Source organism: Cellulomonas wangleii (genome assembly GCF_018388445.1).
In the GTDB taxonomy this organism is placed as follows: domain Bacteria; phylum Actinomycetota; class Actinomycetes; order Actinomycetales; family Cellulomonadaceae; genus Cellulomonas; species Cellulomonas wangleii.
The window spans coordinates 3,148,602-3,204,174 of the sequence record NZ_CP074405.1 but is presented as its reverse complement, the minus strand read 5'-3'; the positions used below and the strand labels follow the sequence as shown (position 1 = coordinate 3,204,174).

Sequence of the window (55,573 nt, the reverse complement as noted above, 5' to 3'; positions counted from 1 at the left end):
CCGTTCGTCGTGTGGCTGCTGGCGCTCGGGTCGCCGCTGGCCGGCGTCGTGCTGCTGCTGGTGCTGTTCGACGTGGTCGCCTACTCGGCGCCGCGCCTGCGGTTCAAGGAGCGACCCGTCCTGGACTCGTTCTCGTCGGCCGTGCACTTCGTCGGGCCGCTGCTGTACGCGCTGGTCCTGGCGGGCGCCGACCTGGGCGCGCGGACCACCTGGCCCGTGCTCGTGGCGTTCCTGCTCTGGGGGATGGCGTCGCACGCGTTCGGTGCCGTGCAGGACGTCCGCGCGGACCGCGCCGGTGGGCTCGCGTCGATCGCCACGGTGCTGGGGGCCCGGCCCACGGTGCTGGCGGCCACCGCCGCGTACGTCGCCGCCGCGGCCGTGCTGCTGGTGCTGCCGTGGCCCGGCGTCCTGGCGGCGCTGCTGCCGCTGCCGTACGCCGTGAGCACCTGGCGGTTCCGCGGCGTCACCGACGAGGACTGCGAGCGTGCCAACGCGGGGTGGCGCACGTTCCTGTGGCTCAACCTGCTCACCGGGTTCCTGGTGACGATGCTGCTCATCGCGATCGCCCTGACCTGACCCGCGCCGGGCCGGGCCGGGCCGGGCCGGGCCGCAGGGTCAGCCCAGCAGGACGTCCCGCACCGTCGGCGCCTCCGGGACGGTGTGCTCCACGACCACGGGGTCCCCGGCGCGCACCGAGCCGCGGTGCACCACCCGCAGGTAGGCGCCCACCCGGGCGGCGTCGCGGAACCGCCGGACCCAGCCGCGCTCGTCGTCGCCGCCCACCCAGCGGGCGAACGTCGCGCACGGGGTCCGCGGCCCGGTGACCTCGAGCACCACGTCGTCACCGAGGCGCCAGCGGTCCCCGATCCGCGCCGCGTTCGGGTCGAGGCCCTCGATCCGCAGGTTCTCCCCGAACCACCCGGGCGGCAGCTCGCGGCCCAGCTCGGCCTCCCAGTACGCGGCGTCGTCCTGCCCGTAGACGTACACCGCCTGGTCCGGGCCGCCGTGGTACTTGCGGTCGGCCTGCACGTCGGCACGCAGCCCGTACGGTCCCACGCGCACGGGCCGGGACACGGCGCGCTTGTCGATCGCGGTGACCCCCACGGGACCCGGGTCCGGGCGCAGGGCGTGGACGACGCACACGGCGAGGATCGAAGCCATCGGACCAGGGTAGGTGTGCCGGGCGTCGCGGCCGACGCCCACGCACCGAGCCATGGGCGGCGGGTGCCCGGACGGCTCACGGGTGACCGTCAGCGGCTGCGGTCGACCACCAGGTCCTGCCGCCGGGTGCCCGTGGCGGGCGCGGCGCCGGTGCTGCCGCGGACCGTCAACGACGTGGCGAGCTCGACGTGCCGGGACGCGGGCCACGTCCCGGCGGCCATGGTGAGCAGGGCCTGCACCGCCATCTGCCCCATGCCCTCGAGGTGCTGGTGGACGGTGGTCAGCGGCGGCGTCGTCCAGGCCGCCTGGGACGTGTCGTCGAAGCCGGTGACGCTCAGGTCGTCAGGCACCCGGATGCCGAGCGCGTGCGCGGCCGCGAGCACCCCGACGGCGAGCTCGTCGTCGGCGGCCATGAGGGCCGTGGGCGGGTCGGCCGACGTCAGCAGGTCGTGCGCGTGCCGGGCGCCCGTGGCGACGTCGAACTGGTCGGCGCGCACGAGCGCCGGGTCGACCGTGAGCCCGGCGGCGTCCATGGCGGCGTTGAAGCCGTAGAAGCGGTCCTGCGCGGCACCCGACGCCTCGGGCCCGCCGATCCACCCGATGCGCCGGTGGCCGAGGGCGATGAGGTGCTCGGCGGCCGCGCGGGCGCCGGCCCAGTTGGACGACGCGACGCTGACCATGCGCTCGTTGGTGGTGTCCACGGGGTCGACCATGACGAAGGGGATGCCGGCGTCGGCCGCGGCGTCGATGAGCGCGTCCGGTGCGGACAGCGTCAGCCCTGCGATCCCGACGACCCCGCTCGCGCGCTGCTCGGCGATCCACTCGCGGGCGACGGTGCGCCGGCGCCGGGCGCCCAGGTCCGGCGCCAGGCGGGTCACCAGGTCCAGCCGGGCGTCCGTCGCCGCGGCCAGGATCCCCTCGAGGACCTTGAGGATGTACGGGGAGGCGGGCAGGTCGAACACGACCGCGACGGCGCGCCGCTGCGTGAGGAGCGCACCCGCCGTGGTCGGCCGGTAGTCGAGCTCGGCGACCGCCGCGAGGACCCGCTCCCGGGTGGCACCGGCGACGTCGTCGCGCCCGTTCAGGGCCTTGGAGACCGTCGCCTTCGAGACGCCTGCGACGGCCGCGACGTCCTGGAGGGTCGCCCGGCGGCCTGTCGGTCCTGCGTCCACGGTTCTCCTCGGTCTCGACGCACACGTGCGGGGTGCCGCACCTGGCCGCAGGCTAGACCCGTGGACGCTGGCGCGAAAAGATTTCGACGGCGCGTCGGCCAGGGATGCGGGTGCACGCCGCGAGGCGCCCCCGGCGGCGGAGCCGGGGCGACAGCGCCCCCGGCGAGTCCACTGCTCTGGCGCGACGTCTGTCGCCCCGGGGCCGGTAGCGACCAGCCCTCGTGATGCGGAACCACGTGCGAAACAGTTTCGCGCGCGGGTGCGTATCCCGGCGCGGTCGGTCGCACCGACGGGCCGACAGGTCGCCTCCTGCCGGCGGGTCGGCGCCGTGAGAGGCGGCGGCGCGCAGGATCGCCGTGCGGGGACGGTGACACCGTCGTACGGTCGCGGGAGCCGGACGGCCGGCACGCAGGACGGGAGCAGCGTGGCGGACATGACGGTCGGGCAGGCCGCGCGGGCGCTGTTCCGCGGGCCCGGAGGGATCGTGCGGGCCGTCGGCGTCGCGTGCGTGCTCGTGGCGGTCGTCGTGCGGGGGCCGGTCGACACCGCCCTGTTCGCGCTGGTGCTGGCGGGGCTGGTGGCGCCACCGGCCGCAGGGGCGCCGCGCGCCCTGGACGCGGCGTACGGCATCGGCCTGATCGTCGCCGCCTGGTCCGGTGCGCTCGACCTCTACCAGTCGGTCGGCTGGCTCGACGTCGTCATGCACCTCGTCGTGACGGGGCTCGTCGCCGCCGTGGCGCACCTGCTGCTCGCGCGGCGGACCGGTGCCGCGCTCGACCCGGCGGCCGCGGCGGGCGGCGGGCAACGGGCGGGGGTCGTGGCCGTCACGGCGTCGCTGGGCCTGGCGCTGAGCGTGCTGTGGGAGATCGGCGAGTACCTGGGCAACACCTACGTCGACGACACCATCTACGTGGGGTACGCCGACACGATCGGGGACCTCGTCGCCGGCGGGATCGGCTCGGCGGTCGCCGGGCTGTGGCTGACCGCAGCGCGGGCGACTGGCCGCGCGGGGTCGGGACCCTCGACGTAGCCTGCGGCGATGAGCGACCCATTGCCGCCACGCGCGCGCGCCGCGCGTGAGCCGGCACCCCGGCACGCGCGGAGGCGGACGGTACGGAGCCGGGGTGTCCTGCTCGTGCTGTGCGCGCTGCTGTCGGTGGGAAGCGGGACGCTCGCGGCCGACCACGAGCGGGGCGCACCGGTCGACGCCGCGCCGTCACCGGCCGCACCGTCACCGGCCGCACCGTCGTCGGCCGCACCCTCGTCCGCACCGTCCCCCACGCCGTCCTGCACACCGGCGTCGCTGGAGCAGCGTGCTGCGGCGACGCTCGTCGTCGGGCTGCCGGGGGTCGTCGACGCCGACGAGCCGCTCGCGCGGGACGTGGTCGGCCTGGGGGTGGGTGGGGTGTTCCTCTCGGAGTCGAACGTGCGCAGCCGCGCGCAGGTCGCCGAGCTGTCCGCCGGCCTGCGGGCCGCTGCCGGGCGACCGCTGCTCGTGTCCACCGACGAGGAGTCGGGGCGGGTCGCGCTCATGCGCGACGTCGTCGGGGCCGGCCCGTCCCCGCGGCGCCTCGCCCAGCGCGAGACGCCCGAGCAGGTGCGCGCCCGGGCGGCGACGACCGGGCAGGCGCTCGTGGCCGTGGGCGTGAACCTGGACCTGGCGCCCGTGCTGGACCTCGACGACGGGCCGTCGGGAGGGGTGATCGGCGACCGGTCGTTCAGCGCCGACCCCGCGGTCGCGTCCCGCTACGGGCTGGCCTACGCGGCAGGGCTGGCCGACGCCGGCGTGACGCCCACGGTCAAGCACTTCCCCGGGCACGGTCGCTCCCGCGTCGACTCGCACCGGGCGTCGGACGTCGTGGACGCGGGCCTGGACGAGCTGACCGCGACCGACCTGGTGCCGTTCCGGGACGCCGTCGCCGCCGGTGTGCCGGTCGTCATGCTCAACCACCTGCAGTACGCGGCCCTCGACCCGGACCTGCCGGCGTCGCTCAGCCCGCGTGCGTACGCCCTGCTGCGCGAGATGGGCTTCACGGGGGTGGCGATCACCGACTCGGTCGGCATGGGTGCGGTCAACCTGCGGTGGGACTTCCCCGCGGCGGCCGTCCAGGCCGTGGCCGCCGGCGCCGACGCGGTCCTGGCCACGGACGGGGCGCACGCGGTCCGCATGCGCGACGCCCTGGTGGAGGCGGTGCGCAGCGGGCGGCTGCCCGAGGAGCGGCTGTCCGAGGCAGCCGCCCGCGTGACCGCGCTCGCGGGCGGCGACCCCGTGGCCATGGGGTGCGTCGACGTCGACCTGCCGCAGCCTGCGACGGCGCCGGTACCGACGCCCTGACGGCAGCCGGGCGCGGGCCGGGCCGGACCCGCGCACCCGCCGCCGCGGTCAGTCCTGCTTGGCGGCACCCCACCCGTGCCAGCGGTCGATCTCCACGCGGACGCTGACCCGCGCACGGTCCCGCACGGGGTACGGCTTGCCGCCGTAGTGCGTGGACAGGCGGTCGATGTCCACCAGGTCCACGTCGTCGACGATCTCGACGACCCGGCCCTGCACGCTCACGTGCGTGTACCAGTCGTGCTCGGCCAGCGCGGTCAGCGAGACGTGCGGGTTCTCCCGCAGGTGCCGCAGGCGCGCCCGGGACGCGTCGAGGTTGAGCAGCACCCGGCCGTCGTCCTCCAGCAGGTACCAGGTGGCGACGGTGACGGGGTACCCGTCGGGGTGCACGGTGGCCATGACGGCCGGGTTGGGCCGGGTGAGCAGCTCGATGACGTCGGCGGGCAGCGGGGGCTGGGGCACGGTGGGTCCTTCCGGTGGGTCGGGTGTCACCCCATCCTCGTGCCGGATCGTGTCGCCGCGACCCGGGGCGACGTGCGTCGTCCGGTGCCGTCCGCGCGCCGCCCCCTGGCCGTCCCGTCCCGGGTCGGCCGCCCGACGATCAGAGCAGCGCGCGTGCCCGGTCGTACTGCGGCGGGAGCGGCAGGTCGGCACCGAGCGCGACGGCCGCGCGGTGCGGCCAGAACGGGTCGACCAGCAGCGGCCGCGCCAGCGCCACGGCGTCGGCGGACCCGTCGGCGACGACGCGCTCGGCGTGGGCGGGGTCGGTGATGGCGCCCACCGCGATCGTCGGCAGCCCTGCCTCGGCCCGCACGCGCGCGGCGAACGGCACCTGGTAGCCCGGCTCGACCGGCACGTGCACGCCGGGCAGGTTGCCGCCGGTGGACACGTGCACCATGTCGACGCCGAGCGGCGCGAGGTCGCGGGCGAGGCGCACGGTGTCGTCGGCTGTCCACCCGGCGGGCTCGACCCAGTCGGTCGCCGAGACGCGGACCAGCAGGGGCATGCCGTCGGGGATCGCGGCCCGCACCGCCGACGTCACCTCGCGCACCAGGCGGGTGCGGCCGTCGAAGCCGCCGCCGTACCCGTCGTCGCGCACGTTGGAGTCCGGGGAGCAGAACTGGTGCAGCAGGTACCCGTGCGCGGCGTGCACCTCGACCACGTCGTACCCCGCCGCGACCGCGCGGCGTGCCGCGTCGGCGAAGGCCGCGACGACCCCGGCGATGCCGTCGACCGTCAGCGGCGTGGGCACGGGGTGACCCTCGGCGAACGGCACCGCGCTCGGCCCCACCACGGGCCAGCCGCCGGCGCCGGGGGGCACGGGGGCGCCGCCGTTCCAGGGCGCGTCGGTGCTCGCCTTGCGGCCGGCGTGCGCCAGCTGGACGCCGGCCCGTGCGCCCTGCGCGTGCACCAGCTCCACGACCCGCCGGTGGGCCGCGACCTGGGCGTCGTCCCACAGGCCCAGGTCGAACGGGGTGATCCGTCCCTCCGGGACCACCGCCGTGGCCTCGACGATCACGTGCGCGGCGCCCCCGGCGGCCCGCGCGCCGTAGTGCTGCAGGTGCCACTCGGCCGGGGCACCCGCGTCGGGGCCGTCCGCGACCGCGGAGTACTGGCACATCGGCGCCATCCACACGCGGTGCGCGAACGTGGTCCCGCGCAGGGTCAGGGGCGTGAACAGCGTGGGCATGGGGTCCTTCCGGTGCTGGGTGCCGGCGTGTGCCGGCACCCAGCATCCCCGACGTCACGCGACCGCAGCGCCGTGCGGTGCAGCCCGCGCAGCGCTGGTCGTCGGGCGCTGCCGCACGCTGCCGACGGGCGCTGCGGTCGTCGTGACGGAGGGTCGCCCGGTCGAGCGGCCCGGCAGGTGCCTACCGCGCCGGCTCGTGGCCGGCGCCTGCCCCAGTCTCCCCGGACCAGCCGGACGCCTCGAGCGGCGACAGACCCGGAACGGACTGCCGCCTCAGCGGTGGCAGGCGCAGGGCGGGGACGCTGCGCCGTGCGACACCGAGGGCGACGGCCAGGGTGCGGCCGTCGGTGCGCGGGGTGCGGGGGAGAGCGGTACCGGTCGTCGTGCTCCTCACGGAGCCTCCTCTCCACGACGGACCTGGGTCATCCGTCACCCTCCAGCATCGGCAACCGGATCGCCCGGGTTGACGCCGAGAGGCGGAGTTGGTCCGTCGCCTGGTGCACCACCTGGTGCGGGCATGGTCCGGCGGGCCGGATCCCGGGGGCGGCACGTCGGGGTCGGCCCGTGACCGGGTTCCACCCGGGGCGTGGGCTCAGCGCGCGGCGGCGGCCCGTCGCACGGCGGCCTGGGCGTCGGCCAGGTCCCCGCGCCACGGGGCGCCGTGGCCGGGGATCAGCCAGCTCGCCGCCAGGCCGGTCAGCCGCTCCAGCGACGCGAGCGCGAGCGCCGGGTCGTCCGTGAACGGCGCCGGCTGCGGACCGGTCCGGCCGGTGAGCACGTCGCGCGTCGTCAGGGCGTCCCCGACGAAGACGGCGTCGGCGACCGGGACGTGCACGGCGATGCTGCCGGGGGAGTGCCCGGGCATCGAGACGACACGGGGTGCGCCCGGCAGGTCCAGGACGTCACCGTCCTGCACCTCGACCACCTCGGTGAGGTACGTGGTGCGCCAGCCGCCCTTGCGCAGGGCGTGGGCGACGAACCCGAGGACGGCGCCGAGGCGCCAGGAGCCCAAGGCGGGCCGGAGCTTGTCGCCGCCGCGCGCGCGGTCCGCGTCGGCGGCGTGGACGTGGACCGGCACGCCGTGGTCCCGACGCAGTCGCTCGGCGAACCCGAGGTGGTCGGTGTCGCCGTGCGTGAGGACGACCCCGCGGACGTCGTCGAGCGTCCGGCCCATGACGCGGAGCTCGGCGAGCAGCTCGCGCCAGTGGCCGGCGAGCCCGGCGTCGATGATCGTCACGCCCTCGGGGGTGTCGACGAGGTGGACGGCGATGACGTCGTTGCCGATGCGGTGCAGGTGCGGGCCGAGCCTCATGGGTCCTCCTGGGAGCGTCCGTGGTTAGATGGCTAACATACGTAGCCATCATGGCTAACGTCAATAGCCATAGGAGGATGCATGCCGACGCCGGAACGCACGTCGCTCGCGGACATCGTCGCCGCCGGGCGCGACCTGCTGGAGGACGGCGGGCCGTCGCGCCTGACCATGCAGGCCGTCGCGGAGCGGGTGGGGGTGCGCGCGCCGTCGCTCTACAAGCGCGTGCGGGACCGGGACGCGCTGCTCCGGCTGGTCGCCGCCGCCACCGTCGAGGAGCTGGGGGAGCGGCTCGCGGCCGCCGAGCCGTCGGTCGCCGGGCTGGCGCATGCGTTCCGGGCGTTCGCGCACGAGCGGCCGGAGGGCTTCCGGCTGATGCAGTCCCTGGGCGCGGAGCCCGCAGCGCTCCAGTGCGCCAGCGCGCCCGTGCTGCGCACCGCCGCGGACCTGGTGGGGCCGGAGCAGGCGCTGGACGCGGCGCGGCTGGTGACCGCCTGGGCGACGGGGTTCCTCACCATGGAGCTGGCCGGGGCGTTCCGTCTGGGAGGTGACGTCGCGGAGGCGTTCGAGTTCGGCGTGGCGCGGCTCTCCGCGGCGCTGGCGCCGACGGGCCCGGGCCCGGGGGGTGGCGCCGGCGGCGGCGTGTGACCGGGCGGGGCGGGCTACCGGCGCCGGGCGGCGGGCGTGCCGGCGCCCGCCCACCCGGAGGCCTCCAGCGGTGAGCCGCCCGCGACCATCCGCTGCTCCAGCGCGGGCAGGTGCAGCGGCGGGATCGTGCGGCGCACCAGACCGAGCGCGATCGCGAGCGCCCGCTCGCCGTCGCGCCGGACGTCACCCACCGTGAGTGCGACGACGGTGCTCACGGTGGCCCCCTGCCGTGACGTGGTCCTGCGACGTGGTCCTGCAGAGAGGAGAGTGCACGGGCTCGCGTGATGCCGTGGGGGCTGCGTTTCGCCCGCCGTCGGCTGCGTCGGTGCGTCCGACGGCGTGCTCTCGGTGGCCGGCCTGGCCGTACGGATCGCAGGGGGCGCAACGCGCGCTCCGGGTCGGGTACCGCCCGCAGCAGGTCGGCGGGCTCGTCGCCTCCGTGGCGCTGCTGCTGGTGCTCGCCGCCGGCGTCGCGCCGCTGAGCGTCGCGGCCGGGGTCCGCACCCGGTCGGCATCCGGCACGGACCACGCGCGGGCGGCTGACGACGCGCCGCGGATCGTCGCGCTGTTCCTGGAGGGCGCGGGCCGAGCGGGAGTGGGCGCGGCGAGGCCGAGCGGGGGTGCGGGCGGCTACCGCGGACGCCTGCTCCAGGAGGAGGCGAGGCGGTAGCGGCCGTCGCTGAACCAGTCGGGCATGTCCTTGTCCTGCGCGTGGTCGGCGCCGTCGGCCTCTCCGGCGCCGGGGACGACGAACTGCGCGGCGGTCTTCTCCCCGCTCCCGAGCTCCTCGAGCTCGACGGCGACGCTGGTGGTGAAGGCCAGCGGTGCGACGAGCATGGTGTGCGGCCGGCGGGGGTCGGTGTCGACACCGGGGACCACCCCGCCCACGGGCGCCACGCCCGGCAGGTCGGACCGCACCACCCAGTCGATCGTGTCCGAGAACGGGCGGTCCGTACCCGACTCGTCGAGGCAGTAGAAGTGCATGTACCGCAGCACGTGGAGCTCGACCTGGACCTCGAGGGACACCTCCTCCTGCGTCCCGGTCCTGCTGCGGACCCGCGCGAGGAACGTCCGCTCGCGCGGGTCGACGGCCGGCCACGTCACCACGGGCGTGGTCCCGGTCTCCTCGTCGGTCGCGACGGACGAGAGCGGCGCGTCGAGCTCCGAGGGGTCCGTGCCCCGCTCGGTACCGGGGAACAGCTCGATCTCGACGGGTACGGGGTCCCCGGCGCGGTTCACCGCGCGGAACCGCAGCGGCTGGGTCGGCACCGTCATGTCGTCCAGCTGCACCTCGTACCAGCGAGGCTCGACCGGCGAGGCCGTCACGGACTCCTGCGGCCAGAACAGCGGGTGCGAGGGCACCCAGGGCTGCAGCCCCACCGCGTCGGCGGACGTCCGGCCGAACACGGCGTGGACCTCGAGCCGGACGGTCCGCGACTCGGTGTCCGTGTCCAGGCGGTGCAGGCGGACGAGGACCTCCTGCTCGGTGGAGGTGATGACGCGGCCCTCACGCAGCTGCACCGGGTCGGTCGACCGTCGCCGGTCGGGCAGCTGCGCTGACAGGTCGGCAGGGCGGAAGAGTCGGACGTCGACCAGCGGTGGCGCCTGCCCGTCGTCGTCCTCGATGTCCAGGCGGTACGAGCCGCCCGGCAGCGACAGCCAGCGGACCTCCCCGTGCTGGACGCGGTGCCACTCGACGGGTAGCGGCTGCGGCGGCTTCCCGACCGGGGCCGGTGGCAGCGTGCCGTCGCGCGCGGTGGACGGGGAGCTCCCGTCCTGGCGGTGACCGATGATCGCGCTGACGCCGACGTGGTCGGAGACGTCCTGCGTGCCGGGCGGTGCGGCCAGGTCCACCGGGGCGAGGCCGATGGGCGCGGACCCGCCGGTGCTGCCCAGGCGCAGCTCCCGGGCGAGGCTCAGGTGCTGCACCCCCAGGGAGCCGAAGGCCTCCGGTGCGGTGGCGGGCGTGGACCCGGACAGGTCGTAGCAGACGACGTAGTCCAGGCGCTCGCCGGAACCGGGGTGCGACAGGCACAGGTCGGGTGCGCGGCCCGGCATCAGCATCTGGGTCCACCCGTCCCAGGCGACGGCCGCCCGGTCGCCCGTCGCGGGTGACAGGTGCCGGTCCCACTCGGACGGCATCACGCCCGACGCGTCGGGCCTGCCCGGGATGTTGAGGTCGCCGAGCAGGACGCCGTGCGGTGTCCCCAGCGACCGCACGGTCTCCGTCATCAGCCAGTCCACCTGGCGCAGCTGGGAGACGCGGATCCCCACGTTCGGGTCCCCGCCCTCGTCGGACTGCATGTGCGTGAACCCGAGCACGACCGGTCCCATGTTGTTGGGGTCGGTGAGCGCCACCGCCCCGATGCCCTTGGGCGCCAGCGCGTCCCAGCCCGTCGCGCCGAGGTACCGGTCGTAGACCCAGGGCGACGTCCCGCCGCCGTCGACCGGGATGGGCAGCAGCGGCACGCGGGACAGGAGGAGGAGCCCCGAGTCGTCCATCCACGAGCGCAGCGGTCCTTCCACGAGGTCGTCCCAGGCCTCGGCGACGGCCTCGACCTCGACGTCGACCACCGCCGCGATCACCTCCAGGACGGGCCTGGGCGTCCGCTGAGGGGGCGAGGGGGACCGCAGCTCGGGGCCGAGGCCGGCGACGACCCAGTCGTACCGCGTCGTCGCCGGCCGCGCGGGGTCCATCGCCCGGCTGACGAGGGCCTCGCGCGTGTCGGCGTGGAAGATCTCGTCGAACACGACGACGTCGTACGGCGCGCCGAGGACCATGTCGGCGAGCCGGTGGCCGATGTCACGGGCGTCCGCGTCGGTGAAGATGCTCGTGAAGGACGCCACGAAGGCGCCGAGGGGGTCCTCGCGGACGTCCCAGTTGAGGATGAACGTCGACATCATCCCGGCGTTGAAGGTCGCGACCCGCAGCGGGCCGCGCTCGGGTGTCCGGGCCATGGGGCCCCCCAGCGCACTGGTCGGCGGTGTGGCGCACGTCACATATGGTGTGAACCCCAGTAAAGCGGACACCAGGGGCGGTGGGGAAGCCTCGCCGGTGGCGCCGGGGTCACCTCCGGGTCACAGCCCCATCGGCGTCAGCACGCCGATCTGCCAGCCTTCGGGCCCGTCGAGCAGCTGGTAGACGAACCGCTCCTGCACCGTGCCGCCGTACGACCAGGTGACGTCTGCCCACACGCTGTGGTCCGTGGCCGCCAGCACACGCACCTGCGGCTCAGCCTCGGTGACGCCCTCGTACGAGGGCCACGTGGAGGCGAAGAAGTCCCGGGTCTGCTGCCGGTCGCCCACCGCGACCGACCGGCCCGGGAACGCGATCAGCGCCGGCACCGCGTACATCGCGGCGACGGCGTCGGCGTCCCGCGCCAGCAGCGCCCGGGCGTAGCGTGCGAAGAACTCGTCGGTGACGTCGTGCATGGTCCTGCCTCCTGTCCGGTCGTCCCGTACGAGCGACGCTAGGCGGCTATCCCGACACGCCCGTGACGGTGTTGAGTGGCGACCATGGACCGTCACGCGCTCGCGGCCGCCTCCCGCGACGGGCACCTCGCCCTGCGTCGGGTGGAGCGCCACCAGCGCATCCTCGAGCTCCTCGCGAGCGGCCCGCTGACGGCCCGGGCGCTCGCCGAGCGGCTGGGCGTCTCCACCCGGACCGTCGAACGCGACGTCGAACGCCTGCGCGACGCCGGCCTGCCGTTCAGCACACGGCCGGGACGCGGCGGCGGGATCGCCTTCACCCCGACCCGGCGCAGCGTGCCCGTCGTGCTCGACGCCACCGAGATCGGGGCGGTCGTGTCCGCGCTGGCGGTGGTGGGGACGACGTCCAGCGCGGCGACGGCGTCCGCGACGGCGAAGCTCGTGGCGGCGCTCGGGGAGACGCGGGAGGGCGACCGTGCGCGGGAGCCGGGTGGCGTGCGGTGACCGGGTCGGGACGCACCGGCCGCGGACGGGCCCTTCACCGTGGCGCCGGGCGGGGGCCCGCGTCTCGTCCGTGCTCCTCGGTGCCGTGCGGGTCGAGCGGAGCCGACGTGCACCCGGCTCCGTCCACCCGGTCGGGGTGGGCGGAGCCGGGTGTGCTCGGGCTGGGTCAGCGGCCCGCCAGCGCGGCCACCTCCTCGGCGCTGAGTGCGGCGGTGTGCACCGTCAGCTCGTCGACCGCGCCCTGGAACGGCGTGTCCCACCAGTTCACGCCGACCGCGAACGTGCCGGTCGTCGTGGTGAGCACCTGCGGGAACCCCGTGCCGGCGAACCGCTGCTCGCCGTCCACGTACACGGCGACGTCGCCGCCGTCGACCGTCAGGGCCAGGTGCGTCCACTCGCCGACCGGGATCTGCCCGCCGGTGCTCGCGTCGTACCAGGCCTCGCCGGACCACACCATCGTGCTGCTGTCCGGGCCGCGCGGGACGACGCTGACCCAGCTGCGCTCGTCGCGGGCGGCGAAGAACGCGGTCGTGTACGGCGTGACCGCGTCGGGGCGCACCCACAGCGACACCGAGTACGTCGGGCCGCTCACCAGGCCCTGCGGGAGCTGCACCCCGCTGGTGCCGTCCAGGTGCAGCGCCTGCCCGGCCACGCCGGGGACGTAGGACACCGTGCCGCCGGTCGTGCCGATCCGCGGGCCGGTGATCGTGCCGGCGGGGAGCGAGCCGCTCGCCTCGGCCAGGTCGCCCTCGAACGACCACGTGCCGGCGAGTCCGCCGGGCGTGCGCTCGGGCACGGTGACCTCGAACCGCACGGTCGCCGTGCGCCGCTCGTTGCGCACGGTGGCCGTCAGCGTGACGGACGCGTCGCCGGCACCGTGCTCGGGGCGCGTCACCTCGCCGTCCGCCGAGACGACGGCCGGGTCGCTCGACGCCCACGCGATCGTCGTGCCGTGCGTCCCCGTCGTGGGCAGCGTCAGGTCGGTCACGACCGCGGACGTGTCGCCCAGGTCGAGGTCGGCCGCGACGGCGGCGACGGCCTCTTTCGCGCTCAGGAGCGGCACCGCGCTGCCCCACAGGGAGACCCCGGCGCGGGACTGCACGCTGAACGTGACGACCCACTCCTGCCGGTCGGGCTGCCACTGCCGGTCGAGCACGCCGTCGTACGTCGCGCCGTCGACCGTCAGGCGCACGCCGTCGTCGCCGCGCAGCTGCCAGCGGCCCTCACGGTCGCCGGTGACCCGCCCGTTCTTCTCCAGCCGCACGGTGACGGCGCGCGTGACCTCGGCGGAGATCGCCTTGCCGTGGTCGACGAGGGCGTACTGCCCGGCGACGTCGGGCAGCCGGAACGTGTCCCTGCGGGGGTCGGGGCGCTTGCCCGGCCGGGCGCCCGGCGCGTCGCCCGCGTAGCGGTACGGCGCCACGACCGGCCAGCCGTGGGCGTTCATCGTCATCCCGTGCACGCGGACGTGGTGCGTCTCGCCCTGCCCCGGGAACCGGCTGTGGAAGACGAGGACGTGCTCACCCGTCGCCGGGTCGGTCCAGGTCGAGTTGTGGCCGGGGGAGACGTACCCCGTGCCCGGGCCGCTGCCGGGGTCGCCGACCTCGCGCTGGAACAGGTGGTTGCCCAGGAGCTTGACGCCGTAGGGCGCGATCGACGCGTCGTCGAAGAGCGGCAGCGACGGGTCGGACCTGACCTCGGACATCGGGTTGCCCTCGGCGTCGACGTACGGGCCGTCGGGGTGCTCCGACCGCGCGACGCGCATGTTGTAGCCGCCGTTCGCGTCCAGGCCGCCGAACGACAGGAAGAGGTAGTAGTAGCCCGTGTCCTCGTCGAACAGGATGCTGGGCGCCTCGATGCGGCTGTGGTTGCCGCCGACGAGGTGCTCGCCGTAGCCCTGGCCCGGCAGGGGGAAGCCGGTGACCGGGTCCATCTCGAGGATGAAGATGCCGCCGGAGTACGAGCCGTAGACCATCCACATCCGCCCGTCGGCGTCGACGAACGTGTCCGGGTCGACGACGTTCGGGTGGACGCGCGCGTCGTAGATCTCGCCGTCCTCGCTGGGCTGGTCCCACATGCCCGACCGCAGGAAGACCCCCTGGTCCTCGTAGGGGCCGGCCACCGAGTCGGCCACGGCCAGGCCCATGGCCGAGCGCGGGGAGTCGCCCTTGCAGGCGTTGTAGTACATCGCGAAGCGGCCGTCGGGGAGCTGGATGACGTCAGCGGCCCACAGCGTGTCGGTCTGCGCCCACTCGAGCGCCTCGGCGAGCTCGGTGGTGACGTCCTCGAAGATCGGGTTGTCGGGGGTGACCCCCGCCGCGACCTGCTCCCAGGCCATCAGGTCGTCGGTCCGCGCGACCTGCAGGTGCGAGCCGAACACCCAGATCTCGTCGTCGGCGACGACCACGGACGGGTCGTGCACCGTGGCGTCGACGAACGTCGGGGCCGCCGGAGCGGGCTGCGGGCGGCCGGGTCCTCCGGCGTGGCCCGGCGGACCGGCGGTCGCGGGTCCAGCCCCCGCCCCCGCGACGAGCGCGAGGGCGAGGGCCGCGGCGAGGGGGACGAGCGGGACGGCGGTCCGGGATGGTCGGGTGCGCACGGGGGCCTCCTGGGTGCAGCGCTGGACGCAGGGTGGGCGCGGCCGGGCCGCGCGATCCGACCGTAGGGCGGATCTCCAACGTTGTAAAGGGAGGACCGTGACGAGCCGGTCAGTCCCGCACCGCGTACGCCTGGACCTCGACGATCACGTCGGGCTCGACGAGGTGGTCCACGCCGATCGCGGACAGCGGCGGCAGCGGCGTGGGCAGGCCCAGCTCCTCGGTGACGTCCTCGATGCCGGCGACGAAGTCGGCGTACATCTCCGGCTGCCAGCCGCCGTGGCCCCCGGCGACCTGCGCGGCCGGCTCGCGCAGGCGCTGCGCAGCACCGCCCGGGGCCTGGCCGGCGCGGGCGCGTCGTTCGCCGACGTCGTGCGGCTGTGGTTCTTCGTGACCGAGGCGTGACCCGACACGTCGGCGCGCGCCGCGGCTCGTGCCGGACGGACGGGCATGCCCGTCGGCGCTGCGGGCATGGACGCGCCGGCCCGGGTGCGGTGCGCTGGGCACCATGAACGCCACGTCCCTGCTCGCCCTCGCCGCCGCCGTCACCACCGCGCTCACCGGCGGAGTCCTCCTCGCGTTCTCCGCTTTCGTGATGACGGGCCTGCGTGCGCTGCCGCCGGCCGACGGCGCCGCCGCGATGCGCGCGATCAACCGTGCGGCCGTACGACCACCGTTCATGACGGTCCTCTTCGGGTCTCTGGTGCTCGCGCTCGTCACTGCCACGGTCGCGCTCGTCACGGGAGCGTCGACGGCGATGCTCGCGGTGGCTGCCGCGGCCGCGCACCTGCTCGGCTGCGTGGGGGTCACCGCATCAGCGAACGTGCCGCTCAATAACGGGCTGGAGGCAGCCCTCGACCCCGCGACGCAGTGGCGCTCCTACGTGCCGCAGTGGCTCGCGTGGAACCACGTGCGCGTCCTGGCCTGCGCGGTGGCCGCCACGCTCCTCGTGCTCGCCGCGCGCTAGCGTGTCGGCCGGGGCGGTGCCCGGGCGCGTGCCCGGACCGCAGGTCTCCTTGAGCCACGTCGCGACAAGCGTGGCGTCGGCGCCGGGTCCGCCCCCTGATCGGCCGTCCCCCTGACGGACCGAGCGGCGCGACCGTGGACGGCCGATCCCGCGGCGCGGTTGCGCCGGTCACGCGCGCGTGACCGCAGACGTCAGCTGTGGGCTCCCACGACCTCGATGAGCTCGCGCGACTGGGCGACGATGGCGTCACGCCACGCCTCGAACGTCGCGTCCGTCACGGCGAAGTCCGTGGCGAAGTGCTGCATGTCCGGGGTGTGGATGTGCCCCGCCGGGATGCCGAGCCCCGCCCGGTCGCGCAGCAGCGTGTTGCGGTACGCCGACTCGTTCGAGAGGTAGGCGCCGCCTCCGCCGCTGCGCGCGCACGAGTCCTCGGGCGGAGGTGTCGGCTCGACGGCGGGCGGGTACGTGTCCTCGCGCTGGAAGGCGTCCTCCAGATCCCGGGAGTCGCAGCTGGGGAAGTACGTGTAGCTCGTGTTCCACAGCACGCCGAACGCGACCGACTCGTCCTCCCACCCGTCGCCCGGCGGCCGGGGGACGTCCGCGCCCGTGCGCGCCTCGATCATCTGCTCGATCGGCAGCGTCGACGCGGTCCACTGCGGCGGATCCGTCAGCGTGTCGCCGCCACCCCAGCGCGCCGGCACCTGCGTGTTGCAGCCGGGGTTGTCCTTCGCGAGCTGCGGGGCGCTCGTCAGGGGCGCGGGCGGGCAGGGCGCGAAGTCGTCGTTCCCGGCGACGTCGCCGTGGTAGCGGCCGTTCCACTGCTCGAGCGCGAAGAACGCGCCGCCCGCCTGGCTCATGGTGATCGACGCGTCCAGCCGGGCGTCGCCGGCCTCCATCAGCGGCCCGACGGTGTCCTCCAGGTACCCGCGCTCGAACTCGGGGTAGTTGACCGGCAAGGTGTACGCCTCGTAGTGCACCGTCGTGCCGTCGGGAGCCGTCGTCGTCGTCCCGTCGATCGCCAGGGCGGTCGCGCCGGACGGGTTGCCGTGCCGGATCTGGTTGCCGACCGTTCCCCGCGCCCGGCCCGTGTCGCCGCCGTCCAGCGTGAAGGGGTCGAACCCGCTGACCAGCACCCGCGTCACCTGGTCGCCCGTCGGCAGGTCGATGTCGTGCATGCCCCGGGCCGCCCGGTCGAAGGCATCGACCAGCGACGCCCGATCCTCGGTGGAGAGCGTGAAGTCCGGGCTCCACTGGTGCAGCACGGACATGGCCTCGAGCCGCGTCCAGTACAGCGGGCGGTCGTCGCTCGCCGGCAGCTCCCCGGCGACGCCGTCGGTCGACTGGGCGCGCGCGACGGCGTCCCGCCACAGCTCGGTGCCCAGGCGCTCGACGACGGTCGTCGCGTCGGCCAGGGAGTCCTGCCTGCAGACCTGCTCGGCGAGGGCGGCGGTGAACTCACCGAACCCGGCGCCCTGGACCATCGCGCGGGCGAACGTGCGGTCGGCGGGCTGCGACGGGTCCGCCGCGTCCGGCAGGACGGCCGTGAGGCGTTCCTCCTCGACCGTGACGGGCAGCGAGGCGTCGGTGCAGCCCTCGGGCGCGAACCCGGCGACGATCGCGCTGAGCTCGTCGGACGCCTCGTCGAGGGCGGTGGTCGACCGCTCTTGCGGCGTGAACCGCGCGGGCGAGCAGCCGACCAGCAGCACAGGACCGAGCACCAGCGCCAGGCCGGCGGCGACGGGCGCCCTCCGCCGCGAGCGTGCACCCGGTCGAACGTGCGGAGAGCGGCCGGGCACACGACGCATGCAGCGAGTTCCTTCCGAGTGACTACGGGGCGACACCGATGATGTAGCTCACTCGAGCCTCTCACAGGCCAGGAGTCGACCGACCGAGGCAGGCCCACGCGGCGTTTCCGCAGTTCAGGTGGGCCCCGTGGGGATCGAACCCACAACCCGCGGATTAAAAGTCCGCTGCTCTGCCAGTTGAGCTAGAGGCCCGGGACAAGCGGACTTTCACTGAGAGAAGCCTCGAGAGAACTTTGCCGAGAACCCGCCCACCTCCGCGTGCCCGGGGACAGGCTACGCGGAGACGGCCGAGCCCGTGGCTCCGGGTCTCCGGATCGCCGCGACGACCTGCCCCGCTAGCACGGCAGGGGGCATGGACTCGAGCTGGCGAGCTCGGTGAACACCTCGAGCATCGCATCCTGGACGAGGGGATCGGTCAGGTACCTGTCGCGTGCATACCGGAACGCCGGCCAGTCCGGCGGGCGGTCCCCGGGCGCGGGCAGATCCAGCCTGAACTCGTCGAGCGCGACCTGCACGGTCTGGCGGACGACCTGCCACACGACCGGGTCGGTGAGTTCCTGACCGGCACGAGCCCCGGACCGGTACACCCTGGCCAGTACCCCGTACCCGAGCAGCAGGTACGTCGGGAAGAGACGAGGTCGACCGACGCGGTCCTTCTCCGGCACCACGGACGCGATCTCGTACAGCGCGCATTCCACCGATGGATCAGCACGGACGCTGTTGCGGGCCATGAGCCCGGGAGCCACAACGCCCGGTGCGGACTCTGCGTCACGCGTGGCGACAATCACGGCTTGCCAGCCGCCGCTTGAACATCCGCCCGCGCCCACGCCGCCGTGGGGGCGGGCGGATTTACGAGACTCCTAGTATTTCAATCCGACATGATCGACAATTATGCGCTCATTCTTCTGGTCAAACGCGAAGTAGACCCGCCCGCATTCGTGGTGCGGCACGCCATCGTTCACTTTGACGTGAGGCGTCCGATCATACTTGACGCCTTCGAATGTGAAGGTGCGAAACGCCTTCGGCATCTGGTCGTCCTGCAGTGAAACCTTCAGGTCATAATTCTCCCGAATCCACCGACCCATGTGCCCCACTGACCGGTCCGAACCGTCATAGAGGTCACGCGCCACTTGGGCAAGCTTGATCAACGCGATCTGCATCTCGTCCGGCGTGGGGTAGCGATCTGCCTTCTTCCACGACGTGTAGGCAGAGTCCGTAAACACCAGTCGGCCGTCGGCGGATGTCGCGAGATGGTCGATGAGGGCGCTAAGGGTGGCGGTGTCGCCAGTGGAGATTTCCGGCGGCTCATCCACGCCTTGCTCACTTGCCTCGTCGACGGTCGTGGCACCGGCGTAGCGCTGAGCGATCTGAAGCTGTTCGGCGGTTGCTTTCCATCGCGCTGCCTCCGTGGCTAGCTCACGCGACCGAGTGTCAGATTCCGACCATCCCGTCATGGCTTCACTGAGGTCCGTTTGCAGCTGATCGCGCTCTTGAGTCAGTGCTTCGATGATCGCTGTCTGTTCTCCCGACTCGACGGCCGCCGCAGTGCGTGCGGCGGCGTCGTCGGCACGAGAGATGCGCCCAGCCTCCCGGACTGCTCGGTACACCTCGTCGGATCCGCGGGTGAGGACCGACAAGGGTGCAACCTGGGCCATGACAGATGCTCGGAGAGCGTCGTGGTCTTGCGCGTTCACGATGTCCTCGCCGACCACGGTGGCCGGTACTGAAAGGTCCGACCACACGAGAAGGCCACCGGCGTAGGGGACGCGTGCGCGCGGCTCCTGCGCGAGGATTTCGCGACCAGTAGGCAGGTCGACGGTGACAACGCGCACCAGTCCGATGAGGCCGGCAGCAGCCCTGCGCGTGGCCTGGGACGCCTCCTTGGTGCGGGTGTGGACGAGCAGCACCGGCAAACGGTGCTGAACTCGGAGGGCATCTCCGACCAAGGCTGCTTGTTCGGCACCTCGTGCCTGAAGGTAGCTGCCGTCGACGAGCTGCCCACTGCTCGAGACCCTCAGGCCAGGGTGCTCGACAAGATTGGCCAACACGTGCGGCTGGCGCACGTGAGGATCGGCGATCGGGCTCAGCCCCGCCGCAGCGACTTCGCGCGCGAGGCCGAGGCGGAGGCGCAGTACGCCGTTGAGTTCGCCGATGCTCACCCGCGCCGTGAAGCGGCTGCCGTCGTCATTGACGGTCACGACGTCGAGTCGCGTGACCCAGTCGCCCCGAGGGGAGCTCAGGTGCGTCCACCCGGTGTACTTGCGTAGAGCGTCGTGCGTCGGCACGAGCTCGCGGCGGCCGCCACCCAGAAGGTCTGCCGCGTCGATCGGACTGGCGTCATCGCCTGCCCATCTGCTCAGAATCCCGAGGGTTGCGTCGACAGCTACCTCGCGGTCCGCTCCGGGGCCAGGCTCGATGCTGAAGTCGGTCACATAGAGGATCTGCATATCGGCGGCCCCAGGGTTGGTGACGGCGCGGTACGCGCACCGTAGCGCCGTCACAACCCTGGGCGCGGCGGTTCGGGCAGAGCTCACCTGGGTTCGAGCGGCTCGCGTGCCCGCATCTGGGGGCCGTTGTGAGCCCTTGGATGGATGCGCCGGCGCGTCGGTGCGCGCACCCAGCTATGGTGCGCTGGCGGTACGGGAAGCGACGGCGCACAACGCGTGCGCAGACAGGCGAAACGCAGATGGGCATCACCAGTGAGCCGCGATCAAGCGCGGACTCGCGTGGCCACGCGATGCTCAAGCGTCGTTCATCCTAGCCGTCGGGCTACATCGGAGATTATTGCCTGCGCAGTGCCGAAACATGCGTCGCCCCACGTGACGATGTCGTCCCATTTGCGCGATCGTCGTTTTCGTTCGAGTCGCGCTCTAACCTGCTCTCTCGGCGTGACAAGGTCGAGTTCGTGGACGATTTGGTTTCGCGCTTCAAAGGCTGGCTTCAGCGTGCTGGATTCGCGTCTTCGTGGCAGATGGGGTCGAGCTCCTGCTCCAGTCGCTCCGAGGGCGTCTGCGATCTCGTACACGCGTTCTACGGACTGGGCGGAGCCGGCGGTGAGGCTCTGCGCCCACCGGTTGACGAGTATTTCGTGTGGGGTACGCCCCTGTCCCAGAAGCAACTGTACGAGTTGCTCTGGGTCGACGCCGCCCGAGGAGCGATGAGTGATGGCCTGTTTTGCCCATGTTTCAAAACTCTTGGTGACATCGCTGTCAGCCTCGACGAGGTCTGCCAAGGAATCGCGTACGAGAAGTTTCAGGGCGTGATCGAGGCCTGCGCACGCAAACAGAAGTGACGAGCGAAGAAGATCTTGGGACGGCTCACGCCAACCGCCCCGGGTGCTGACGCCTCTGGAGATTTTGTCGACTCGGTTCAGGAGGAGCCCTGCGTTCAGCGCGTTACGCGCCGCGTCTGCTGCAGTGGACAGTGCTTCCTGTGCCGGTAGGCAAGAGTCGGGAAGCGCCGTGGATGGTTCAGGTGTGAAGGCGGTTGCCTCCAACGCGTTGACCATCTCTTCGGCGGCTTGTCGGCGCTGGGCGTCCGTCAAGGGTGTCGTGGAGTCGTGGGGCATGCGCAAAACATGACACAGCTGGCCCGCGATGGGGCCCGAACGCGCAGATCACCTCCGGCGTCGCACACCTGGACGCCCCCGTGGAGGAGGCTGATGCACGAGTAGGTGACACTCACCTGTGGCGACCAATATGGTTCGCCTACCGCCCGCAATGCACGCCAGCGCAGCTCGCCGCTCGCCGGCGTCTGCCCGGCACGCGGTGGCACACGCCGCCACGAGCCCGCAACTGAACCGGCGCAACGCCGTCCAGGACGCGATGCTCGCGACGCCCTGCTCGGCCTCGCGACCCTGCGCCGCAATCGCGCCGTCCGGATTCGGCCTGCGGCATGACTGCCCGTCGATCGCTGCGACCCGCTCTCGGTCCCCACGCGTACGGGGCGGAGCCCGCTGGCCGGAACCCGATTGGCGCACCACCTTTGTTGAGTGCTACGGCACGCCGATTAGAGATCCATGACCTCCAGCGCCCAACCGCGGTCCGGCCGTCACCCCGAGCGGGCCGCCGGCGCGCAGGTCTTCGCGCGCGACAGGCGCCTGCCTGACGGTGCACCCCTGACCTACCTTGAGCGTGGGGGAGCGGACCGCCTGCGCCCCGACACCCGCGCCGGTCACTTGCTCTGCCCGCTTGCGGAGTGCGACGACCCGCGCCTGAGCGTGCGCGCCGGGTCGCGACGTGACCATTTCGCGCACCGTCCTGGCGCCGGCGGGCACGGCCCCGAGACTCTCGCGCACCACACCGCCAAGCAACTCATCGCCGCCTGGCTGCGGCACTTGTATCCGCAGGCTGCCCTGGACGTCGACAGCGCCGACATCGAGACCGGGCAACGACCTGACGTCCTGGCCACGTTTCCCGACGGGTACCAGGTCGCCTACGAAGTGCAGTTCGCGCACCTGACCCGCGAACAGTGGCAGCATCGCCACGATGGCTACGCCTCTGCGAGCGTAAAGGATGTGTGGCTGTTCGGCGGCCGCCGCTACGACCGCGACCCGCGCGGTACCCATCCGCCCGGTGCTCGCGCGGTGCACACCGTATTCGACGCAGTCCTAGCCGCGCGCCACCCGATGCTGCTGATCAGCCCGTTCACCGAGGCAGTCGCCGCTCCTGCGGGCGGGTACGTGGCCCACCAACTCGCCGTGCGAGACCCAGCGCCGCGAGCACGCGCTGGCGCGTTCGCGCTGCTGGACACCTGGCACCCGCTCCACGACGTGCCGGCGACCCGCGGCGTGATCGACATCCCCGGCATGCGCGCAGAGCTGGCCGCGGCGGACGCGTTGCGGGCCGAACTCCTCAGCGAAGCCCAGCGGCGCAGCGCCTCCAGGCCAGCTCCCGCGAGCGGCGTTGAACGCGCCACGGTGCCGGGGATCGGAGCTGGTCTGGACGCGCCGATTCCCTCCGACCGGGAGTTCCGCGAGCGCGCCCGCCAGATCCGCCAGCGCACCGAGCAGGGTCGCAGCCCTGGCAGTCGTGCCGCCCGGGGCAGCAGGCAGCCCGCACTCGGCGAGAGGATGGGTGAACGACCGGCGTAGGTATCGGTCACGCGGAGCGCTGATCGCCCGTCGCTTGGCCCGGTCGGCCAGACAGTGGGGCAGCGCGTATGTGGTGCGTCGTCGGCCACCTCAGAGCGTTCGCGAGTCAGCCGTCTCCTCGCGCGTCGCACGCGCGTCGGTTGATTCCGTGCCAACAGCCGGCGGCGTTCGGAGGTGCCTGGACGAACGCCTGGGCCACGGCGGACGGGCCCCGCCGGTGGCCGCGACGTTCCATCCGTCGGCGTACGCCGTTCCGAGTGACAGCGCCAGGCGTCCCAGAAACGACAGGGGCGTTACCGCTGGTCAGTGTCGTCTCTGCAGGAAGGAGTGAATGTCTGCTTGTCCCAGAGGCCCGGGTGATGAGGGGTCCGTGGAAATCCGCGGACAACACCCGTGTCGTCCGCGGGTGCCGGTGAGGGTCGCTGCGGCTGACGGAGTCGACGGTACAGGCTGGTCAGAGTCGGTGGCGGAGGCGTCGCGAGGCGGTGGAGCGTGGTTGGCGTCGCCGTGGTCGGGTCGGTGGAACCCTCGGGACGGCGGCGATGGGGGGCGGTCGCGTCACTCGCTGGCGCCCGGTGCCTCGTCCGCCCACGCTTCGAGCCCGAAGTGGCGGTCGGCCATGCTGCGCCCGAAGGCTCCGAGCGCACTGACAGCCGCGTCGAGAGCGCGGGCCGCGACCGCTGCCTGGGCGGATCCTTCGTCGTCCTGTGCACGCTCCGCCTGCAACGCCAGTGCGTCAGCGATCCGCGAGGTCCGCTCGAGAGCAGCCGACAGGCTTCGCCCGACCTCGTGAACCTCGACCGGGGCAGGGCCCAGGGGCCGGCTCGCCCAGCTGTCGACCTCCCGGACCAGCTCCCTCATCGACTCCGTCGCCGCGCACCCCAGACGCCGAGTCCGCGCGAAGTCGGCAGGCACTGGTGAGTACGTCACCTCGCCATTGTGTACTCGACCCCGTCACGCCGCGCCGGCGGCGAACCGGAGCTGCTGCAGCGTTCGCTTCGGCAGCAGCACCGACCCGGACGCGCAGTTCTGCGCAGTCCCGTTCGTGGCCGGCACGTTCACGGAGCGATTCCCGTTCCGCCTGCCGTCCGGCCAGGTGTTCCTGGATCGGCGGGTCGGTGTTCCCGCTGAGGGCTGGCCCTCACTGCGTCTGCGGCCGAGCAGCACGTCCCAGCTCATCCACTCATGTCACAGAGGGCCGAGGCTCGGGTGATGTTCCCGGTGGCGCGTGCGGCGAGGTCGGCCAGGGCGTGGGGGTGGCGGCACGCTCGGTGTGACGCACATCACCCATGATTAGGGTCGCTCTGACTATAAATCACTCGACCTGGCCAGGCCGGGCGGCCATAATGGTCAACATGACCACAACGACGACGGTAGGCGCCACCAGCACCGCGATGCTGACGGACCACTACGAGCTCACCATGCTCCGTGCCGCCCTCGCCGACGGCACCGCTCACCACCAGGCGGTCTTCGAGGCCTTCGCCCGCCGCCTGCCCGACGGACGCAGGTACGGCGTCGTGGCAGGTCTCGGCCGGATCGTCGAGGCCATCGAGAGCTTCACGTTCGACACGAGCCGGGTCGCATGGCTCCTGGAGCACGGCATCATCGACGAGCGCACCGCCGACCACCTGCTCGGGTACCGGTTCACCGGGAACATCGACGCGTACCGCGAAGGCGACATCTACTTCCCGAACAGCCCTGTCCTGACGGTCTCCGGGACGTTCGCCGAGTGCGTCGTCCTCGAGACGCTGATCCTGTCGATCCTCAACCACGACAGCGCGATGGCCTCCGCCGCAGCCCGGATGGTCAGCGCCGCCGACGGCCGACCGCTGCTCGAGATGGGCAGCCGACGCACCAACGAGAGTGCCGCCGTCGCGGCCGCGCGAGCCGCGTACATCGCCGGGTTCGCCTCCACCAGCAACCTGCAGGCCGGGTTCCAGTACGGCGTGCCCACGCGAGGCACCGCCGCACACGCGTTCACCCTCGGGCACACCAGCGAGCGCGAGGCCTTCGCCTCCCAGGTCGCCTCCCTCGGGACGGACACCACGCTGCTGGTGGACACCTACGACATCCCGCAGGGCATCCGCACTGCCGTCGAGGCCGCCGGGACGAACCTCGGCGGTATCCGCCTGGACTCCGGGGACCTCGGTGACGAGGCACGCAAGGCACGCGCCCTCCTGGACTCCCTGGGTGCCACGAGCACGAAGATCTCGGTCACCTCCGACCTGGACGAGCACACCATCGCCGCGCTGACCGACGCGCCGATCGACCTGTACGGCGCGGGGACCAAGCTCGTCGGCGGGTCGGGTCACCCGACCGCCGGGATGGTCTACAAGCTCGTCGCGATCGCCGACGAGCCCGGCCCGTACGCCCCGATGCGTCCGGTCGCGAAGAAGGCCACCAGCAAGGGCAGCGTCGGTGGCCGCAAGGTCGCCTACCGGGCGCTGGACCACCAGGGCCACGCGACCCGTGAGGTCGTCGTCGTGCGGCACCTGCCCGGTGCCCCGGAGACCGGCCTGGGCCGCGCGCTGCAGGTCGCGGTGATCCGCGACGGGCACGTCGTGCACCGCCCGTCCCTGGCCGAGATCCGCGCCCACCACCGCGGCGCTAAGGCCGAGCTGACCGCGCTCGACCTGGACCTCGCCCCCGGAACCCCGCGCCTGGTCGCGGACCCCACCGCCATCGGCAACCTGATCGGAGCCGGCGCATGAGCCCGCTGACGTCCACCCCCCTGGTCCTGGTCGACATGGACGGCGTCCTGGTCGACCTCGAGGCCGCGTTCTGGGACGCGTTCGAGACTGCGCACCCCGCCGGACCCCGGCGCACGGACGGCGACAGGACGGTGTTCAGGATCGACGAGCAGCTCGACCCGCAGTGGCGTGACGCGGTCCGTTCGATCATGGCCGCCCCGGGGTTCTTCGGCGGGCTGCGCCCGGTACCCGGGGCTGTCGAGGCGCTCGACGAGATGCTCGACGAGGGCTGGGACGTGCGGATCTGCACCGCGCCGCTGCTGCACAACCCGACGTGCGCGTCCGACAAGCTCGCCTCGCTCGCCCGGCACTTCGGGCAGCGGTGGGCCGAGCGTGCCGTCATCACCAAGGACAAGACCCTCGTGCGGGGCGACGTCCTCATCGACGACAAGCCCGTCGTCAACGGCGACTGGACCCCGGTGTGGAAGCACGTCGTCTTCGCCGCCACCTACAACCAGGCCGCCCCGTCGCCGTACCGGATGACCGGATGGGCGAGCTGGCGCCAGACCCTCACACCCCTCCTGGGAAGGACCGCAGCATGAGGACCGCACTGATCGTCGTGGACGTGCAGAACGACTTCTGCGAGGGCGGCGCGCTCGCCGTGACGGGCGGCGCGGCCGTCGCCAAGCAGATCAGCGACTACCTCGCGCGCACCGGGGCCCGGTACGACACCGTCGTCGCGACCCGCGACTGGCACGCCCCGCTGCCGGACACCAACGACGGGCACTTCGCCACCGACGGCGCCCCGGACTACGTGAGCACCTGGCCGGTGCACTGCGTCGCCGGCACCCCGGGCGCGGACTACCACCCGGACCTCGTGCTGCCCGAGCGGACCGTGCACGTCGTCAAGGGCGAGTCCCGGCAGGACTACTCGGGGTTCCAGGGCCGGATCGTCGACCCGGTCGACGGCCGCGAGCGCCTGGCGGACCTGCTGATGGAGCGGAACATCGCCCACGTGGACGTCGTGGGGATCGCGACGGACTTCTGCGTCAGGGCGACCGCGCTGGACGCTCGCCGCCACGGTCCGACGACCGTGGCGGTCCTGACCGACCTGACCGCTGCGGTCGGTGCCGCCACCGCGAGCAAGGCGCTGACCGAGCTCGCCCGCAACAAGATCATCCTGGACGAGTCGCGCTGACCTCGCGGACCTCGACCGAACCAGACACCGCCGTGCTCGACACCACGGCCCACGAAGGGAACGCACCGATGACCACCGACGCTCAGGCGCCCGAGGGCTACGACCCGCACGACTACCCGCCGTTCGCCGTCACGGTGGACCTGTGCATCTTCACGGTCCGCGACGGTGCGCTCAAGGTGCTGCTGATCGAGCGGGCCGACGACCCGTACGCGGGTGCGTGGGCGCTGCCCGGCGGGTTCGTGGACATCGACGAGGACATCGCCGACGCCGCGTGGCGCGAGCTGGCCGAGGAGACGGGTGTCGAGCAGTTCGCCGGGCACCTCGAGCAGCTCGGCACGTACGGCAAGCCGGGACGTGACCCCCGCATGCGGGTGGTGTCGGTCGCGCACGTCGCGTTCGCCCCGAACCTGCCCGAGCCGACCGCCGGGTCCGACGCCCGCAACGCCCGCTGGTGGGACGTGTCGGACCTCGACCTGCCCGGCCTGACCGGCGGGAACGACGACGGCGACGGCCCCGAGCTCGCGTTCGACCACGCGCGGATCCTGGCCGACGGTGTGGACCGCGTGGCCGCCAAGCTCGAGTACACGCCGCTGGCGACCGCGTTCGTCGCCGAGCAGTTCACCCTCGGGGAGCTCCAGCACGTGTACGAGGCGGTGTGGGGCACGCACCTGGACCGCTCGAACTTCCGCCGCTGGGTCAAGGGCACCGAGGGGTTCGTGCGCCCGACGACCGGGACCGAACGTCGCCTGACGGGTGGGGCGGGTCGGCCCGCCGCCCTGTACACCGCGGTCGGCGACGGCCCGAAGACCCTGACCCCGCCGCTGATGCGCCCCGAGGGCGCCCGCACGGTCAAGGGCACCCCATGACGACCCTGCGCGTGACCCTCGCCCAGCTGCCCGTGCGCGTCGGCGACATCGCCGGCAACACCGACACGACGGTCGAGGCCATCCACCAGGCCGAGGCGGTGGACGCCGACGTGCTCATCACCCCGGAGCTGACCGTGACCGGGTACCCGGCCGAGGACCTGCTGTCCGAGCCGCAGCTCATCGACGCAGCGATGGACGCCGCCCACGAGGCCGCCCGCGCGACCAGCGGCACGGTCACCCTCATCGGCGCGCCGTGGCGCACCAGCGCGCTGCCTGCCGGGCCGGGCCGGACCCACCGGGCGACGGACACCCGCGGACGCACCCTTCGCAACGTCGCCGCGCTCGCCCACCGGGGCGCTCTTCGCGGCGCTCACTCCAAGACGCTGCTGCCGACGTACTCGGTGTTCGACGACGCCCGGCACTTCGAGGCCGGGGCCACGCGCCAGGACCTCTACCGCGTCGACACCCCCACCGGGCGGGTCACGTTCGGTGTGCTGGTGTGCGAGGACGTGTGGGACAAGGCGCTGGTGCAGCAGATGCGCCGGGGCGGGGCGCAGGTCGTCGTCGTGCTGAACGCCTCGCCGTACCACGTCGGCAAGCAGCAGCTGCGCGAGGCGACCGTCGCGGCCGCAGCCAGGAACGCGGGCGTACCGATCGCGTACGTCAACGGTGTCGGCGGGCAGGACGAGCTGGTGTTCGACGGTGGGTCGTTCGCCGTGGACCGCGACGGCGACGTCATCGCTCGGGCACGGTCGTTCCAGACCGACCTCGTCACCGTCGACATCCCGGTCGCACCCCGGATCGACCGGGGGCGGCACTGGGACGTGCTGGACCTGGGCGCCACCCACACCCGGCGGTGCGCACTGCCCGCGCCGCCCCTCGCCGCCCCGCGCGAGGTCCACGACGAGGTGTACACCGCCCTGGTCACCGGGTTCCGTGACTACTGCACCCGCGTCGGGCTGCCGAAGGTCGTGCTCGGCCTGTCCGGCGGGATCGACTCCGCCCTGGCGGCCACGATCGCCGTGGACGCCCTGGGGCCGGACGCGGTGTGGGGCATCGGGATGCCCGGCCCGTACTCCTCGGACGGGTCCGTCACCGACGCGCGCGCCCTGGCGGACAACCTCGGCATCCGGTTCGACGTCGTGAAGATCACGGACGCCTACCTCGAGCGCGAGCAGGTGCTGGGCGGGCTGCTGACCGCCAGGACCGGCGACACCGGGCACCCGGTGGCCTGGGAGAACCTGCAGGCACGGCTGCGGGGGACGACCCTGATGACGATCGCGAACGCGACAGGTGCGCTGGTCTGCACGACGGGCAACCGCTCGGAGAGCGCCGTCGGGTACTTCACGCTCTACGGGGACTCCTGCGGAACGGCTCCCAACCCGCTGGGCGACCTGCTGAAGACCACCGTCACCATGAAGGACGGAACGGTCCTGCCGGGGGTCTACGGACTCGCGCAGTGGCGTAACGACCAGGCCGACGCTGCCGGGCTGGTGCCTCCGATCCCCGTCTCGACGATCACCAAGCCCGCGAGCGCGGAGCTGGCCCCCGGGCAGCAGGACAGCGACTCGCTGCCGGAGTACCCGGTCCTGGACCGTCTGCTGCTCGCGTTCCTCGAGGACCACGCCTGTGCCGGCGAGCTGGCTGACACCCTGGTCGCCGACGGGTGGGACCGGCAGGTGGCTGCGAGCACCGTCAACCGTGTGCTGACGCTCGTGGACCGCAGCGAGTTCAAGCGGCGTCAGGTGCCGATCCGGATCAAGATCTCCACGCTCTCGTTCGGGCGGGACCGGCGGATGCCGCTGGCGAACCACTGGTCGCACGCGACCGCCGAGCCACGTCCAGGTGAACTGCAGCTGACGGGGTCGGTGCCGGGCGGCGGAGCGCCCGGTGCGCCGTAGGGTCGGCGGATGATCGTGGAGTCGAGCGTCGAGGTGCCCGTGCCGCCCGACGTCGCGTTCGCCGTGTCGCAGACGACGGGAGCCACCCGGCTGCGCTGGGACCCGTTCATCCGCCGGCAGTCGTTCCTCGACGGCGCGACGGTCCCCGCCAAGGGCGTGCGGACGCTGACGCGCCACCGCTCCGGGCTGCGGATGGTCAGCGAGTACGTCTCGTACAAGCCACCGACGAACGTCGGGATGAAGATGGTCGAGGGGCCGTGGTTCTTCGCCGTCATGGCCGGCGGGTGGCGCTTCACCCCGCTGCCGGACGGCGGGACGCGCGCGGTCTGGCGGTACAGCTTCACGTGCCGGCCGGCGTGGCTGGCACCGGTGGCCGAGCGGATCGGCCGGGTCGTCCTGCAGCGGGACGTCGACCGTCGGATCGCGGGGTTCGCGCGCGGCTGCGCGGACCCGCACGTGCTGGACGCGGTGGGCTGAGACGGTCCCGCCGGCGCGGAGGTCCAGGGGTCACGACGGACCAGCGGACGTCGGGACGGAGATCGGCGCCCGGGCGCGCGCCCGGGTCACTCCCGCCCCATCGCCCCCGCGTCCAGCAGCCGGCGGTACCCGCCGTCGGCCACCGCGGCGAGCTCGTCGTGCGGGCCCTCCTGGGTGATGCGGCCGTGCTCCAGGACGACGATGCGGTCGGCGTCGCGGACGGTGGACAGCCGGTGGGCGATCATGACGACGCCGGCGCCGTCGAAGAGCGTGGACATCGCGGTGCGGACGCGGTGCTCCGTGGCGGTGTCCAGGTGCGCGGTCGGCTCGTCGAGCACCACGAGCGCGGGACGCCGGAGCGCGGCGCGGGCGATCGCGAGGCGCTGGCGCTCACCGCCGGACAGGCGGTGCCCCTTCTCACCGATCACCGCGTCGAGGCCGTCGTCGAGACCGCGGACGAGGTCACCGAGGGCCACCTGCTCGCACACCGCGAGGAGCTCGTCGTCGGTGGCGTCGGGCTTCGCGTACCGCAGGTTCTCCCGCACGGAGGCGTGCAGCACGTACGGGTCCTGCGGGATGTACGCGATGAGGCCGGCGCGCTGCTGCTCGTCCAGGGCGGCCAGCGGCCGGCCGTCGACCTCGACGATGCCGCTGTCCGCGTCGACGAGTCCCGCGATCACCGTGGCCAGCGTCGACTTGCCGGCGCCCGACGCCCCGACGACCGCGACGACCTCACCGCGTCCCACCGTCAGGTCGATCCCGTCGAGGGCGTCGCCCGCCCCGTCGCGGCCCCCACCGACGTCCCGCATGCCGTCGTCGCCGGACAGGCCGACGAGCGGCAGCCACGGGATGGAGAGCGCGTCGCCGGCGTGGGACAGCCCGTCGATCGAGTACGCCGACACCGGCGGGTACCGGAACCGCAGGTCACGCGTGCGCAGGGCCGGCGCAGGAGCGGCCCGTCCGTCGTCGGCGCCCGCCGCGTCCGCCGGCGGGGTGTCGACCGTGCCCGGCGCCGGGGCCTCTGCTGCGCGGTCACGTGCCGGCTCGGCGCCGAGCACCGCCTCGACCCGGTCGAGCGCGATCGACGAGCGCATCCGGGGGTAGCGGGTGTTGAGCAGTGCCTGCACCGGGGCCTGGAGCTGCTGCAGGTACAGCACGATGAGGATGACGCTGCCGACCGTGATGCCCTGCTCCGTCACGAGCCACACGCCGGTGGCCAGCGCGCCCGAGGTGATGAGCACGAACGCCGTCCCGTAGCTCGCCCCCGACGTCGCGGCGGCCCGGCTGATGCCGGTGGACAGGTCGGCCAGCGCGGCGGACCGCTCCTGGAAGGTCGCCTGCTCCCGGGCGGTCTGCCCGTTCTGCCGCGCGAGCACGGCGCCGTCGCGGCTGACGAACGTCTCGGCGGTCGACGACAGCTCCTTGACGACGTCGAAGGACTTCGCGATGAGCTCGTTGATCCGCGCCTCGGCCTTGCGCACGTACGCGATGGCGACCGGGATCACGACGAGCAGCAGCACCAGGCGCGGGTCGATGAACGCGACGATGACCAGGGACGTGGCGATCGTCGTCACGCTGGAGACCACCACGGGGATCACCGAGGTGTACATCTCCTCGGCGCCGTTGACGTCGTTGGTGAGGCGGCTGACGACGGCACCCGGCCGGACCGTCGTGTAGAAGTGGATCGGCATCGTGGTCAGGCGCCGGAACATCGCCGAGCGCAGGTCCGCGATGACCCGGCCCGCGGCTGCGGTCGCCGTCACGCGTGCCGCCCACGTCATCCACACGCCGAGCAGCCCCAGGCCCGCCATCCCGGCGATCTGGCCGAACGCCTGCGCCGTGCCCGTCCGTCCCTCGATCAGCCCGTCGACCACCGCGCGCAGCAGGAGCACCTGGAACAGCGGCGCGACCCCTCCGACGACCTGGAAGACGTACGACACGACGAACCGCCCCCGGTGGGCGCGGACCATGTCCCGGACGTGCGGCGTACGGTTCGCGTCCCCGGTGCGCGTCACGGTCGTGGTCCTCCTCGTCCGGGCCCGGTGGCGCACGGCGGCGCCGCTGCTGGGCGGGACCCGGACCATAGCGCGCGAATCGGCTGCTCGGGGAGCGTCGTGAGGACTCCTCGAGGGCGGGCGGTCAGGGTGTCACAGCATCGTGAGCACGACGACGACGGCCACCGCGATCGTCAGGAGCGCGCCCGCCACGGCGAGCAGCACGCTGCGAGCGGGGTGCGCGCGCCAGGGCGCCAGGTAGCGCGGATCGGCTGCGCGGAGCTGGGCGGCGGTGATCGGGTGCGGGAACGCCGTCACCGGGACGCCGCGGGCTGCCAGGTCGTGCGCGAGCGCGGTCAGCTGTCCCTGGTCCCACATCGCGCCGTCGAGGTGGGCCAGCGTGCCGCGGGCGCCCGCGAGCACCAGGTGGTGGGAGGTCAGGGCGCCGAGCGGCATGCGGCTGACCATCGCGGCGGCTGCCACGTCCGTCGCCGCGAACCGTCGCTCGCCGACGAGCGACCGCAGGGCGTACGTGCCGTCACCGAACACGACGCGGGCGCGGCGGGCGTGGACCAGGGGCAGCACGACGCCGAGGACGGCGAGGGCCAGTCCGACACCGACGAAGACCAGGGCCCGGCCCGTGCGGCCGGCCAGGAGATGGAGGCCGCCGAGGCCGCAGCCGAGCAGCAGGGCGGGCACCAGCGCGGCGGGCACGTTCGCGCGCAGGAGTCGACGACGCGCGTGAGGTGTCAGTACCAGCTCGACCACGGTTGCATCTTGCCGAAGGCCTCGACCTCATGCTGCTGTGCCCCGAGAGAATCGTCGAGGAATTCACCCGGGGAGCGACGGTGAATCGGCCCGGGGCGGGTGAACCGGATCGCGGGTCGCCCGCCTCCCGTTACCCGACCGGGACATGTGCGTGACCCTCCTGTGCTGGCCACAGCGGTGCGTGGCACGCCACGCTGCAAGCCTCACAAACGGAGGCGAACAATGCGTAATTGGTCATCGACGAGCGTCCTTCACCCATCCGTGCCGCGTTCCGGAACGCGACGCGGAAAGGCTGCGCCGGCGGTGGTCTGCGCCGCGCTCGCCCTTTCCCTGCTCGGCGCGTGCAGCGCCGACGGCATGAGTGATGCCGCGTACGAGGGGGCGACCCTCGACGAGCTGCCCGCTGCCGAGGAGTGGCGCGAGGTCCCCCCGGGCGGCGAGGAGTACGACGACTCCCCGGAGCAGCCCTTCCAGGACGTGGCCGCGAGCCCGCTGTCCACGTTCGCCTCCGACGTCGACACCGCCTCCTACAGCAACCTGCGCCGCCAGCTGCGCGACGGCCTCTCGCCCGAGGGGGTGCGGATCGAGGAGCTCGTCAACTACTTCGACTACGAGTACCCGGCGCCGGCACCCGGTGCGGAGGACCCGTTCACCGTCACGACGCAGGTCGCCGACGCCCCGTGGGCGTCCGACCACCAGCTGGCCATGATCGGTGTGCAGGCCACGGACGCGACGCCCACCCGCGCCGGCAACAACATCGTGTTCCTGCTCGACGTGTCCGGCTCGATGGCGGCGCCCGACAAGCTGCCGCTGCTCGCCGAGTCGTTCTCGCTGCTGGTGGACCGGCTCGGGGACGACGACACCGTCTCGATCGTCACGTACGCCGGGAGCAACGAGGTGCTCGCCGACTCGGTGCCGGGCGACCGCCGCGACGAGCTCGTGGGGATCCTGCGCGAGCTGCGCGCGGGCGGCTCGACCGGCGGTGCGGCGGGTCTGCAGACCGCGTACGAGCTGGCCACCGAGAACTTCGTCGAGGGTGGCAACAACCGGGTCGTGCTGGCGACGGACGGCGACTTCAACGTCGGGCCGTCGGGTCCCGACGAGCTGACCGAGCTCATCGAGCAGCACGCCCGCACCGGGGTCTACATCTCGGTGCTCGGGTTCGGCATGGGCAACCTCAAGGACAGCACGATGGAGGCGATCGCCGACCACGGCAACGGCAACTACGCCTACATCGACACGCTCGACGAGGCCCGCAAGGTGCTGGTCGACGAGTTCGACTCGACGATGTTCGTCGTCGCGCAGGACCTCAAGCTGCAGGTCGAGTTCAACCCCGCGACCGTCGCGCGCTACCGGCTGCTCGGGTACGACAACCGGCGACTCGCGGACGAGGACTTCGCCGATGACACCAAGGACGCGGGCGACGTGGGCGCCGGCCACTCGGTGACGGCGTTCTACGAGCTGGTCCCGGCGGACGGCGAGACCCGGGACGACGACCTGACGTACCAGGACGTCGAGGCGGGCGACTCCGACGACTTCCTCACGGTCCGCGTGCGCTACAAGCAGCCGGGCGCGTCCGAGAGCACGGAGGTGGTGTACCCCGCGCGGGCCGACGCCTACACGCGGACGCCCACGACGGACTTCCGGTTCGCCTCCGCGGTCGCCGAGTTCGGGCTGGCGGTGACCGGTTCGGAGCACGCCGAGGGTGCCGACCCGCGCCGCGCGCGGGAGCGGGCCGAGTCCGCCCTGGGGGAGGACCGGTACGGTCTGCGCGCGGAGTTCGTCTCCCTGGTCGACGCCTACGAGCGGCTCGCCGGCTGACGCGTCGCACCGCCGGGCGCCTACGGCGTCCGACCTCCGGCGCCACCGCGGGAGAGGGGTGCGCGGTCGGTACCGTGCGTCGGAGACGGGCAGCCGTCGGCGTCCGCCACCATCGGTCGTGCCCACCCCGGGCGTCCCGTAGTGCTCGTCACGACGCGGGTCCGCAGGGCCGGGCACGCGAGACATCCAGGAGAGACATGATCGACTTCGCCAACGCCGCCTACGTCAAGCTCAACGAGCGGAACCCCGCCGACGCGCACGCCGACCTGGCCGAGCTGCTGCTCCCGGACGAGCGGGTGCTCGTCGCGTTCCGTGGCATCCGTGACTCCGTCACGTTCACGACGAAGCGCATCGTCGCGGTGAACGTGCAGGGCATGACCGGGAAGAAGAAGGACTACACGTCGCTCCCGTACAGCCGGGTCCAGGCGTTCTCCGTGGAGACTGCGGGGACGTTCGACCGGGACACCGAGCTCGAGCTGTGGTTCAGCGGTCTGGGACTGGTCAAGCTCGAGTTCGGGGCGGGCGTCGACGTCCGCGGCCTCAGCCGGCTGCTCGCCGAGCGCTGCCTCTGACGGGTTCCGGGCGGCACCCGGTGCGTCCGGCCTCCCCGCCGTCGGCTCCCCGCCGTCGGCTCCCCGCCGTCGGGACGTCACCGTGCGGCGAGCACCTCCGTCGGCCGCTCAGCGGCGGCTGCGGCGTGCGCCTGCTGACGGGCCGACCGCTGCTGGTCGGCCCGGGCGACGAGCAGCATCGTGACCCCGGCGGCGAACACGATCCCCGACGCGGCCAGCGCGACCGGTCCGTCGGCCAGGCGCAGCACCGCCGCGCCCAGCGCGGCACCGGCACCCATGGCGACGATGGCGAAGGTCCGGTGCCGCCACTGGCTGGGCGTCTGACGTCCGCCGCCGAGCCGGCTCTCGCGCGTGACGTTGGCGAGCGTGCTGGTGACGACGACCGTGGTGATGTCGGTGTTGCCGACGGGCTTCACCGCGGCGACCTGTGCCCCCATGAGCGCGGCGAGCACGGCGGTGAGCGTGATCTGCCCGACGCCCGCCAGCTCCCCGACCGCGGCCCACACGCCGACGAGCACGAAGACCAGGGCGGTCCCGGCGACCAGGAGCCACGCGCTGCGGACCGGCAGCCCCACGGGGTGCCCGCGGCGCACCAGCCGCCCGCCGACGACGGAACCGAGCGCGAACCCCAGCAGCGCGAACGCGTTGTTGAGCAGCGGGATGTCGGGCACCCCGACCAGCGCGAACGCCAGGAACAGCACGTTGCCGGTCATGTTGCCGGTGAACACACCGTCCAGCGCGAGGAAGCTCACGGCGTCGATCGCGCCGGTCGCTGCGGTCAGGAGCAGCAGGCCGGAGGTGTACAGGCCGGCGGTGGTGGGGCGGCGCATCAGGCGTCCTTCAGCGGGGCGTGGATGTCGGTCAGGTGCTCGCGCATCGCGGCGGTGGCCGCGTCCGCGTCGTGCGCCGCCACCGCGGCGTAGATGGCGCGGTGCCCGGCGAGCGAGCTCGCGCGGGCGGCCTTGGTGGCGTGGGAGCGGCGGCGCACGGGCAGGGTCCAGTCGGCCATGAGCCCGTGCAGGGTGGTGAGCAGCGGGTTGCGGGCCGCCTGGGCGAGCAGCAGGTGGAACTCCAGGTCGAGCTCGACCGAGCGCGCGGCGCTGAGCGGGCCCTGCGACGCGTCGAGGACGTCGTGCAGCTGCAGGAGGTTCGCCGGCGTGGCGCGTCGTGCGGCGAGGCCCGCCACGGACGGTTCCACGATGAGCCGCAGCTCGGCGGCGTCGGCGCTCGCGACGCCGCTCGTGCCGGCGTTCAGGCCCTCGAGGTCGCGCTGCTCGGCCGACGTCTCGACCACCACGGTGCCGCGGCCGGGTCGCCGCTCGACGAGGTGCTTGGACTCGAGCTCGAACATCGCCTCGCGCAGCGAGGCGCGGGAGACGGAGAGCTGCTCGGCGAGCTCCCGCTCGCCGGGGAGTCGCTGCCCGGGCGCGAGCTCGCCGGTGGCGATGAGGCGCTCCAGGTGGGCGGCCAGGGTGACCGAGATGGTCGGTGACCTGCGCGCCAGCGGCGGTACCGGTGTCGTCACGAGCGTGCTCCTTCGGTGGCCGTCGTCGGTGCGGGGAGTGTGCGTACCGGCACGCTAGCAACGGGATCCGGTCAGATGGTCTGACCAATGTTTCGCCCTGGGTCGACTCGGTAAACAGTGCGTTTCCGTGTCCGGGATGCCCGTTCCCGCCCTCGGAGGCGCGTCTACCTTCATGCCACATCGGTCAGACCATCCGACCGAGAGACACCAAGGGCGGCGTCGCGGCACCTCCGTCCGGTGGGGCCTCGACGCCGGTGCCCGGCGACCGGAAGGCACCCGCGATGCGCACCACGAAGAACTCCCGCACGGCAGTCCTCATCACCGGAGCAGTCGCCACGCTGCTCGCCCTGACGGCCTGCGCGGGGTCCAGCTCGGCCGCCGAGGGCGCCGGCGAGGTCACCTACCCCGAGCTCGCCGAGTCGGCGGCCTGCGTCGAGCTGCGCGAGCAGAACCCCGACCTGGTGGGCACCACCCAGACCAACGCGCTGAACCCGCACACCCCCGGCTACGAGGTCGTCAACCCCGAGAACCCCGACGAGTTCATGGGCTTCGACATCGACCTCGGTGAGGCGATCGGCGACTGCCTCGGCTTCGACGTCGACTACCTGCCCGTCGGGTTCTCGGAGCTCGTGCCCACGGTCGCCAGCGGCCAGGCCGACTGGATCATCTCCAACCTGTACGCCACCGAGGAGCGCGCGCACGGCGGCGTCGACTTCATCAGCTACTCCAAGGTCTTCGACGGGGTCCTGGTGACCACGGGCAACCCGCAGGGCATCACCGGCATCGACACCTCGCTGTGCGGCACCACCGTCGCCCTCAACAAGGGCTACGTCGAGGTGCCGCTGGTCGAGGCGATGGTCCCCGAGTGCGAGGCCGCCGGCCTCGAGGCGCCCACCGTCAGCCTCTTCGACTCCAGCGCCGACTGCGTGCAGGCGATCCTCGCGGGCCGCGCCGACGCCTACATCAACGACGTCAACACCGTGCGGGGCTACGTCGCGCAGCACCCCGACGACCTCGACACCGCCGAGACCGTGATGCTCGACTACGAGATCGGCATCGGCGTCCTGCAGGGCGAGCACGCCTTCCGCGACGCCGTCCAGGCCGCGCTCGTCGAGATCCAGGAGTCCGGGCTCCAGACGGAGCTGGCCGGGAAGTGGTCCCTCGACGAGAACGCGCTGGCCGAGCCCGCCGTGCTGAGCGTCGGCTGACCGTCGCACCGACCGAGATGACGAGCGACGCGAGGGCGGCCTGACCATGACCGAGTTCCTGCACTACCTGACCCTTCCCTACCTGCTCGAGGGCATCGGCTTCACCCTGCGGCTCACCGCCATGGGGTTCGTCGGCGGCATGGTCCTGGGCCTGCTCCTGGCGGCGATGCAGCTCACCCGGTGCCGGGCGCTGACCTGGGTCGCCCGGGCGTACGTGACCCTCTACCGGGGCACGCCGCTGATCCTGCAGCTCGTCTTCGTCTTCTCCGTGCTGCCGCGAGCGGGGATCACCCTGTCCCCGCTCGTGGCCGGGGGTGTGGCCCTCGCGCTCAACGAGGCCGTGTTCTTCGCGGAGATCTTCCGGTCCGGCATCAAGGGCGTCGACCCCGGTCAGGTCGCCGCGGGACGTGCCCTGGGCATGCGGCCGACGTTGCTGATGCGCCGCGTCGTGGCACCCCAGGCCCTGCGGTCGATGGTCCCGGCGCTGGGCAGCGAGGCCGTCACCACGATGAAGAACTCGGCGCTCGCGTCGATCATCGCGGTGCCGGAGCTCACGCTGCGCACGCAGCAGCTCGCGTCGGCGACGTTCGACTACTTCGAGATCTACTTCGCCACCGCCGTGATGTACCTGGTGCTGACCGGGGCGCTGACCCTGGTACAGCTCGCGGTGGAGCGGGCGCTCGACCTGGACCGTCCGGCGCGGACCTCGCTGCGGACGTGGGCCGCGCGCCTCGGCCGGCCGGCGGTGGCCGTCCCGGCCACGGTCGAGCCGGACCCGCGCCGGGCGCCGGACCGTACCGACGCCGGCCTCGGCACGGTGGTCCCGCTGACCCACGCGGACCCGCCGCCGCGCAGCTTCGGCCAGGCGCTCATCGAGGCGTTCGGTCTGCGCAAGTCCTACGGCGAGAACGAGGTGCTGCGCGGCATCGACCTGCAGATCCGGCAGGGCGAGGTCGTCGCCCTGCTGGGCCCCAGCGGGTCGGGCAAGAGCACCCTGCTGCGCTGCATCAACCACCTCGAGGGTCTCGACGGCGGCGCGGTGCTGGTGGGCGGCACGGCCATCGGGTACTCGGAGCGCGGCGACGAGCTCGTCGAGCGGCGCGTCGCCCAGCAGCGGGTCGACGCCGGCGTCGGGATGGTGTTCCAGCAGTTCAACCTGTTCCACCACCTGACGGCGCGCGAGAACGTCGCGGCCCCGCTGCGCTGGGTGCACGGCTGGTCCCGCGAGGACGCCGACGCCCGCGCCGACGAGCTGCTGGCGCAGGTCGGCATGGCACACCGCGCGGACGCCCTGCCGCGGCACATGTCCGGTGGTCAGCAGCAGCGCGTGGGCATCGCCCGGGCGCTGGCGTCCAGCCCGAAGGTGCTGCTGCTCGACGAGCCGACCAGCGCCCTGGACCCCGAGCTCGTCGCGGAGGTGCTGGGCGTCATCCAGAGCCTCGCGCGGCAGGGCGGTCTGACGATGATCATCGCCACCCACCAGCTGCGGTTCGCCCGCGAGGTGGCGGACCGGGTCGTCTTCATGGCGGGCGGGGTGGTCGTCGAGCAGGGCACGGCAGAACAGGTGATCGGTGACCCGCAGGTCGAGGCGACGCGTCGCTTCGTCCGCGCGATGGACTCGGCGGAGGTCTGAGATGAGCACGGTAGGCACAGCACGCACGCACCACGTCTTCCCGGCATCCGCAGGGGTGCCGCCCCAGGTCGGCCCGTTCAGCCACGCCGTGCGGTTCGGCGACCTGCTGTTCGTCACCGGGCAGATGCCCACCGACCCCGCGACGGGGCAGCTCGTCGCCGGCGGCCTGGTGGAGCAGACCCGCCAGGTGATGGCGAACCTGCAGGCAGTCGTCCGCGCCGCGGGCGCCGAGCTGGACGACACGCTCATGGTCCGCGCCTACCTGACGGACTTCGACGACTTCGACGCGTTCAACGCCGAGTACCGCACCTGGTTCGACGACCCGCTGCCGAGCCGCACCTGCGTGGGCGTCACGGGCCTGGCGGTCGGTGCGCTCGTCGAGGTCGACCTGGTGGTCGGCATGCCGGGCGGTCCGGCGTGAGCGCCGCGACGGCGGTCGGCGTCCCCACGCTGCAGCCGGGCCGGGGCGCGATCCTCGGTGAGCACTACCTGCCCTCGCGCGCCGACGAGGTGCGCTGGGGCTGGCTCCCCAACGCCGACGCGGCGCCCGTGCTGCAGGTCGCGGACGGTGCGACGGTGACGGTCGACACCCTCTCCCACGAGGGGCTGCTGGCCGACCAGGGTCGGGACCCCGCGCGCTACATCCGCCAGTTCGGCGACGTGGACGTGCTGGACGACGCCGTGGAGGTCGCGGCGAGCGGTCTGGTCAACGGACCCCAGGACGGCCCGCACGTGGTGACCGGCCCGATCGCGGTGGCCGGCGCCCGCCCCGGCGACGTGCTGCGGGTCGACGTCCTGGACCTGGCGTACCGCGTGCCCTACGGGTTCGTCAGCAACCGGCACGGGTTCGGCGCCCTGGCGGGGGAGTACCCGCAGGACGCGGACTCGACGCCCACCCGCCACGTGGACCGCATGATCACGGACGGCTCCGTGAGCCACTTCGCGTGGGTCGACCACCGCGACGGCCGGGACGTCGGGGTCATGGAGGCCGGCCCCGGGCGCACCGTGCAGCTCGGCCTCGCTCCGTTCCTCGGGCTGATGGGGACCGCCCCGGACACCAGCGCGCCCGTGCCGTCGGTGCCGCCGGGTGACCACGGCGGCAACATGGACATCAAGCACGCCGGCGTGGGCGCCACGCTGTACCTGCCGGTGTCGGTCGACGGGGCGCTGTTCTACGCGGGCGACCCGCACTTCGCGCAGGGCAACGGCGAGGTCGCGCTCACCGCGCTCGAGGCGTCGCTGCGCGCGACCCTGCGGCTGAGCGTGGTGCCGGCGGCGCAGGCGGACGTCGCGCTCGGCGGGCTGCGCAACCCGGTCGTGGAGACGGCGACGCACTGGATGCCGACCGGCATGGACGCGGACCTCGACGAGGCGATGCGGCAGGCCGTGCGCCACGCGGTCGCGTTCCTGCACGGCCGGTTCGGGGTGCCGCGGGCCGTGGCCCTGGCGTACCTCTCGGCCGCCGGAGACTTCGAGGTCAGCCAGGTCGTGGACGCGGTGAAGGGCGTGCACTGCCTGATCCCGAAGGTGGACTGGACGGCCTGGGTCTAGCAGGACGGGCGGTGGACCGCCGGTGGGCTCGCGAGCCCGCCGGCGGTCGCCGTGTCAGACGGGCGGCGTCGTGCCCGCCAGCACCGGCAGCACGTGGTGCTCGAGCAGCGGGGCGAGGTCGTCGGGCAGGTCGCCCGCGGGGTCGAGCCAGCGCAGCTCCTCGATCTCGCCCGCGGGGGCGGTCGCGCCGTCGAGCGGGTGCTCGAAGACGGTGCCGACGACCTCGTGGCCCGCCTCGTTGGCCGCGGCGGCGCGGAACGTGCCGAGCTCGCGCAGGCGTGCCTCGTCGAGCACGACGCCGACCTCCTCGTGCGCCTCCCGCACGGCCGTGGCGGCGGCGCTCTCGCCCGGCTCCGGCTTGCCGCCGGGGAGCATGAAGCGGTGCGTGCCGCGCTTGCGCACGGTGAGGACCTCGCCCGAGGGTCGTCGCAGGACGACCGCGCTCACGCGGATGACGGGGGTGAGTGGCACGTCCCGGATCGTACGGCGCGCTGCCGGGAAGGTCGTCGGGCCGACCGTCCCTCAGCGCCCGAACAGGCGCGAGAAGAACCCTCCGCGGCTCGCGGCGGCGGCCGCGGTCTCCGCGGCGGTGTGCTGGCCGTTGCACCACTGCGACGCGGGGACGGTCTGCTTGACGGAGGCGACGTGCTGCCCGCAGCCCGCCCAGGTGGTCCTGCCGCACACGCGGCACGTCGTTGCTCGGCACATCTCGTGGTCTCCCTGGTTCGTCCGGTCCCCGGTGCTCCGGGCGATCCGACGATACCCCTGGGGGTATCGGGACGATCGCATCGAGGGGGCGTGACGTCGCACACCTCGGTGAGGTCCGCGACGAGGACGACAGCCCGTCAGGCAGCGCTCCGCGGGCGGCGCGGACCTGGCGCGTGACCCGCTGACGCTGCGACGCCGGTACGCGCGTGAGGCCCTCGACCAGGGGGTGCGGGCCGGGATCGAGGAGCACGGCGACGACTTCGTCGTGGGTGTCGTGGCCACCGAGCCCGACGAAGGCGCCGGCGCCTGGCTCGACACCGAGGACCCCGCCCTCAGCGACTGGTACCAGCCGGACGAGGGAGGCTCCGAGCCTCCGCCGGACCCGTCCACGCAGCCGTCCGCGCCATCGTCCCGCTAGGCGTCCGCCGGTACCGGTACGGCGGTGCCGCGGGCGGCCGTCGCGGCCCGCCGGTACCGCCAGACGCTGACGCAGTACAGCGTGGCGCCGAGCGTGATCATCACCGCCACGACCGGCCACGCCCACGCCGCCGGCACGTGCAGGGCCAGGAACCACGACCGGGTCGTCGGGTCGCCGCCACGCAGGATGACCGCCGGGACGATGCCCTGCGGGAAGAGCATGAGCGTGCCCAGGATCCCGGCACCGAGCACGACCGCCTGCTCTCGACCGGTCAGCTCGACCGGTCGCCGCCCCGGCACGGCGCCGGGCGCGCCGGCGGTCGGGCGGCGACCGTGCCGCAGCAGCGTGAGCAGCTCGACGCCCTGCTCGTCGAGGTGCCGCAGCGCGACCCGCGTCAGCAGGTAGCAGCACAGCGCGCCCGTGGCCACGCCGGCCACCGCGCCCCACCAGCCGGCGAGGCGCGCGACGACCAGTGCCGGCAGGGTCAGCCCGACCACCAGGGCCATCGTGAGGTACGTGGTGCCGGTCTCGCGGGCGTCACCACCCGAGGCGAGCACGTCGCCACCGCGCCGGTGCGGATCGGTGGTCGGGACGGCGGCGAGCACGGACATCGCGGCCGTCACGCCCGCGCCCGCACCCAGCGCGGCTGCCAGCGCGGCGGCCAGGTAGGGCCAGGTGCTCGCCGGGGTGCCGGCCGCCGCGACGAGGCCCGCGGTGAGGACGAGCGCGAGCGGGCCCGTGGCGAGCAGGAACGTCCCCTGGCGTGCCAGCAGGTCGATGCGCCGCGCGCCCGGCGTCACGAGCTGCAGCCACAGGGCCGTCCCGTCGCGCCCGTACTGGTTGCTCCACACCATGGCGGCCATGACGACGAAGACGGCACCTGCCCACGGCAGCATCCCCGTCCAGCCGACGAGGAGGGGCAGCGCGCAGAAGAACAGGCCGTACGCGAGCGCGAACGCGAACCGGTTGATCTGCACGAGGTCGCGCGCGGACGAGCGCAGGTGCGCCCGGACGGTCGCCCCCGCGGGACCGCGCGCGGACAGCAGGCGCCGAGGCCGGATCGACGCGCCGCGGCGGGTGGTCCGACCCTGCAGGAGCACGCACCACAGGGCGAAGGTGCCCGCTGCCAGGGCGAGCAGCGCAACGACGGCGCCCACCGCGAGCCCCCAGGCACCGCGGCCGGCCGCCTCGGCGGCGGCGAGCCCCCAGCCCGACGGGGCCGCGCGCGTCGCCACGGCCAGGGTCTGCGTCGCGTCCCGCGCGGCCAGCGCGGCGACGAGCGCCCAACCCTGGGAGGGCAGCGCGAGCGCGAGCCCCGTGACCGCGCCCGCGAGGACGGCACCCGCCCGGTACCGCACGAGCACACCGACGACGCCCACCGCGACGCGCGAGACCGTCAGCAGCACGGCGAGCTGCGCGGCGGCCGCCACCACGGCGAGCAGCGTCGCGAGGACGCCGCCGCGCACGCCGACCGCCACCACTCCGAGGACGGCCACCGCGGAGACGACCGGCGCCACACCGACCACCGAGGACGTCAGCAGCGCCCATCCCAGTCGCCACCGCGAGAGCCCGGTGGCGACGAACATCTCCGCCCGCAGCGCCTCGTCCCCGCCGGAGACCAGCGGCCCGACGACCCACCCGAGCATCCACGCGGCGAGCAGCGCGGCACCGAGGTCGGGGTCGAGCCCGCACGCCACGACCGTGCCGAGTGCGAGCAGGAGCCCGCACCCGCCCGCGAACCAGATCCAGAACGCCCGGTCGGTGTCCCGCAGCGCGTGCCGCAGCAGCGCGACGCGCATGCGCACCATGACGGCGGGGGCGCCGACGCGCCCGGCCCCGCCCGCCCGCTGCTCGTGCAGCGGCGCGGTCGGTGCGCCCGTCAGAGCCATGACAGGCCGACCGGCTCGGTCGTGAGCCCGACCAGCGAGGTGAACCGCTCCTCGAGGGACGCGCCGGCGCGGACCTCGTCGAGCGGTCCGGCGACGAGCATCCGGCCCTCGTCGACGACGGCCACGTGGTCGCAGATCTGCTCGACCAGCGCCATGACGTGGCTGGAGATGACGACGGACCCGCCGCCCGCGACGAAGTCGGCGAGGATGCGCCGGATCGTGCGCGCGGAGACGGGGTCGACCGCCTCGAGTGGCTCGTCGAGCACGAGCAGCCGCGGGCCGTGCAGCAGCGCGACGGCGAGGCCGAGCTTCTTGCGCATGCCCGTCGAGTACTCCACGACGAGGCGCTCGCGCCCGTGCGGCAGCTCGAGCGCGTCGAGCAGCTCGCCCCGGCGCTCGCGGACCACGGGCTCGGTGAGCCCGCGGAGCAGCCCCAGGTAGGTGAGGACCTCCTCGCCGGTGAGCCGTTCCGGCATCCCCAGACCGTCGGGCAGGACGCCGAGCAGGGCCGTGGCGCGCGGTGCGTCCGTCCACACGTCGACACCGAAGACGCGTGCCGTGCCCGCGTCGGGACGCAGGAGGCCGGTCGCCATCGAGAGCAGCGTCGTCTTGCCGGCGCCGTTGACGCCGACCATGCCGAAGCACGAGCCCGCGGGGACGGTCAGCGCGACGTGGTCGACGGCGACGTGGTCACCGAACACCTTGCGCAGCCCGTCGATCTCCAGCGCGGGCACACCGGTGGCGTTCGTCATCGCACGCATCACGTCCTGCCGGGTCGGGGATGTGGTGACAACGTGCCAGAAGCGACCGCCCGGGTGAAGCGCTTTAGCGCGATGCGTGCGCGAGCCCTTCCCGCGTAGCGCCTCAGAGGCGCGCCGCCAGCGCGTACCCGTTGTTGACCGCTTCCCCCACCTTGGCCGGCTGCACGCAGTCCCCGACGGCCTCGACGGGCAGGCCCGCGGCGGTCAGCTCCGTGAGCAGGTCGGTGCGCGGCCGGCTGCCGAGCGCGAGCACGATCGTGTCCGCCGGCAGGGTCGCCGGGCCGTCGGGCCCCTCGACCAGGACGCCGTCGTCGGTGATCTCCTTGACCCGGGTGCTGGTCACCAGCCGCACCCCGGCCTCGTCCAGGTCCCGCAGCAGCGTGATCCGGTTGACCAGCAGCATGTCCCGGGCGATCTCGTCGAGCATCTCCACGACGGTCACGTCGTGCCCCTCGCGCGCGAGCTCGAGGGCCGCGTCGGAGCCGGAGAGCCCGCCGCCCACCATGACGACGCGGTGCCCGACGGGCGCGCCCTGGTGGAAGCGCAGGACGTCGACGACGTCGTCCCGGTCCGTGCCGGGGATGCTCGCGGGCACCAGCTGGACCGACCCCGTGGCGACGACGACCTGGTCGGCGTCGCGCAGCTCGGGGGAGTCCGCCGTGATGCGGTGGCCCAGGTGCAGGGTGACGGGCAGGTCGGCGAGCTGCCCCTGCCACCAGTCGACCATGCGCCGCAGCTCGCGCTTGAAGTCCGGCGTCGCGGCGGGCCAGAGCACCCCGCCCGCGTGGTCGTTCTCGTCGTAGACGTCGACACGGTGCCCGCGGGACGCGGCGACCCGGGCCACCTCCAGCCCGGCCGGCCCGGCGCCGACGACGACGACGTGCTTCTGCTGCGGCGCGGGGCCGGGCAGGTGCGCCTCGACGCCGACCTCGGGGTTGACGGCGCAGCCGATCGGCTGCCCGACGAGGATGTTGCCGACACAGAGCTGGTTGCAGCGGATGCAGGGCCGGACCGCGTCGGGCCGGGCGGCCGCCAGCTTGCGCGGCAGGTCGGGGTCGGCGATGAGCGCACGGCCCATGCCGATGAAGTCCACCTCGCCGGCTCCCACCGCGCGGTCCCCGATCTCCGGGGTCATGTTGCCCGTCGCCATGACGGGCACGTCCACCACGCGGCGGACGGCCGCGGCGCCCGGCAGCAGCGGGGCGTCGCCCATGTAGTACGGCGGGAAGATCCAGTCGACGGTCTCGAACGCGCCGTCGTCGACCATGAGCAGGTCGATGCCCGCACCGGCGATGACCGGCGCCATCTGCAGCGCCTCGTCCAGGCTGCGGCCGCCGGGCATGTGGTGGTCGACCGTGAGGCGGAAGGTGATGGCCAGGTCCGGCGCGGCGGCGCGGGCGGCGGCGATGAGCTCGAGCGGGAAGCGCAGCCGGTTCTCCAGCGAGCCGCCGTAGCGGTCCGTCCGCTGGTTCCACTGGCTGCTCATGAACTGGTCGATCAGGTACCCGGTGTGGGAGTGGATGTCGACCGCGTCGAACCCGGCGGCGGCCAGCCGCGCGACGGCCGGGCCGTAGTCCGCCACGAGCTGCTCGACCTCGGCGGTGGTCAGCTCACGGCAGAGGCGCGTGGGGTCGGACAGCCACGGCGTCGCCGACGCCGACACCGGGACGTCGCCGCCCGGCTCGGCCGGGCCCACGCGGCCGGACCCCGGCGTGAGCTGCCCGGCCAGCAGACCGCCCTCGGCGTGGACGGCGTCCGCGAGCCGCGCCAGGTCGGGGACGACCGAGTCGTCCTCGACCTTGGGCCAGCCCTCGTTGTCCTCGAACCGTGACGTCGTCGTCATGGTCCCGGTGATGATCAGGCCGACGCCACCCGCGGCGCGGGCCGCGAAGTACGCGACCTCCTGCTCCTCGACGCGGCGGCCGAAGCCGATGTGCATCGGTGGCATGACGATCCGGTTGCGGGTCTCGAGCCGGCCGATGCGGCCGGGGCTGAGCAGGTTGTCGAACACGGCGCCCCCCTGACGTCGACGAACCCTTCGACGCTACGTCCGACGCCCTGGGGGCGCACCCGGCCGCGGGCGTCCCGGGGCGGGTGCGTCAGGCGGCGGGCGCGTCAGGCGGTGGGTGCGTCAGACGGTGGGTGCGTCAGGCGGTGCGCGCCGCCAGGAACCGCCGGACCGTCTCCGCCGCCACCGCGTGGTCGACGACGTCCGGCTCGCCCGACGTCGTCAGGGTGCCCACGACCTCGCCGGCGACGCGCAGGGGCACCGACCCGCCGTGCGCCTTGAAGCGGACGTGGTCGACGTCGGTGCGCTGGTCGAAGGGCGTGCCCGCGGCCTCGTGGCGCCGACGGACCAGCAGCGACGCCTCACCGAGGCGGTGCACGACCCGCGCCTTGCCCTCGAGCCAGGGCAGGTTGCCCGCGCCCGTCGAGCCGGTCATGGCCAGGAAGACCGTCTCGCCGTGCAGCTCGACGCGCACCGCGAGGTTCGCGCCGCGCTCGCGGACCACGGCGACGGCCAGCAGACCGAGGTCCACGGCGTCGTCCTGCGTGAACGCCGGCAGGTCGAGCACCGGCTCGGCCTCGAGGTCGGCGACGGTGAAGGTGGGGAGCTCGGTCACGGGCCCATCCTGCGGCATGAGGTGGGGCGACGACCTGAACCGCGCCGATGCCGGCGGAGGCGCTAGGCGGGGAGCACGTACCGGTACATCAGCAGGTAGTGCAGCACGGAGGCGAGCACCACCAGCACGTGCCAGATCTCGTGGAAGCCGAGCACGCCGGGCAAGGGGTTGGGTCGCTCGACCACGAACACGACGAACCCCACGCTGTAGACCAGCCCACCGGCGGCCATCAGCACGTACGCCCCCACGGGCAGGTCGACACCGGCGCCGACGAGCACCACCGGCATCCAGCCCATCGCGATGTACAGCGTGTTCGTCACGTACTTGGGCAGCTCGCGCAGCGCCGACCGCAGCGCGATGCCGACCGCGGCGACCGCCCAGACCGCTCCCAGCACGGCCCAGCCGTAGGCGTTGCGGAACAGCACCAGCACCAGCGGCGTCACCGACCCGGCGATCAGCACGAACACCGACGCGTAGTCGAGCGTCCGCAGCACGCCGTTGACGCGCGGCCCCCGGTCGATGCCGTGGTGCAACGTGCTGGCGACGAACAGCAGCAGCACGGACGCGGCGTAGACGCTGAGCCCGACGATCTTCCACAGGTCGCCCCCGGTGACCGCCTGGGCGACGAGCACGGCGCCCCCGACCAGCGCGAAGCAGCTCGCCGCGAGGTGCGTGACGGTGTTGACCCGCTCGTCGGTGACGTGCACGCTGCCGTCGCGGCTGAGCCGCGGTGGTGGGGTCGTCCCCGGCGTCGGCGTGGTGCGTGCGGACGTGGTCTCCACCGTTGCGTTCCTCCTGGTGAGCCATCGGTCCGGCCCGTCCGGGAGCCTACCCGCGCGGCACGGGCGCAGCGGGTGCACAGGTCTCGCGCCGGGGTGGGCGGTTCGTCACAGTGCGACGTCACAGCGCGACGACGCACGCCGGACGTGTCAAGCGGGTGACGGATCGGCATCGACGCCCACGCCGCGGCGGGCGGGGCCCTACGGTGCCGACATGGCGACGACCTCACCGCGGCCACCGCGGCTGCGCGCTGCGGCCGTCGCCGTCGTCCTGCTGGTGGGGGCAGGTGCGGCCGTCGCGACCTCGCCACCGGTGCAGGACTGCCCGGACCCGCCGTCCGCCGGTGAGGTCGGGGAGTTCTACGGCCCCCAGGAGCACGACTCGTGGACGGACCGCACGGCGACGCCCGCGGCGTTCGTGGGCGGCGGGTACGACGTGGTCGACGTCGGGGTGCGCGCACCGGGCTGCCTCACGGCCGACGACGTCGACGTCCCCGTGCACGTCGACCTCCGGATCGGCGGGGTGGGCACCGAGCCCGTCCCCGACGACGTGCTGCGCACCCTCACGGTGAGCGACGGGCGTGGCCGCACGTGGCTCCCGGCCGAGGTGACCGCGCGCGGCTGGGTGCCGCCCCGCTCGGAGGGTGCCCGGCCCGTCGAGGGGTACGCGGGCGTGACCTTCCTGCTGCCCGTCGACCTGACGTCGCCCGTGTCGTTGCACCTCGGTGACCTGAGCAGCGCGACGCTCGACCGGCTCTCGCTCGACGCGCCCGACGCGCCCGCGGCCACCCCGTGAGTCGTCCGACCACCGCCGGGCGCCGCGTTCCGGGGGAGCTCGTGCTGCACCCCGTGCCGCTCGTGGCGCTCGCGGTGCTGCTGCTCAACGACCACGTGCTGAAGGCGGCCGCTCCCGGCTGGGTGACGGGCAAGCTCTCGGACGTCGCCGGCCTCGCGTTCTTCCCGTTCCTGCTGCTGGCAGCGCGTGACGTCGTGACGCGGCGCGCGCCGACCGTCGCGGCGGCCCAGGTCGCGGCCGCGCTCACGGCACTGGTGTTCGCCGCGGTCAAGCTCTCGGCAGCGGCGCGGGACGTGTACGTCGACGTGGTCGGGGCGCTGCGGTTCCCCGTCGACGCGCTCGTCGGCGGGGTGGCTGCGCCCGTCCGGGTCGTGGTCCAGCCCGACGCGACCGACGTGTGGACCGTGCTGGCCTGCGCCGTGGTGGTGCTCGTCGTGCGGCGGGCCGTCCCCGGCCCGTCGCCCCGCGACCTCGTCGGCGAGCAGGACGTCCCGCTCGCCGTCCGGCCCTGGTGCCCGCAGCCGTCACCTGCCACGATGCGCCGGTGACCGTCACCGACGTCGACCCGTCGACCCGCGTCACGCCCCGCGTCCCGGAGGTCGCGAGCTGGGGCCGGCGCGTGATCGCCGCGCTCCTCGACGGCGCGGTCCTCGGGGCGGTCGCGTGGCTCGTGGGCGGTGACCGGATCGCGGCCCCGTCGTTGCAGCCGACCTTCGACACCGGCACGGACGCCGACCTCCTGCCGTGGACCTCGTCGGCCGTGGTCGTGACGGCCGTGGTGCTGATGCTCGTGCTGCAGGGCCTGACGGGCCAGACGCCCGGGCGCCGCGTCGTCCGGCTCCAGGTCGTGCGCGCGCCCGCCGACGGCCCGGTCGGCGGCCAGCCGGGCGTCCTGCGGTCGGTGGTGCGGTGCTGGGCCCACCTGCTCGACGCGATCCTGCTCATCGGCTACCTGCGCCCGCTGTGGCACCCCGAGGGGCGCACCTTCGCCGACAGCCTCGTCGGCACCGCGGTCGTCCTGCGGCCCCCGAGGTCCGACGGCCGCGGCCGTGCCGTCACCGCCGCCGCGTGGGTCGTCATCGTCGTCGGACTCGTCCTCGGGGTCCGGCTCGGTGACGCGGGCGGCGTGACGCGCGACTCGTCCGCGTCCTGCCGGCTCGAGACGCAGGACGCCGACGCCCCGCTCCGGGTCGATCGCGTGACGCTCGTCCGCGAGATCGAGTGGCGGCAGGCGCAGCGCCTGTGGCCGTGGCAGGGCGACGCGCGCCGCGCCGAGACCACGAGGCTCGCCCTCGAGGTCGCGTGGCGCCCGACGGGCCCCCACGAGCCCGGTTCCCTGCTCGTGCGCACGACGACGTCCGACGGCGCCACGGTCGAGAACGCGGCGTGGTCCGGCGACGGCCCGATGACGACGTTCCCGCTCGAGGGCGCTGCACCCGTCGACGTCGAGGTGCTGTTCGACGGGCGCACGCTCACGACCTGCACGGCGACGCTGCTCACCGGCGGCTGAGCGCCGGGCGCCCGTCACAGCGTGACGATGCGCCCCGACGCCACCGTCCGCCGTCCGCCGGACCCGAAGTCGATCGTCACCCTGCCGTCGCGCACGTCGACCACGCGTCCCAGCCCGTGCGTGTCGTGCGTGACCCGCTGCCCGACGCTCAGCGCGGACGTCGGGCGCGGCGTCGGCACGTCCGGGCCGCGTCCCGCCCGCGGCGCCGTGAACGCGCCGAGGTACGGCGACGGCGTGTTCGCCCGCCCGCCGCGCCGCGCTGCCGCCCACGTGGCGACGACGTGCCGCCGGGCACGTGTCACCGCGACGTACGCGAGGCGCCTCTCCTCGGCGATCTCCGCGGAGGTCGTCGCGTACACCGACGGCAGCGAGCCCTCGGTGGCGCGCGCGACCACGCACGCCTCCCACTCCAGCCCCTTGGCCTTGTGGATGGTGCTGACGGTGACGGCGCCGCGGCCGGGTGGCGCGTGGTCCTCGGCGGCGCGGCGGTCGAGGTCGGCGGACAGGGCCCGCACGGTGCCGGCCGGTGGCAGGGACGCGACCAGCGACCGCAGCGCCTCGAGGGCGTCCCAGCGCTCGCGGGCGGCGCCCGTGCCGTCGGGCGGGGCGTCGGGGTCGTGGCCGACGCGCGCGAGCACCTGGTCCAGCACCTCGGCCGCGTCCGCGTCCGGCGCGCGCGCGACGTGCTCGCGCAGCAGCGCGAGCACGTGCGCGACCTCGCGGCGGTCGAAGTACGCCTGCCCGTCCGCGGCGACGACCGCGATCCCTGCGTCGCGCAGTGCCGCGGTCAGCGCGACGGCCTGCGCGTTGAACCGGTGCAGCACCGCGATCTCCTCGGCCGGCACGCCCGCGTCCAGCCACCCGCGCACCGTCGCGACGATCCGTGCGTCCTCGTCGTCCTCGTCGTCCGCCCGCACCACCTGCGCCGTCGGCCCGTCGCCGAGCACGCCGACGAGCACCGGGCCCGCTGCCTCCGGTCGCCCGGCCATGAGCCGGTTCGCGACGTCGACCACCTGCGTGGTCGAGCGGTAGTCCTGCACGAGGTCGACGGTCACCGCGTGCGGGAACCGCACGGTGAAGTCGCGCAGCAGCGAGGTGTCGGCGCCCTTGAACGCGTAGACCGCCTGCCGGGCGTCGCCCACCACGGCGAGCGTGTCGCGCGTGCCGAGCCACGCGTCGAGCAGCCGCTGCTGCGCCGGGTCGGTGTCCTGGTACTCGTCCACGACGAACGCGGCGTACTGCCGTCGCACGGTGGCGACGACCTCGTCGTCGTCCTCGAGCAGCCGCGCGCACGTGGCCAGCAGGTCCGCGAAGTCCAGCACGCCGGCCGCGCGCTTGGCGGTGGCGTAGCGGCGCATGGCGCCCGCGACCGTCGACAGCCGCATGCCGGGCCTGCGCCCCGCGGCCTCGGCCTGCACCTCGTACTCCTCGGGGGTCAGGTCGCGTGCGGCGGCCCACGTCAGCTCGGTCGAGAGGTCGGTGACCATCGACGCGTCGACGTCCCGCGCGGGCGTCCGCAGCACCGCACCGAGCGCACCACGCAGGTAGCGGTACTGCGCGCCCGGCCCGTCCGCGTCGATGAGCACCGGGCCGTCGCCCGGCAGGCCCGTCGCGCGCCAGAAGTACCGCAGCTGCCGCAGCGCCGCGGCGTGGAACGTGCGCGCCTGCACACCGCCCACGCCGAGCCGCGCCAGGCGGTCGCGCATCTCGCCCGCGGCCTTGCTCGAGTGCGTCACCGCCAGCACGACGTGCGCGGGGACGTCCCCGGTGAGGTGCTGGTACGCGATGCGGTGCGTGATCGTGCGTGTCTTGCCCGTCCCGGCGCCCGCCATGATCCGCACGGGGCCGGGCGGTGCGACGACGGCGGCGGTCTGCCGCTCGTCGAGGCCGGCGAGCACGCGGTCCGCGCCGCCCCCGTCCCGTCCGTCACGCACGAGGCACGACCGTACGTGCCGTGCGGTGGCCCGCGCACGCGCGGGCGCGGTGGGCCGCGTCACGCGGTCGCGGAGCCGTCCGTCGGAATGCCCTCGTGGCCGGTCCACCGGCGTCGGCACGACGACCGCGTGACCGTCCCCCTGCAGATCACGTTCGACGACGAGAAGCGCACCGCGCACGAGGACCGCTCCCGCGGTCATGACCCTGCGACGGCGGGACCGCCCCGGTGCGGTGGCGTCCGGCCTCCGCGTCGGGGGCGCGCCTGCGTCGTCGTCGAACGGTGGGTCGTCGTCGAGTGGTGCGTCGTCGAATGGTGCGTCGTCGTCGGGCACCACGCCGACGGGGGACATGAACGACGGGACGCCCCGGACGGTGTCCGAGGGCGTCCCGTCGTCACGGGCCGTGCGCTCAGTCGATGAGGTGGCGCTCGTCCAGGACGTCCGCGCCGGCGCCGGCCAGCGCGGCCTCGTGCGCGCGGAAGTGGTGACCGCAGAAGAGCAGGTCCGACCCGCCGGGGAGGGTGGCACGGACGTAGGCCTGGGCACCGCAGCGGTCGCAGCGGTCCTGGCGGGTGAGCTGGGCGGTGGGGGCGTCGGCAGTGGTGACGGTCATGGCCGGTCTCCTCGTCTCGCGGGGCCTGCGGCGCACGTCCGGATGACGGAGGCCGCAGGTTCTGCTCACCTGAACCATCGCCCATCGCGGGGCCATCCCCCAGCGTGTTCGCTCAACGGGGAACCGCCGCCGCACCCAGCACGACGCCCCACGGCCCGTGAGCTCGGGCACGAGCTCGCCGAGCTGGACGACGGAGCGCCCCTGCGGTCCGCTTCCGAGGAGCGGGCCGCAGGGGCGCGTCGGGGTGGATCAGGCCGGGCTGGTCACCGCTGCAGGGTCAGCAGGCCCGGGCGGTACGGCAGGGCGCCGTAGTCGCCACCGGAGCTGGGGCTGCGGCCCTGGTAGAGCAGCTGCAGGTTGCACGGGTCGACCGTCATGGTCTGGTCCGCGCTGGTGCGCAGCAGCTCCCCGTGGCTGATGTCGTTCGTCCACGTCGCGCCGCTGTTGGCCTTGCCCGCGAACGGGTTCGACTCGGTGGCGGCCTGCGGGGTCCACTGCCCGTCCAGGCTGGTGGCCGTGAAGGACCGGAAGTACCGGCCCTGCGACCCCATGGCCTCGACGATCATGAGGTACCGCTGCTGGCCGGCGAGCTTGTAGACCTGCACGGCCTCGAACAGGTTGGCCTGGGTGTCGGTCATGATCGTCGTGTAGTTGGACCCGAACGATCCCGGGAAGTTCCCGATCGGCATGCTGGCCCGGTAGATGCGGCCGTTGTCGCCGGCGAAGAACAGGTACATGTTCCTGTCGTCACCGATGAGCGCCTGGTCGATCGGACCGGTCCCCGAGTCGGAGATCGACCCGGTGAAGAGCGTCTGGTGCGCGCCCCAGCTGTTCGGGTCGGTCGGGTTGGTCGACGTCCGGTAGGAGAACGCCGGGCCGCCCCACTGGTAGGCCAGCACCCAGACGTTCTTGGGCGCGAAGTAGAACAGCGACGGCGCGACGGCCGTGAACGGCATCGTCCGCTGCTGCGCCGAGGCCATCTGCGACCAGCTCGAGAACGGGGCGAACGCGGTCGACTGCCACGCGGTGCCGGTGTTCGTCGTGGCGTACACGAGCTGCTGGCCGTTGACCGGCGCGACCGTGAAGTCCTTCAGCGACACCCAGCCGGAGCGCGGCTGCGCGAGGACGCCGGAGTCACGCCAGCGGTACGACGACGGCAGGTTGCAGGTGCCACCGCTCGGCGGCGGGGTCGTCGGGTTGGCGGTGGGCGCGGGCGTCGTCGGGTTCGGTGCCGGGTTGCCGCCGCCCCCGAGCTGCACGAGCTGCCACTGCTGGTTGGTGCCGCCCCAGCTGGAGTACTGCACGATGTTCGCGCCGTCGGCGGTCGAGGCGCCCTGGACCTCGACGGCCAGCCCGGAGTGCTGGCTGATGAGCGTCACGTAGCCGCCGGCCACGTCCTGCAGCCGGAACTGCTGGTTGGCCTGGTTGCGGTCGGTGTACTGCACGATCGCGCCGCCGTTGGCGGTGGACCAGTTGTGGACGTCGAGGACCTTGCCGGACAGGCGGGACTTGATCCGGTAGGTGCCGTTGCCGGCGTCGACGAACTGCCACTGCTGCTGCGAGCCGTCGTTGCGGGTCCACTGGGTGATGCGGGCGCCGTCGGCCGTCGACAGGTTGTAGACGTCGAGCGCCTTGCCGCTGCCGCGGTTGATCAGCACGTACGACGCGTTCGTGTCGACCGTCGCCGCGGACGCCGCGGGGGCGGTGACGACCGCGAGCCCACCGGCGGTGACCGCCAAGGCCGCCGCTGCGAGCACGGACGCCAGCCGGCGTCGCGCTCCTTGCACGGGGGCCACGGCCCCGGGTGCACGTGCTGGTCTCATGCTGCTCTCCTTCGAGTCACGGGATCGAGCGGGGGACTGTTGTGACGTCACAGCACCGGGTCGGCCTCGTCGTCGCCCGGCGCTGCGGTGGCGATTGTGAACCTTCACATTGCCACGCCGGGCCGGGGGGCTGAAGGGGTGCGGGGGTGTCCTAAACGTTTCGTCAGCCGCTCGGGGAACCACTGGCCGCGTCTCGCGGTAAGCGGTCACCCGCACGTGGTGGTGCCGGGCGTCGTCGACCTGCACGCGTTCTCTCCCGTCGGATTCGGCTCAGATCGTGGCCTGTGCGCCCGATGGGCCGGGCGCCGTCACCTTGACGGCGAGAAGGGATGTCGTACGTGCTCATCACAGAAGTCGAAGGAGCGCCGCCGAGCTCGCGGCCTGAGGCCCGCAGCACGGGCTCGGAGGCCGAGGCCTCGTGAGGGCGATCAATCCGTATCGCAGCCGCCCGGTGGAGCTGACCCGGGAGGCGCCGCGCGCGCACTCCCACGGACTCGACGGGGTGCTGTGCGCCCTCGTCCTCCCGCTCGCGCCGGGTTGCGGACTACCGCGGACCGACGTGTCGTTCGACGAGGGTGCTCCCTACGACGAGCTCTTCACCGCCGGCCCCGGCGCGGACTTCTCGCGGGTGACAGGCTCAGGCGCCGGCGCGGCACGCGCGGTCGGGCGTCGCGTGATCGAGCTCGGCGGTGGCGAGGTGCGGTTCGGTGTGTCGGTCGGCACGGCCGACCAGCACGATGCCGGCACGGATCGCGGCTGGCGCGTGCGCCCGGCGGTCTGCCTGACCCTCTGGGAGACGGGTGCCGGG

At 73.7% G+C, this 55,573-nt stretch carries 54 protein-coding genes and 1 tRNA gene (2 of these 55 only partly in view); 26 read left to right on the top strand and 29 right to left on the bottom strand.

What is annotated here, in order from left to right; genetic code table 11:
* Window positions 1-576 carry the 3' portion of a prenyltransferase gene (locus KG103_RS14745; protein WP_207339277.1) on the top strand. Its footprint begins 294 nt before the window's first position, so the window shows 576 of its 870 coding nt (coding positions 295-870); its start codon lies beyond the left edge, outside the window; its stop codon occupies window positions 574-576.
* A 39-nt stretch (window positions 577-615) separates the two neighbouring features.
* Here KG103_RS14745 and KG103_RS14740 read toward each other — a convergent pair whose 3' ends face one another.
* Both KG103_RS14740 and KG103_RS14735 read right to left on the bottom strand, forming a co-directional pair.
* Complete coding sequence (locus tag KG103_RS14740; RefSeq protein ID WP_207339276.1) at window positions 616-1,161, bottom strand: MOSC domain-containing protein; 546 nt, start codon at window positions 1,159-1,161, stop codon at window positions 616-618.
* A gap of 89 nt (window positions 1,162-1,250) precedes the next feature.
* A complete protein-coding gene (locus tag KG103_RS14735) occupies window positions 1,251-2,333 on the bottom strand; it encodes a LacI family DNA-binding transcriptional regulator (protein ID WP_249670614.1) in 1,083 nt (360 codons plus the stop codon).
* 433 nt (window positions 2,334-2,766) lie between these two features.
* Between KG103_RS14735 and KG103_RS14730 the strand changes: the two genes are divergently transcribed.
* Together KG103_RS14730 and KG103_RS14725 are read left to right on the top strand one after the other, a co-directional pair.
* Window positions 2,767-3,363, top strand: a complete 597-nt coding sequence (locus KG103_RS14730) for a hypothetical protein (protein WP_207339274.1) — start codon at window positions 2,767-2,769, stop codon at window positions 3,361-3,363.
* Between the two features lie 9 nt (window positions 3,364-3,372).
* Entirely contained in the window at window positions 3,373-4,668 is a 1,296-nt protein-coding gene (locus KG103_RS14725) for a glycoside hydrolase family 3 N-terminal domain-containing protein (protein WP_207339273.1), read from the top strand.
* Between the two features lie 48 nt (window positions 4,669-4,716).
* Here KG103_RS14725 and KG103_RS14720 read toward each other — a convergent pair whose 3' ends face one another.
* The 3 genes from KG103_RS14720 to KG103_RS14710 form a co-directional block, all read right to left on the bottom strand.
* The gene (locus KG103_RS14720; protein WP_207339272.1) at window positions 4,717-5,127 is read right to left on the bottom strand and encodes a TIGR03618 family F420-dependent PPOX class oxidoreductase; all 411 of its coding nucleotides are present in this window, start codon (window positions 5,125-5,127) and stop codon (window positions 4,717-4,719) included.
* Between the two features lie 139 nt (window positions 5,128-5,266).
* On the bottom strand, window positions 5,267-6,355 hold the full coding sequence (locus KG103_RS14715; protein ID WP_207339271.1) for an NADH:flavin oxidoreductase/NADH oxidase: 1,089 nt from the start codon (window positions 6,353-6,355) through the stop codon (window positions 5,267-5,269).
* A gap of 592 nt (window positions 6,356-6,947) precedes the next feature.
* The gene (locus KG103_RS14710) at window positions 6,948-7,667 is read right to left on the bottom strand and encodes an MBL fold metallo-hydrolase (protein WP_207339270.1); all 720 of its coding nucleotides are present in this window, start codon (window positions 7,665-7,667) and stop codon (window positions 6,948-6,950) included.
* An 81-nt stretch (window positions 7,668-7,748) separates the two neighbouring features.
* Between KG103_RS14710 and KG103_RS14705 the strand changes: the two genes are divergently transcribed.
* Window positions 7,749-8,312 (top strand): TetR/AcrR family transcriptional regulator, encoded by a 564-nt coding sequence (locus KG103_RS14705; protein ID WP_207339269.1) that lies wholly within the window; start codon window positions 7,749-7,751, stop codon window positions 8,310-8,312.
* A gap of 14 nt (window positions 8,313-8,326) precedes the next feature.
* Here KG103_RS14705 and KG103_RS14700 read toward each other — a convergent pair whose 3' ends face one another.
* The 3 genes from KG103_RS14700 to KG103_RS14690 form a co-directional block, all read right to left on the bottom strand.
* On the bottom strand, window positions 8,327-8,527 hold the full coding sequence (locus KG103_RS14700; protein ID WP_207339268.1) for a hypothetical protein: 201 nt from the start codon (window positions 8,525-8,527) through the stop codon (window positions 8,327-8,329).
* Window positions 8,528-8,942: 415 nt separating this feature from the next.
* Window positions 8,943-11,270: an exonuclease/endonuclease/phosphatase family protein gene (locus KG103_RS14695; protein WP_207339267.1), complete on the bottom strand. Its 2,328-nt coding sequence runs from the start codon at window positions 11,268-11,270 to the stop codon at window positions 8,943-8,945.
* Between the two features lie 120 nt (window positions 11,271-11,390).
* The gene (locus KG103_RS14690; protein WP_207339266.1) at window positions 11,391-11,744 is read right to left on the bottom strand and encodes a Cif family virulence factor; all 354 of its coding nucleotides are present in this window, start codon (window positions 11,742-11,744) and stop codon (window positions 11,391-11,393) included.
* Between the two features lie 84 nt (window positions 11,745-11,828).
* Here KG103_RS14690 and KG103_RS14685 point away from each other — a divergent pair, with 84 nt between their 5' ends.
* A complete protein-coding gene (locus KG103_RS14685) occupies window positions 11,829-12,245 on the top strand; it encodes a helix-turn-helix transcriptional regulator (RefSeq protein WP_207339265.1) in 417 nt (138 codons plus the stop codon).
* A 166-nt stretch (window positions 12,246-12,411) separates the two neighbouring features.
* Here KG103_RS14685 and KG103_RS14680 read toward each other — a convergent pair whose 3' ends face one another.
* Window positions 12,412-14,844, bottom strand: a complete 2,433-nt coding sequence (locus tag KG103_RS14680; RefSeq protein ID WP_207339264.1) for a LamG-like jellyroll fold domain-containing protein — start codon at window positions 14,842-14,844, stop codon at window positions 12,412-12,414.
* Window positions 14,845-14,953: 109 nt separating this feature from the next.
* Window positions 14,954-15,103, bottom strand: a complete 150-nt coding sequence (locus tag KG103_RS14675) for a hypothetical protein (protein ID WP_207339263.1) — start codon at window positions 15,101-15,103, stop codon at window positions 14,954-14,956.
* Between the two features lie 18 nt (window positions 15,104-15,121).
* On the opposite strand from KG103_RS14675, the gene KG103_RS14670 reads away from it, so the two are divergent.
* Both KG103_RS14670 and KG103_RS14665 read left to right on the top strand, forming a co-directional pair.
* Window positions 15,122-15,247 carry a RidA family protein gene (locus tag KG103_RS14670; protein WP_242635521.1) on the top strand — a complete coding sequence of 42 codons (126 nt, stop codon included), beginning with the start codon at window positions 15,122-15,124 and terminating at the stop codon, window positions 15,245-15,247.
* Window positions 15,248-15,350: 103 nt separating this feature from the next.
* A complete protein-coding gene (locus KG103_RS14665; protein ID WP_207339262.1) occupies window positions 15,351-15,809 on the top strand; it encodes an anthrone oxygenase family protein in 459 nt (152 codons plus the stop codon).
* A gap of 191 nt (window positions 15,810-16,000) precedes the next feature.
* Here the strand turns inward: KG103_RS14665 and KG103_RS14660 are convergent, their stop codons facing one another.
* From KG103_RS14660 to KG103_RS14645, 4 genes are all read right to left on the bottom strand, one after another.
* Entirely contained in the window at window positions 16,001-17,527 is a 1,527-nt protein-coding gene (locus KG103_RS14660) for a hypothetical protein (RefSeq protein ID WP_249670613.1), read from the bottom strand.
* Between the two features lie 206 nt (window positions 17,528-17,733).
* Window positions 17,734-17,806, bottom strand: a tRNA-Lys gene (locus KG103_RS14655).
* Window positions 17,807-17,949: 143 nt separating this feature from the next.
* On the bottom strand, window positions 17,950-18,312 hold the full coding sequence (locus KG103_RS14650) for a hypothetical protein (protein WP_207339260.1): 363 nt from the start codon (window positions 18,310-18,312) through the stop codon (window positions 17,950-17,952).
* A 162-nt stretch (window positions 18,313-18,474) separates the two neighbouring features.
* Window positions 18,475-20,046: a hypothetical protein gene (locus KG103_RS14645; RefSeq protein ID WP_207339259.1), complete on the bottom strand. Its 1,572-nt coding sequence runs from the start codon at window positions 20,044-20,046 to the stop codon at window positions 18,475-18,477.
* Between the two features lie 473 nt (window positions 20,047-20,519).
* On the opposite strand from KG103_RS14645, the gene KG103_RS14640 reads away from it, so the two are divergent.
* Window positions 20,520-20,906 carry a hypothetical protein gene (locus tag KG103_RS14640; RefSeq protein WP_207339258.1) on the top strand — a complete coding sequence of 129 codons (387 nt, stop codon included), beginning with the start codon at window positions 20,520-20,522 and terminating at the stop codon, window positions 20,904-20,906.
* A 726-nt stretch (window positions 20,907-21,632) separates the two neighbouring features.
* Window positions 21,633-22,706 carry a competence protein CoiA family protein gene (locus tag KG103_RS14635; RefSeq protein ID WP_207339257.1) on the top strand — a complete coding sequence of 358 codons (1,074 nt, stop codon included), beginning with the start codon at window positions 21,633-21,635 and terminating at the stop codon, window positions 22,704-22,706.
* 558 nt (window positions 22,707-23,264) lie between these two features.
* Here the strand turns inward: KG103_RS14635 and KG103_RS14630 are convergent.
* Entirely contained in the window at window positions 23,265-23,567 is a 303-nt protein-coding gene (locus KG103_RS14630) for a hypothetical protein (protein WP_207339256.1), read from the bottom strand.
* A gap of 485 nt (window positions 23,568-24,052) precedes the next feature.
* Between KG103_RS14630 and KG103_RS14625 the strand changes: the two genes are divergently transcribed.
* From KG103_RS14625 to KG103_RS14600, 6 genes are all read left to right on the top strand, one after another.
* Window positions 24,053-25,417 (top strand): nicotinate phosphoribosyltransferase, encoded by a 1,365-nt coding sequence (locus KG103_RS14625; RefSeq protein ID WP_207339255.1) that lies wholly within the window; start codon window positions 24,053-24,055, stop codon window positions 25,415-25,417.
* On the top strand, window positions 25,414-25,998 hold the full coding sequence (locus KG103_RS14620; protein ID WP_207339254.1) for a 5' nucleotidase, NT5C type: 585 nt from the start codon (window positions 25,414-25,416) through the stop codon (window positions 25,996-25,998). Before KG103_RS14625 ends, KG103_RS14620 begins: the two co-directional genes overlap by 4 nt.
* Window positions 25,995-26,594: an isochorismatase family protein gene (locus KG103_RS14615; RefSeq protein WP_207339253.1), complete on the top strand. Its 600-nt coding sequence runs from the start codon at window positions 25,995-25,997 to the stop codon at window positions 26,592-26,594. The genes KG103_RS14620 and KG103_RS14615 overlap by 4 nt, the downstream gene beginning before the upstream one ends.
* A 68-nt stretch (window positions 26,595-26,662) precedes the next feature.
* A complete protein-coding gene (locus KG103_RS14610) occupies window positions 26,663-27,460 on the top strand; it encodes an NUDIX hydrolase (RefSeq protein WP_207339252.1) in 798 nt (265 codons plus the stop codon).
* Window positions 27,457-29,361, top strand: a complete 1,905-nt coding sequence (locus tag KG103_RS14605; RefSeq protein WP_207339251.1) for an NAD+ synthase — start codon at window positions 27,457-27,459, stop codon at window positions 29,359-29,361. The genes KG103_RS14610 and KG103_RS14605 overlap by 4 nt, the downstream gene beginning before the upstream one ends.
* 9 nt (window positions 29,362-29,370) lie before the next feature.
* Window positions 29,371-29,838 carry a type II toxin-antitoxin system RatA family toxin gene (locus KG103_RS14600; protein ID WP_207339250.1) on the top strand — a complete coding sequence of 156 codons (468 nt, stop codon included), beginning with the start codon at window positions 29,371-29,373 and terminating at the stop codon, window positions 29,836-29,838.
* 86 nt (window positions 29,839-29,924) lie between these two features.
* Here the strand turns inward: KG103_RS14600 and KG103_RS14595 are convergent, their stop codons facing one another.
* Both KG103_RS14595 and KG103_RS14590 read right to left on the bottom strand, forming a co-directional pair.
* The gene (locus tag KG103_RS14595) at window positions 29,925-31,853 is read right to left on the bottom strand and encodes an ABC transporter ATP-binding protein (protein WP_207339249.1); all 1,929 of its coding nucleotides are present in this window, start codon (window positions 31,851-31,853) and stop codon (window positions 29,925-29,927) included.
* A gap of 132 nt (window positions 31,854-31,985) precedes the next feature.
* The gene (locus tag KG103_RS14590) at window positions 31,986-32,600 is read right to left on the bottom strand and encodes a hypothetical protein (protein ID WP_207339248.1); all 615 of its coding nucleotides are present in this window, start codon (window positions 32,598-32,600) and stop codon (window positions 31,986-31,988) included.
* Window positions 32,601-32,957: 357 nt separating this feature from the next.
* On the opposite strand from KG103_RS14590, the gene KG103_RS14585 reads away from it, so the two are divergent.
* Both KG103_RS14585 and KG103_RS14580 read left to right on the top strand, forming a co-directional pair.
* Window positions 32,958-34,421, top strand: a complete 1,464-nt coding sequence (locus KG103_RS14585; protein WP_243656164.1) for a vWA domain-containing protein — start codon at window positions 32,958-32,960, stop codon at window positions 34,419-34,421.
* Between the two features lie 197 nt (window positions 34,422-34,618).
* Complete coding sequence (locus tag KG103_RS14580; protein ID WP_207339246.1) at window positions 34,619-34,993, top strand: PH domain-containing protein; 375 nt, start codon at window positions 34,619-34,621, stop codon at window positions 34,991-34,993.
* Between the two features lie 77 nt (window positions 34,994-35,070).
* On the opposite strand, the gene KG103_RS14575 is transcribed toward KG103_RS14580, so the two are convergent.
* Window positions 35,071-35,823: a YoaK family protein gene (locus tag KG103_RS14575; RefSeq protein ID WP_207339245.1), complete on the bottom strand. Its 753-nt coding sequence runs from the start codon at window positions 35,821-35,823 to the stop codon at window positions 35,071-35,073.
* Window positions 35,823-36,518 carry a FadR/GntR family transcriptional regulator gene (locus KG103_RS14570; protein WP_249670612.1) on the bottom strand — a complete coding sequence of 232 codons (696 nt, stop codon included), beginning with the start codon at window positions 36,516-36,518 and terminating at the stop codon, window positions 35,823-35,825. Before KG103_RS14570 ends, KG103_RS14575 begins: the two co-directional genes overlap by 1 nt.
* 281 nt (window positions 36,519-36,799) lie before the next feature.
* Here KG103_RS14570 and KG103_RS14565 point away from each other — a divergent pair, with 281 nt between their 5' ends.
* From KG103_RS14565 to KG103_RS14550, 4 genes are read left to right on the top strand one after another with little or no spacing between them, the layout of a single operon-like run.
* On the top strand, window positions 36,800-37,726 hold the full coding sequence (locus KG103_RS14565) for an ABC transporter substrate-binding protein (RefSeq protein WP_207339244.1): 927 nt from the start codon (window positions 36,800-36,802) through the stop codon (window positions 37,724-37,726).
* 46 nt (window positions 37,727-37,772) lie between these two features.
* Window positions 37,773-39,359, top strand: a complete 1,587-nt coding sequence (locus tag KG103_RS19140) for an amino acid ABC transporter permease/ATP-binding protein (RefSeq protein ID WP_207339243.1) — start codon at window positions 37,773-37,775, stop codon at window positions 39,357-39,359.
* 1 nt (window position 39,360) lies between these two features.
* Window positions 39,361-39,780 carry a RidA family protein gene (locus KG103_RS14555; RefSeq protein WP_207339242.1) on the top strand — a complete coding sequence of 140 codons (420 nt, stop codon included), beginning with the start codon at window positions 39,361-39,363 and terminating at the stop codon, window positions 39,778-39,780.
* The gene (locus tag KG103_RS14550; protein WP_249670611.1) at window positions 39,777-40,910 is read left to right on the top strand and encodes an acetamidase/formamidase family protein; all 1,134 of its coding nucleotides are present in this window, start codon (window positions 39,777-39,779) and stop codon (window positions 40,908-40,910) included. The genes KG103_RS14555 and KG103_RS14550 overlap by 4 nt, the downstream gene beginning before the upstream one ends.
* A gap of 54 nt (window positions 40,911-40,964) precedes the next feature.
* Here the strand turns inward: KG103_RS14550 and KG103_RS14545 are convergent, their stop codons facing one another.
* Together KG103_RS14545 and KG103_RS14540 are read right to left on the bottom strand one after the other, a co-directional pair.
* Window positions 40,965-41,381 (bottom strand): NUDIX hydrolase, encoded by a 417-nt coding sequence (locus KG103_RS14545; RefSeq protein WP_207339241.1) that lies wholly within the window; start codon window positions 41,379-41,381, stop codon window positions 40,965-40,967.
* Window positions 41,382-41,432: 51 nt separating this feature from the next.
* A complete protein-coding gene (locus KG103_RS14540) occupies window positions 41,433-41,618 on the bottom strand; it encodes a hypothetical protein (protein ID WP_207339240.1) in 186 nt (61 codons plus the stop codon).
* A gap of 226 nt (window positions 41,619-41,844) precedes the next feature.
* On the opposite strand from KG103_RS14540, the gene KG103_RS14535 reads away from it, so the two are divergent.
* The gene (locus tag KG103_RS14535; RefSeq protein ID WP_207339239.1) at window positions 41,845-42,036 is read left to right on the top strand and encodes a hypothetical protein; all 192 of its coding nucleotides are present in this window, start codon (window positions 41,845-41,847) and stop codon (window positions 42,034-42,036) included.
* Here the strand turns inward: KG103_RS14535 and KG103_RS14530 are convergent.
* From KG103_RS14530 to trhA, 5 genes are all read right to left on the bottom strand, one after another.
* Window positions 42,033-43,925, bottom strand: coding sequence for a hypothetical protein (locus KG103_RS14530; protein WP_207339238.1), 1,893 nt, complete (start codon window positions 43,923-43,925; stop codon window positions 42,033-42,035). The two genes, KG103_RS14535 and KG103_RS14530, sit on opposite strands and share 4 nt — an antisense overlap.
* Window positions 43,916-44,677, bottom strand: a complete 762-nt coding sequence (locus KG103_RS14525) for an ABC transporter ATP-binding protein (protein WP_207339237.1) — start codon at window positions 44,675-44,677, stop codon at window positions 43,916-43,918. Before KG103_RS14525 ends, KG103_RS14530 begins: the two co-directional genes overlap by 10 nt.
* Before the next feature lie 112 nt (window positions 44,678-44,789).
* The gene (locus KG103_RS14520; protein ID WP_249670610.1) at window positions 44,790-46,697 is read right to left on the bottom strand and encodes an oxidoreductase; all 1,908 of its coding nucleotides are present in this window, start codon (window positions 46,695-46,697) and stop codon (window positions 44,790-44,792) included.
* Window positions 46,698-46,833: 136 nt separating this feature from the next.
* Window positions 46,834-47,310: a heme-binding protein gene (locus tag KG103_RS14515; protein WP_207339236.1), complete on the bottom strand. Its 477-nt coding sequence runs from the start codon at window positions 47,308-47,310 to the stop codon at window positions 46,834-46,836.
* Window positions 47,311-47,372: 62 nt separating this feature from the next.
* Entirely contained in the window at window positions 47,373-48,092 is a 720-nt protein-coding gene (gene trhA, locus KG103_RS14510; protein WP_207339235.1) for a PAQR family membrane homeostasis protein TrhA, read from the bottom strand.
* Window positions 48,093-48,303: 211 nt separating this feature from the next.
* Between trhA and KG103_RS14505 the strand changes: the two genes are divergently transcribed.
* From KG103_RS14505 to KG103_RS14495, 3 genes are read left to right on the top strand one after another with little or no spacing between them, the layout of a single operon-like run.
* Window positions 48,304-48,885 (top strand): hypothetical protein, encoded by a 582-nt coding sequence (locus KG103_RS14505; protein ID WP_207339234.1) that lies wholly within the window; start codon window positions 48,304-48,306, stop codon window positions 48,883-48,885.
* On the top strand, window positions 48,882-49,433 hold the full coding sequence (locus KG103_RS14500; RefSeq protein WP_207339233.1) for a hypothetical protein: 552 nt from the start codon (window positions 48,882-48,884) through the stop codon (window positions 49,431-49,433). The genes KG103_RS14505 and KG103_RS14500 overlap by 4 nt, the downstream gene beginning before the upstream one ends.
* The gene (locus KG103_RS14495; RefSeq protein ID WP_207339232.1) at window positions 49,430-50,395 is read left to right on the top strand and encodes an RDD family protein; all 966 of its coding nucleotides are present in this window, start codon (window positions 49,430-49,432) and stop codon (window positions 50,393-50,395) included. Before KG103_RS14500 ends, KG103_RS14495 begins: the two co-directional genes overlap by 4 nt.
* Window positions 50,396-50,409: 14 nt before the next feature.
* Here the strand turns inward: KG103_RS14495 and KG103_RS14490 are convergent, their stop codons facing one another.
* The 3 genes from KG103_RS14490 to KG103_RS14480 form a co-directional block, all read right to left on the bottom strand.
* On the bottom strand, window positions 50,410-52,329 hold the full coding sequence (locus KG103_RS14490; protein WP_207339231.1) for an ATP-dependent helicase: 1,920 nt from the start codon (window positions 52,327-52,329) through the stop codon (window positions 50,410-50,412).
* A 409-nt stretch (window positions 52,330-52,738) separates the two neighbouring features.
* Window positions 52,739-52,942, bottom strand: a complete 204-nt coding sequence (locus tag KG103_RS14485) for a DUF7455 domain-containing protein (protein WP_207339230.1) — start codon at window positions 52,940-52,942, stop codon at window positions 52,739-52,741.
* 263 nt (window positions 52,943-53,205) lie between these two features.
* Window positions 53,206-54,765: a non-reducing end alpha-L-arabinofuranosidase family hydrolase gene (locus KG103_RS14480; RefSeq protein ID WP_207339229.1), complete on the bottom strand. Its 1,560-nt coding sequence runs from the start codon at window positions 54,763-54,765 to the stop codon at window positions 53,206-53,208.
* Between the two features lie 559 nt (window positions 54,766-55,324).
* Here KG103_RS14480 and KG103_RS14475 point away from each other — a divergent pair.
* Window positions 55,325-55,573, top strand: the 5' portion of a protein-coding gene (locus KG103_RS14475) for a hypothetical protein (RefSeq protein ID WP_207339228.1). The gene runs 1,068 nt beyond the window's last position; only the first 249 of its 1,317 coding nucleotides appear in the window; its start codon is at window positions 55,325-55,327; the stop codon falls past the right edge of the window.

What these genes read in the sequence shown, in the direction of transcription:
- KG103_RS14675 (WP_207339263.1), bottom strand. Translation starts at nt 15,103, where the DNA reads ATGTACGCCGACTTCGTCGCCGGCATCGAGGACGTCACCGAGGAGCTG.
- KG103_RS14610 (WP_207339252.1), top strand. Translation starts at nt 26,663, where the DNA reads ATGACCACCGACGCTCAGGCGCCCGAGGGCTACGACCCGCACGACTAC.
- KG103_RS14600 (WP_207339250.1), top strand. Translation starts at nt 29,371, where the DNA reads ATGATCGTGGAGTCGAGCGTCGAGGTGCCCGTGCCGCCCGACGTCGCG.
- KG103_RS14555 (WP_207339242.1), top strand. Translation starts at nt 39,361, where the DNA reads ATGAGCACGGTAGGCACAGCACGCACGCACCACGTCTTCCCGGCATCC.
- KG103_RS14740 (WP_207339276.1), bottom strand. Translation starts at nt 1,161, where the DNA reads ATGGCTTCGATCCTCGCCGTGTGCGTCGTCCACGCCCTGCGCCCGGAC.
- KG103_RS14715 (WP_207339271.1), bottom strand. Translation starts at nt 6,355, where the DNA reads ATGCCCACGCTGTTCACGCCCCTGACCCTGCGCGGGACCACGTTCGCG.
- KG103_RS14565 (WP_207339244.1), top strand. Translation starts at nt 36,800, where the DNA reads ATGCGCACCACGAAGAACTCCCGCACGGCAGTCCTCATCACCGGAGCA.
- KG103_RS19140 (WP_207339243.1), top strand. Translation starts at nt 37,773, where the DNA reads ATGACCGAGTTCCTGCACTACCTGACCCTTCCCTACCTGCTCGAGGGC.
- KG103_RS14485 (WP_207339230.1), bottom strand. Translation starts at nt 52,942, where the DNA reads ATGACCGTCACCACTGCCGACGCCCCCACCGCCCAGCTCACCCGCCAG.
- KG103_RS14695 (WP_207339267.1), bottom strand. Translation starts at nt 11,270, where the DNA reads ATGGCCCGGACACCCGAGCGCGGCCCGCTGCGGGTCGCGACCTTCAAC.
- KG103_RS14685 (WP_207339265.1), top strand. Translation starts at nt 11,829, where the DNA reads ATGGACCGTCACGCGCTCGCGGCCGCCTCCCGCGACGGGCACCTCGCC.
- KG103_RS14665 (WP_207339262.1), top strand. Translation starts at nt 15,351, where the DNA reads ATGAACGCCACGTCCCTGCTCGCCCTCGCCGCCGCCGTCACCACCGCG.
- KG103_RS14730 (WP_207339274.1), top strand. Translation starts at nt 2,767, where the DNA reads ATGACGGTCGGGCAGGCCGCGCGGGCGCTGTTCCGCGGGCCCGGAGGG.
- KG103_RS14705 (WP_207339269.1), top strand. Translation starts at nt 7,749, where the DNA reads ATGCCGACGCCGGAACGCACGTCGCTCGCGGACATCGTCGCCGCCGGG.
- KG103_RS14575 (WP_207339245.1), bottom strand. Translation starts at nt 35,823, where the DNA reads ATGCGCCGCCCCACCACCGCCGGCCTGTACACCTCCGGCCTGCTGCTC.
- KG103_RS14505 (WP_207339234.1), top strand. Translation starts at nt 48,304, where the DNA reads ATGGCGACGACCTCACCGCGGCCACCGCGGCTGCGCGCTGCGGCCGTC.
- KG103_RS14615 (WP_207339253.1), top strand. Translation starts at nt 25,995, where the DNA reads ATGAGGACCGCACTGATCGTCGTGGACGTGCAGAACGACTTCTGCGAG.
- KG103_RS14690 (WP_207339266.1), bottom strand. Translation starts at nt 11,744, where the DNA reads ATGCACGACGTCACCGACGAGTTCTTCGCACGCTACGCCCGGGCGCTG.
- KG103_RS14540 (WP_207339240.1), bottom strand. Translation starts at nt 41,618, where the DNA reads ATGTGCCGAGCAACGACGTGCCGCGTGTGCGGCAGGACCACCTGGGCG.
- KG103_RS14630 (WP_207339256.1), bottom strand. Translation starts at nt 23,567, where the DNA reads ATGAGGGAGCTGGTCCGGGAGGTCGACAGCTGGGCGAGCCGGCCCCTG.
- KG103_RS14635 (WP_207339257.1), top strand. Translation starts at nt 21,633, where the DNA reads ATGACCTCCAGCGCCCAACCGCGGTCCGGCCGTCACCCCGAGCGGGCC.
- KG103_RS14530 (WP_207339238.1), bottom strand. Translation starts at nt 43,925, where the DNA reads ATGGCTCTGACGGGCGCACCGACCGCGCCGCTGCACGAGCAGCGGGCG.
- KG103_RS14710 (WP_207339270.1), bottom strand. Translation starts at nt 7,667, where the DNA reads ATGAGGCTCGGCCCGCACCTGCACCGCATCGGCAACGACGTCATCGCC.
- KG103_RS14525 (WP_207339237.1), bottom strand. Translation starts at nt 44,677, where the DNA reads ATGACGAACGCCACCGGTGTGCCCGCGCTGGAGATCGACGGGCTGCGC.
- KG103_RS14605 (WP_207339251.1), top strand. Translation starts at nt 27,457, where the DNA reads ATGACGACCCTGCGCGTGACCCTCGCCCAGCTGCCCGTGCGCGTCGGC.
- KG103_RS14580 (WP_207339246.1), top strand. Translation starts at nt 34,619, where the DNA reads ATGATCGACTTCGCCAACGCCGCCTACGTCAAGCTCAACGAGCGGAAC.
- KG103_RS14585 (WP_243656164.1), top strand. Translation starts at nt 32,958, where the DNA reads ATGAGTGATGCCGCGTACGAGGGGGCGACCCTCGACGAGCTGCCCGCT.
- KG103_RS14625 (WP_207339255.1), top strand. Translation starts at nt 24,053, where the DNA reads ATGGTCAACATGACCACAACGACGACGGTAGGCGCCACCAGCACCGCG.
- KG103_RS14620 (WP_207339254.1), top strand. Translation starts at nt 25,414, where the DNA reads ATGAGCCCGCTGACGTCCACCCCCCTGGTCCTGGTCGACATGGACGGC.
- KG103_RS14480 (WP_207339229.1), bottom strand. Translation starts at nt 54,765, where the DNA reads ATGAGACCAGCACGTGCACCCGGGGCCGTGGCCCCCGTGCAAGGAGCG.
- KG103_RS14725 (WP_207339273.1), top strand. Translation starts at nt 3,373, where the DNA reads ATGAGCGACCCATTGCCGCCACGCGCGCGCGCCGCGCGTGAGCCGGCA.